Consider the following 48,819-nt stretch of genomic DNA (forward strand, 5'->3'; position numbering starts at 1 on the left):
TCCCGACCCCTCTCTTCCCCACGCAAAAAAAACAAGACGGCGCCCCTCCCCCCCCCCCCCCCCCCCCCCCCCCCCCCCCCCCCCTCGCCGTCGTCTGTTCCGTCGCAGGTCAACCGCGAGTTGACGGGCGCTGAGCGGCGTGGTGGACTGCCGGGGCCAACTACGGCGGCAGCAGAGGAAGTCCGGTGCGAATCCGGCGCGGTCCCGCCACTGTCACCGGTCGGGCGCCCGAGCGCGCCCTCCCGGAAGCCAGGAACTCTCGCCGCCTGTCACGTCGAACCAGGGCGCGGACACCCTGAGTGAGGACACATCGCCATGCGCGGCCGACCGCCGTTCCCTGCCGGGGCTCCCTTCGGGCCGAGCGTTCCCCTGGGCGCTTCGTCCGGCGTCCAGCGCGAGACGGCGGGCTGAACCGATGCGTGCTGCCGATCGCGACTTCGCGTACGGCGCCGCCGCCGGACTCCTCGGTGACCTGCTGCTCGGCGACCCCCGCCGAGGGCACCCGGTCGCCGCGTTCGGGCGGGCGGCGGGAGCCGTCGAACGCGTCCTGTGGCGCGACCACCGGGGCTGGGGCGCGCTGCACACCGCCGTGTGCGCCGGGGGCGCCGTCGCCATGGGCGCCCTCGCCACCGTCGCGGGGCGCCGCTCACGGGCCGCGTCCATCGGTCTGACCGCCGCCGCGACCTGGGCGGTCGTCGGGGGTACCTCGCTCGGCCGGGAGGCGCGGGCCATCGGCGGCGCGCTCGCCGCCGGGGACGTGGACGTCGCCCGGGAGCGCCTCCCCCACCTGTGCGGCCGTGACCCCGAGGCCCTGGACGCGGACGGGATCGCGCGGGCCGTCGTGGAGTCCGTCGCGGAGAACACGTCCGACGCCGTCGTGGGTGCGCTGGTGTGGGGCGCCGTGGGCGGCGTGCCGGGCCTCCTCGGCTTCCGGGCCGTCAACACGCTGGACGCGATGGTCGGCCACCGGTCGCCCACGTACCTGCGGTACGGATGGGCCTCCGCGCGGCTCGACGACGTCGCGGGCTGGCCGGGGGCGCGGCTCACCGGTCTGCTCGCCGTCGCCGCCGGGGGCGCGCCCCGGCGTGCGCTGCGGGCCTGGCGGCGGGACGCGCGCCTGCATCCGAGCCCCAACGCCGGGGTGGTCGAGGCCTCCTTCGCGGGGGCTCTGGGGGTGCGGCTCGGGGGGACGCTGTCGTATGCGGGGCGCGTCGAGGAGCGGCCCGTGCTGAACGGGGAGGGGCGGAGTGTGGTCGTGGACGACATCGAGCGGGCCGTGCGGTTGTCCCGGCGGGTGAGCTGGCTCGCCCTCGGGGTCTCGGTCGGTACGCGCCTGGCCCTCGCGGGGCGGAAGAAGAGGTGGGCCCGGTGAGTGGTGGACTGCTCGTCGCCGGTACGACCTCCGACGCGGGCAAGAGCGTCGTCACCGCGGGGATCTGCCGGTGGCTGTCCCGCAAGGGGGTCTCCGTCGCGCCGTTCAAGGCGCAGAACATGTCGCTCAACTCCTTCGTGACCCGCGAGGGCGCCGAGATCGGGCGGGCGCAGGCCATGCAGGCGCAGGCCGCGCGGGTCGAGCCGTCCGCCCTGATGAACCCGGTGCTGCTCAAGCCGGGCGGCGAGAAGTCGAGCCAGGTCGTCCTCATGGGCAAGCCGGTGGGCGAGATGAGCGCGCGCGGCTACCACGGCGGGCGGCAGCAGGCGCTCCTTGAGACCGTCGTGGGATGCCTGGAGGAGCTGCGGGGCACGTATGACGCCGTGATCTGTGAGGGGGCGGGCAGTCCCGCCGAGATCAATCTGCGACGCACCGACATCGTGAACATGGGGATCGCGCGGGCCGCCCGCTTCCCCGTGGTCGTGGTCGGCGACATCGACCGAGGGGGCGTCTTCGCCTCCTTCTTCGGGACCGTGGCGCTGCTCAGCGCAGCCGATCAGGAGCTGGTGGCGGGGTTCCTCGTCAACAAGTTCCGCGGTGACGTGTCGCTGCTCGAACCGGGCCTCGACATGCTGCGCGGGCTCACCGGCCGTGACACCTTCGGCGTGCTGCCCTTCCGGCACGGGCTCGGGATCGACGAGGAGGACGGCCTGCGGGTGTCGCTGCGCGGCGCCGTCCGCGAGTCCGTCGTCGCGCCGCCGCACGGCGACGACGTGCTGCGGGTCGCCGTGTGCGCCGTGCCGCTGATGTCCAACTTCACGGACGTGGACGCGCTCGCCGCCGAACCGGGCGTCGTGGTGCGGTTCGTGGACCGGGCCGAGGAGCTGGCCGACGCCGACCTCGTCGTCGTACCGGGCACGCGCGGCACCGTGCGCACCCTGGCGTGGCTGCGCGAGCGCGGGCTCGCGGACGCTCTCGCGCGCCGGGCGGCGCAGGGGCGACCGGTGCTCGGCGTCTGCGGCGGCTTCCAGGTGCTCGGCGAGCACATCGAGGACGACGTGGAGTCCCGCGCCGGGGCCGTCGACGGGCTCGGGCTGCTGCCTGTGCGCGTACGGTTCGCACGCGAGAAGACCCTGGCACGGCCCGTCGGGGAGGCCCTCGGCGAGCGCGTCGAGGGGTATGAGATCCACCACGGCGTCGCCGAGGTCCTCGGGGGCGAGCCGTTCCTGGACGGCTGCCGGGTCGGCGAGGTGTGGGGCACGCACTGGCACGGCTCCCTGGAGAGCGACCCGTTCCGGCGGCGCTTCCTCACCGAGGTCGCCCGCGCGGCCGGGCGCCGCTTCGTGCCCGCGCCGGACACGAGTTTCGCGGCGCTGCGCGAGGAGCAGCTGGACCTGCTCGGCGACCTGATCGAGGAGAGCGCGGACACGGACGCGCTGCTGCGGCTCATCGAGAACGGGGCGCCTGCCGGGCTGCCCTTCATCGCGCCGGGGGCGCCCTCGTGACGGTCCGTCCCCGCACCGAACGAACCCCGCATGCGCGGGGAGCACAGCAGCAGTTCCACGAGGTGATCGTGCAGCAGTGGACCATCCCCGCAGCAGTGGGGAGCACTCGCTCATACTGTGCGCCACGCCTCCTTCGCTGCACGACTACCGGCATGAATCGCACGAAGGAGTGATCCGCGTATGAGTACCCCCTACCCGTTCAGCGCTCTCGTCGGTCAGGACGACCTAAGGCTCGCCCTCCTGCTCAACGCCGTATCACCCCAGGTGGGCGGCGTCCTTGTCCGTGGCGAGAAGGGCACGGCGAAGAGCACGGCCGTCAGAGCCCTCTCAGCTCTGCTGCCCGAGGTCGGCATCGTGGCCGACTGCCGCTTCTCCTGCGATCCCTTCGCACCCGACCCCGGATGTCCCGACGGACCTCACGAGCCCGGAGTCGGAGTCTCACGCCCCGCACGGATGGTCGAACTGCCCGTCGGCGCGTCCGAAGACCGGCTTGTCGGGTCCCTCGACATCGAGCGGGCCCTCGCAGAAGGCGTCAAGGCGTTCGAACCCGGGCTGCTGGCCTCGGCGAATCGCGGCATCTTGTACGTGGACGAGGTCAATCTGCTGCATGACCATCTGATCGACCTCTTGCTCGACGCCGCCGCCATGGGCGCCTCGTACGTCGAGCGGGAGGGCGTCTCCGTGCGGCACGCCGCGCGGTTCCTGCTCGTCGGGACGATGAACCCCGAAGAGGGCGAGCTGCGGCCGCAGTTGCTCGACCGGTTCGGGCTCACCGTGGAGGTCGCGGCCTCGCGCGAGGCCGACCAGCGCGTGGAGGTCGTGAAGCGGCGCCTTGCGTACGACGACGACCCCGAGGGTTTCGCGGGGCGCTGGGCCGAGGACGAGGCGGCCGTGCGGGCGCGCATCGTGGCCGCGCGGGCGCTGCTTCCCCGGGTGCGGCTCGGCGACGGCGTGCTGCGGCAGATCGCGGCGACCTGTGCGGCCTTCGAGGTGGATGGCATGCGCGCGGACATCGTGATGGCGCGCACGGCGACCGCGCTCGCGGCGTGGGCGGGGCGCGAGGACGTGCTCGCCGAGGACGTGCGGCAGGCCGCGCTGCTCGCGCTTCCGCACCGGCGGCGGCGCAACCCGTTCGACGCGCCCGGCCTCGACGAGGACAAGCTCGACGAGACCCTGGACGAGTTCGGCGACGACGGTGACGGCGACGGTGACGACCCGGGCCCCGACGGCGGCGGTGGCGGTGGCGTGCCGCCGCAGGACCAGGGGCCCGACGCGCCCGCCGAGGGCGGCGCGCCCGCTCCGGGCGAGGCCTCCGACGGCGGTCAGCCGCAGGGGGCCGGGGCCGGTGAACAGCAGCCGGTGCGGGCGGCCGAGCCGTTCCGCACGAAGGTCCTGAGCGTGCCCGGGCTCGGGGACGGCGCGGCCGGGCGGCGCTCGCGGGCGCGCACCGAGCACGGCAGGACGACGGGCTCCCGGCGGCCCCGGGGGGCCCTGACGAAGCTGCACCTGGCGGCGACCGTGCAGGCCGCGGCGCCGTACCAGCGGGCGCGCGGCCGGGCCGGGCGCGGTCTCGTCGTGCGCAGGGACGACCTGCGGCAGGCCACCCGCGAGGGCCGCGAGGGCAACCTCGTGCTCTTCGTGGTGGACGCCTCCGGGTCGATGGCGGCGCGCAAGCGCATGGGCGCCGTGAAGGGCGCCGTGCTCTCGCTGCTCCTCGACGCCTACCAGCGGCGGGACAAGGTGGGGCTCGTGACGTTCCGCGGGTCGGCCGCCGATGTGGCGCTGCCGCCCACGTCGTCCGTGGACGCCGCGGCCGCGCGTCTGGAGTCCCTGCCCACGGGCGGGCGTACGCCGCTCGCGGCCGGGCTGCTCAAGGCCCACGAGGTGCTGCGGATCGAGCGGCTGCGGGATCCCGCGCGGCGGCCCCTGGTCGTGGTGGTGACGGACGGCCGGGCCACGGGAGGGCCGGAACCTGTGGCGCTCGCCGGGCGGGCCGCCCGGCTCTTCGCGGCCGAGGGGGTCGCCTCGGTGGTCGTGGACTGCGAGGCGGGCCCGGTGCGCCTCGGGCTCGCCGGGCAGCTGGCCGGTGAACTGGGCGGCACGGCCGTGACGTTGGACGAACTGCGGGCGGACAGCATCGCCGGTCTCGTACGGGACGTGCGGGCGGGTACGGGCGGTTCAAACGAGAGGAAGGTCGCGTAATGCCGAAGGGACAGCCGAGCGTGGTGCCGGAGGACGGCCTGACGACACGTCAGCGCCGGAACCGGCCGCTGGTGATGGTGCACACGGGCGTCGGCAAGGGGAAGTCCACGGCCGCGTTCGGGATGGCGCTGCGCGCCTGGAACCAGGGCTGGCCGGTGGGGGTGTTCCAGTTCGTCAAGTCGGCGAAGTGGAAGGTCGGCGAGGAGAACGCGCTGAAGGTCCTCGGGGCCAGCGGCGAGGGCGGCCGCGTCGACTGGCACAAGATGGGCGAGGGCTGGTCGTGGATCCAGCGGGAGCCCGCCGCGGGCGAGCAGAGCCACGAGGAGAAGGCGCGCGAGGGCTGGGAGCAGGTCAAGCGGGACCTGGCGGCCGAGACGTACAAGTTCTACGTCCTCGACGAGTTCGCGTACCTGCTGCACTGGGGGTGGGTGGACGTGGACGAGGTCGTCGCGGTCCTCCGGGACCGGCCCGGCACCCAGCACGTGGTGATCACGGGGCGCAACGCTCCGGAGAAGCTGGTGGAGTACGCCGACCTCGTCACCGACATGTCCAAGGTCAAGCACCCGATGGACGCCGGTCAGAAGGGCCAGCGGGGCATCGAGTGGTAGCACGTCTCGTCATCGCGGCGCCGTCCTCCGGGAGCGGCAAGACGACCGTCGCGACCGGGCTCATGGCGGCCTTCACCCAGGCGGGGCTCGCCGTCTCGCCGCACAAGGTCGGGCCCGACTACATCGACCCCGGGTACCACGCCCTCGCCACCGGGCGCCCCGGGCGCAACCTCGACGCCTATCTGTGCGGGCCCGGCCTGGTGGGGCCGCTGTTCGCGCACGGTGCCGCGGGGTGTGACCTCGCGGTCGTCGAGGGCGTGATGGGGATGTTCGACGGGGCGGCGGGGCAGGGCGAGCTGGCGTCCACCGCGCACGTCTCCAAGCTCCTTCGGGCGCCGGTGGTCCTCGTCGTGGACGCCTCCTCGCAGTCCCGGTCGGTGGCCGCGCTCGTGCACGGCTTCGCGTCCTGGGACCCTCGGGTGCGGCTCGGCGGGGTGATCCTGAACAAGGTGGGCTCCGACCGCCACGAGGAGCTGCTGCGCGAGGCCCTCGACTCCTCCGGGGTGCCGGTGCTCGGCGCCCTGCGGCGGGCTCCTCAGGTGCGGGCGCCGTCCCGGCACCTGGGCCTGGTGCCGGTCGCCGAGCGGCGGGCCGAGGCCGTGGCGTCCGTGGCGGCGCTCGCCGAGCAGGTGCGCGAGGGGTGCGACCTGGAGGGGATCCTGGCGCTCGCGCGGAGCGCGGGGGCCTGGGCCGGGGACGCGTGGGACCCCGGGGCCGGTGCCGGGCGGGGCCGGCCCGCGGGGCGGCCCGTGGTCGCCGTGGCGGGCGGGGCCGCGTTCACGTTCTCCTACGCCGAGCACGCCGAGCTGCTCACGGCCGCCGGGGCCGACGTCGTCGGCTTCGACCCGCTGCACGACGAGCGGCTGCCCGAGGGCACCGCGGGCCTCGTCATCGGGGGCGGGTTCCCCGAGGTGTACGCGCCGGAGCTGTCCGCCAACGAGCCGCTGCGCGAGGCCGTGGCCGCGCTTGCGGAGAGCGGGGCGCCGGTCGCCGCCGAGTGCGCCGGGCTGCTGTACCTCACCCGGGAGCTGGACGGAAAGCCGATGTGCGGGGTGCTCGACGCCCGGGCGTCGATGGCGGAGCGCCTGACCCTCGGCTACCGGGAGGCGGTGGCGGTGTCCGACAGCGTCCTCGCCCCGGCGGGGACGCGACTGCGCGGCCACGAGTTCCACCGCACCGTCGTCGCGCCGGGCGCGGGCCCGGCGCCCGCGTGGGGCCTGCACACTCCCGAACGGCGGGTCGAGGGCTTCGTGCGACGCGGAGTCCACGCGAGCTATCTGCACACGCACTGGGCCGCGGAGCCGGGGATCGCCCGCCGGTTCGTGGAGAGGTGTGCCGCGGGATGAGCCGGGGCGGGCGGGCGCGTCGGCCCCGTGCGGCTCACTCCGCCAGGCCGACCACCAGCCAGATGAACCCGGCGCCCGCCACCGTGCACAGGAGCGTGGAGCGCGCCGGGTGGTCGTGGTGCGCCTCCGGCAGGATCTCGGCGGCGGCGAGGTACAGGAGCGCGCCGCCGAAGAAGCCGAGATATCCGCCGAGCAGTTGCTCCGGAATGGTGAACAGGAGCGTCGAGGCCGCGCCCACGACAGGGGCGACGGCGTCCGCGAAGAGCATCGCCACCGCCCGGCGGCGGGCGTTCCCGTACAGCTTCGTGATCGTGTACGTGTTGAAGCCGTCGGCGAAGTCATGGGCGATGACGGCGAGCGCGACGGCCGCGCCCATGCCGCCGCCCACCTGGAAGGCCGCGCCGATCGCGACGCCGTCCATGACGCTGTGCCCGACCATCGCGGCCGCTGCCGTCAGACCCACCTCCGGCACCCGGCCGCCGTGCTCCGCCCCGCCGTGCGCCGCCTGCCGCAGCGCGAGGAGGCGCTCCACCACATGCGCGAACAGGAAGCCCGCGACCGCCAGGAGCAGCGCCGCGGGCACCCCGAACACCGGCCCGCCGGCCGCCTCCAGGGCCTCCGGCAGCAGATCGAGCCCGACCACGCCGAGCATCAGGCCGCCCGCGAGGCCGAGCACCAGATGCCGCCGGTCGGTGACCCGCCCCGCCGTCCAGCCGCCTACCAGGGTCATCACGAACGCGCCGAGCGCCACGAACACCGCCATGCGCCCTTGCTAGCGGATCGGCCCGGCGACCGCTAACCGGTGCCTCGGCGCACCACCCGTGCGGGCGCACCTGTTCTTGGCCTTTCACCTTCCACTGTCCGTTCTCTGCTTTTCGCTTTTCGTAGGAGAGGAGCCGCCATGAGGGACCGTGCCCCCGAGCCCGGCGACCGGGGCGCCGGGCCGCGGCCGTCCGCCGCCGTCGTCGTCGGGGTCGGCGCTCGCGGGGGCGTCCCGGCCGCGGAGGTGCTGGGCCTCGTACGGGAGTGTCTGCGCGACGCGGGACTCTCGCCGCTGTCCGTACGGGAGTTGGCCACGGTCGACACCAAGCGGGACGAGCCCGGGGTCGCCGGGGCCGCGGCACGGCTCGGGGTGCCGCTGGTGACGTACCCGGCGGACGAGCTGGCCCGCGTCGCGGTACCGAACCCGTCGGGCGCAGCGCTCGCCGCCGCCGGTACGCCGTCCGTGGCGGAGGCCGCGGCCCTCGCGCGGGGTGGTGAACTCCTGGTCCCCAAGCGGAAGTCGGCGGGGGTGACGTGTGCGGTGGCGCGCCCGCCAGGGCCCGTGCCCCTTCGGACTCCCCCTCCCCCTCCCCCTCCCCCTCCCCCTCCCAATCCGACTCCGACTCCGACTCCGACTCCGACGAAAGGCACCGTCATCACGGCCATGGACTTGAGCACGGTCACCACGGCGGCCGGGGCCGCGGGCGGCGACGTCGATCTGCGGCACCACGGCGACGCGGAGGTGCGCGGGCGCGGCGACCTCGTCGACCTGGCCGTCAACGTCCGCTCCGACACGCCTCCTTCCTGGCTGAAGCAGCACATCGCCGCCTCGCTCGACGGCCTCGCCGCCTACCCGGACGGCCGGGCCGCACGGGCCGCCGTGGCGGCCCGGCACGGCGTCGAGCCGGAGCGGGTGCTGCTCACCGCCGGCGCCGCCGAGGCGTTCGTGCTGATCGCGCGGGCGCTGCCGGTGCGGCGGCCGGTGGTGGTGCATCCGCAGTTCACCGAGCCGGAGGCGGCGCTGCGGGACGCCGGGCACACGGTGGGGCGGGTGCTGCTGCGGGCCGCGGACGGCTTCCGGCTCGACCCCGCGGCGGTCCCCGACGACGCGGACCTCGTCGTCGTCGGCAACCCGACCAACCCGACGTCGGTGCTGCACCCCGCCGCCGACCTCGCCCGCCTCGCCCGGCCGGGGCGGGTGCTGGTGGTGGACGAGGCCTTCATGGACGCGGTGCCCGGTGAGCGGGAGGCGCTCGCCGGGCGCGTCGACGTGCCCGGGCTCGTGGTCCTGCGCAGCCTCACCAAGACGTGGGGCCTCGCCGGGCTGCGCATCGGGTACGTCATCGCCGGGCCGGACACCGTCCGGGCCCTGGAACGGGCACAGCCGCTGTGGCCGGTGTCGTCGCCCGCCCTCGCGGCGGCCGAGGCCTGTGTGGCGCCGCGCGCGCTCGCCGAGGCGGGGCATGTGGCGCACCGGGTCTCCGTCGAGCGGCAGCACCTGGTGGCCGGGTTGCGGGCGCTGCCCGGGGTGGAGGTGGCGGGTCCTGCCGAGGGGCCCTTCGTCCTGGTCCGGATGGCCGGGGCGGCGACCGTCGTACGGGAACGGCTGCGGGAGGAGGGCTTCATGGTGCGGCGCGGCGATACGTTTCCTGGCCTGGGGCCTGACTGGATGCGGGTCGCGGTGCGTGACCGGGCCACCACGGAGGCCTTCCTCCGGGCCCTCCCGAAGGCCCGGCCCCGCTGACGCGGGGGCCTCTCCCACCCACCCGCCCGTTCCTGGGCACCACAAGGCCGAGCCCCCACCCCGCCGCTCCGCGGCGGCCCCTCCCCACCCGCCCACCCCTCACTCGGCACCTCCCAGCCCAGCCTCAAACCCCGCCGCTCCGCGGCGACTCCTGCCCACCCGCCCACCCCTCACTCGGCACCTCCCAGCCCAGCCTCAAACCCCGCCGCTCCGCGGCGACTCCTGCCCACCCGCCCACCCGTTCGCTCGGAACTGGACAGCGCGGGTGCCGAGCAACGGGCGGCTCAGCCGGGAAGTGCCCAGGAACGGGCGGGCGGGTGGGAAAAACCGCCGCGAAGCGGCGGAGGCAGGGCCCGGCCGGGAGGCGCCGAGCAACGGGCGGCTCAGCCGGGAAGTGCCCAGGAACGGGCAGGCGGGTGGGAAAAACCGCCGCGAAGCGGCGGGGGCGGGGTCCGGCCGGGAGGTGCCGAGCAGCGGGCGGCTCAGCCGGGAGGTGCGCAGGGACGGGCGGGCGGGTGGGGAAGGCCCCGCCCGGGCAGGGGCAGGCAGGGGGCGCTTCCGACGGGCCCGGGGGCCGGTCCGAGGCGCCCCCGCCAGGGTCAGCGGCGGCGAGTGTAGGCCAGAACCCCGCCTCCGCCCAGGAGGAGGACCACCGCCCCGCCGGCCACGTAGGGCGTCAGGGAGGAGCCCCCGGTCTCCGCTAGGTCGTCACCCTCCTCCCGAGGAGCCTCCCGCTTCACGGCGACCGGCTCGGCCGGCTTCGCGCCCCGCGGCTCGGGCAGCGGCTTGGCCGCGGGCCCGGGAGCCGCACAGGTCGCCCCCGCCAGGGTCACCGTGCCCTTGACCGCGGCGACGCCGAGCTTCAGCGGGTCGACGGACACGTTCAGGCGGAGCGCGGTCGCGGCGGCCGTACGGGAGGTGGTGCGCGTCGAGGACACATCGAGGCGGACCTCGCCGACGCCGGGGACGGACACCTGGGTCGTACCGGCGGACTTGACGGCGACCTTCTTGCCGAGCACGGTCACGCCGCCGAGGAACGTCGACGAGGCGACGGGCCGCTTGCCCGCCGCGCACACGGCCTTGGAGGTGACCTGGTCGAGTTCCACGAGCGGGAGGAGCGGCAGGCCGGGCACGTGCACCTTGGCGCGGGCGACGTTGCTGTAGCCCTCGGCGGTGCCGCCCTTGACGGTGGCGTGCGAGGTGGCGACGTCGGCGCGGAGCACGCTGAACGGCTGCCCGCCCTCGACGCCGTCGAGCTTGGCGGTGAGGGTGGTGCGGCTGGCGCTCGCGGGCGCGCTCACGTCGTTCAGGGCGACGTCGAGCGGTGCCCGTACGGTCTTGTTGAGCAGGGAGACCTCGAGGCCGGTGCGGAGCACGACGGCTCCGGCGCGGCCGCCTCGGTGGTCGTCCGTCGCGTGCGCGGTGCCCGCGGTGCCGAGCGCCGCGGGACCGGCGGCGACCACCGTGGCGGCGGCGAGCGCGCCGATGCGGCGCGTGGGCAGGCGGCGGAAGGCGTTGCTGGTCAAGGTGGTGGAACCCCCACATGAGTCATGAAGGCGCCGCCGCGCACGCCACACGGGGACATCGCGTGCGCGGGGCGCCACTGATGCCGGTGTGCGCCGGGAGGCGCCGCCGACTCCGGCATCTTTACGCACTGAGAGTGAACGGGCAGCAACCTGGCGTGAGTTCACTCCATCGGGAGGTTTCCGCCCCTGCTTTCGAATCGGCTGACACGGGCGTTCCCCGCTGCCCCGGGCATCACGCGGGCCCGCGGTCCGTGGAGCGCGGCGGCACGCGGCGGAAGCGGGGAACAGCGAAGGACAACGACCCGGCCGCCTCGTCCGTCACCGTCCGTCAACACCGCGCCCGGTGCGTCGCCTCGCGCCGTCAGCCCACGATCCGGCCGTCGAGCACCACACGCCGGGGCGAGGTGAGCACCCGTACGTCCGCGCGCGGATCGGCCTCGTACACGACGACGTCACCGGGCGCGCCCTCGACGAGCCCGGGGCGTCCCAGCCAGGCCCGCGCTCCCCAGGTGGTGGCGGAGAGGGCGTCGATCGCGGGGATGCCCACCTTGGTCAGCTCGGCGACCTCGCCGCCGATCAGGCCGTGGGCGAGGGAGCCTCCGGCGTCGGTGCCCGCGAACACCGGCACTCCGGCGTCGTACGCGGCCCGTACGGTGTCGTAGCGGCGCTCGTGGAGGCGGCGCAGATGGTCCGCCCACTTCGGGAACTTCTTCTCGCCGCCGGCGGCGAGCTGGGGGAACGTCGCGATGTTCACGAGGGTCGGCACGATCGCGACCCCTCGCTCGGCGAACAGGGGGATGGTGTCCTCGGTCAGGCCCGTGGCGTGCTCGACGCAGTCGATGCCCGCCTCGACGAGGTCGCGCAGCGAGTCCTCGGCGAAGCAGTGCGCGGTGACGCGGGCGCCGAGCCGGTGCGCCTCGGCGATCGCCTCCTGGACGGCGCCGCGCGGCCAGCACGCCGCGAGGTCGCCCTCCTCGCGGTCGATCCAGTCGCCGACGAGCTTGACCCAGCCGTCGCCGCGGCGGGCCTCCCGCGCGACGTAGGCGGTGAGGTCGCCGGGCTCGATCTCGTGCGCGTAGTTGCGGATGTAGCGGCGGGTGCGGGCGATGTGGCGGCCCGCCCTGATGATCTTCGGCAGGTCCTGGCGGTCGTCGATCCAGCGGGTGTCGGACGGCGAGCCCGCGTCGCGCAGGAGCAGCGCGCCCGCGTCGCGTTCGGTGAGGGCCTGCTTCTCGGCCTCCTCGGCCGGGACGGCCCCGTGCGCGTCGAGGCCCACGTGGCAGTGGGCGTCGACGAGGCCGGGCAGCGCCCAGCCCTCGACCGTCACCGCCTCCCGTGCCGCGGGGCGTTCGAACGTCACGCGCCCGCCGACCACCCACATCTCGTCCCGTACGTCCTCGGGCCCGACGAGCACCCGCCCCTTCACGTGCAGCACCGCGTGATCGCTCATGGACAGCAGCTTAGGAGGCGTCGGACCTGACCGGGGGTGCTCGGTAGGCTCGGACGAGCCATCCGTCCCGACGCAGCGCGAAGTGAGCCGAAGCACCATGACACACCCCCTTCTCGACCTGGCGCCGCTGAGCGCCGCGCACTTCGCCGCCATCGAGGACCGCGTCGCCCGGCTCCTGGACACCCGGCAGGACGTGGTGATCACGCAGGGCGAGGCGCTCCTCCCGCTGGAGGGCTGCATCCGGGGCGCCGCGCGGCCCGGCACCACCGCCCTGAACGTGATCACGGGCCCGTACGGGCAGACCTTCGGGGACTGGCTGCGCGACTGCGGGGCGACGGTGGTCGACCTCGCGGTGCCCTTCCACACGGCGGTCACCGCGGCGCAGGTCGAGGAGGCCTTCGCCGCGCACCCCGGGATCGACTTCGTGTCGCTCGTGCACGCCGAGGCGGCGACCGGCAACACCAACCCGGTCGCGGAGATCGGTGAGGTCGTGCGCGCGCACGGCGCCCTGTTCATGCTGGACGCGGTGGCGTCCGTGGCGGCCGAGCCGCTGCTTCCGGACGCCTGGGGCGTGGACCTGTGCGTGATCGGCGCACAGAAGGCCATGGGCGGGCCCGCGGGCGTGTCCGCGGTGTCGGTGAGCGAGCGGGCCTGGGAGCGGATGGCCGCCAACCCGCAAGCCCCGCGCCGCTCGTACCTGTCGCTCCTCGACTGGAAGCAGCGCTGGATCGACGGCGGCCGCAAGGCCCTCCTGCACGCGCCCGCGCAGCTGGAGATGCTCGCCCTGGAGGCGTGCCTGGAGCGGATCGAGTCGGAGGGTCTGGACGCGCTGACGGCCCGGCACGCGACGGCCGCGGCGGCGACGCGGGCGGGCGCGCTGGCCCTCGGCGGCGGTCTGGAGCCGTATGTGTACGAGGCTCGGGACGCGGCTCCCGTGGCCACGACGCTGCGCGCCCCGCGCGGGGTCGACGCGGGCGACCTGGTGGCCAGGTCCCTCGCGGCCGACCCGGTGCTTCCGCTGGTCGCGGGCGGTGGGGCGCTCGCGAAGGAGATGATCCGGGTCAACCACTACGGCCCGGACGCCACCCGTGGCGTGGTGCACGCCTCCCTCGCCGCGCTCGGCGCCGCGATGGGTGAGCTGGGCCTCGCGGTGGACCTGGAGGGGGCCCGCCGCGCGGTCACTCAGGCCTGGCAGGCCTGACCCGGCCCCGGGGCCCCGCTCCCCGGTCGCGTCCCCACTTCGCCCACCCGCCCCCGGACCGGGGCGGGTGGGCGAAGCGCGGCCACCGGCGCATTGCCCGCGAGCGACCACCATGGCATTTATTCGGGGTTTTGCGGGACGCTTTTCAGGTCCCTTTAACGCGGCCTTCATGAATTCCTTACGAGAATAGCTTCCCGTATTCTTCTGCCCGCTTTCCCCACTCCTAAACACTAGGATTTCGTCAGCACGAATCGTGGCCATGCGAGGCTGTGACGCACTCCACATCGTGCCAGATTTGCCCGAAATAACCTGGGCAAATCACCATAAAGTGTCGGGGTTTCATGCGGGCGTACGCGCCTGCGTGATAACACATATGAGCCCGCCATGTAACCCCTCCCCCCGATGCAATCCCAGAAATTGCTCGGTAAATTCAATCCGCATGACCGCTGCACAAGCCGATCTACCGACCGACCTGCAAGCGAATTACCTCGGAATGCCCGAGGGGCTGCGACTCGACACTCCGGACGTCGTCGACGGCGCCGCGATCTGGCGCCTCGCCCGCGACTCGAAGGTCCTCGACCTCAACTCGTCGTACAGCTATCTGCTGTGGTGCCGCGACTTCGCGGCCACGTCCGTGGTGGCCCGGGACGCCGACGGCGAGCCCGTCGGCTTCATGACCGGCTACGTCCGCCCGGACGCGCCGGACACCCTCGTGGTCTGGCAGACGGCCGTCGACCACGCGCACCGCGGCCGCGGTCTCGCCGGCGCGCTGCTCGACGGGCTGACCGCGAAGGTCGTCGGACCGCGCGGGATCACCACCCTGGAGACGACCATCACGCCGGGCAACACCGCCTCCGAGCGCCTGTTCACCTCGTACGCGCGGCGGCACGGGGCCGGTATCGAGCGCACGGTCCTGTTCGACGCGGCCCACTTCCCCAGCGACGACGACGGGCACGAGCCCGAAGTCCTCTACGCCATCGGGCCGTTGGGCACCTGAGCGGCGGCCCTCCGGCCGCGCGCCCCCGACCACGGCCCGCGGCCTCGGCCCGCTCCACCGCCCGCCCCCCACGCTTCTCCCCCTCACTCCCCCACTCCTCCTCACTCCTCGCACGCCCCTTCATCTCCCAGGAGATTCGCTGTGACCATCACCCAGCCGGACCTGAGCGTCTTCGAGACCCTTGAGTCGGAGGTGCGCAGCTACTGCCGCGGTTGGCCCACCGTCTTCGACCGCGCGCAGGGCAGCCGCATGTACGACGAGGACGGCCATGAGTACCTCGACTTCTTCGCCGGTGCCGGGTCCCTCAACTACGGGCACAACAACCCCGTCCTGAAACGGGCGTTGCTCGACTATCTGGAACGCGACGGCGTCACGCACGGCCTCGACATGTCGACGACCGCCAAGCGCGCCTTCCTCGAGTCGTTCCAGAACCTGATCCTGCGCCCGCGCGACCTGCCGTACAAGGTCATGTTCCCGGGCCCGACGGGCACCAACGCGGTGGAGTCCGCGCTGAAGCTGGCCCGCAAGGTCAAGGGCCGCGAGTCGATCGTGTCGTTCACGAACGCCTTCCACGGCATGTCGCTCGGCTCGCTCGCCGTGACCGGCAACGCGTTCAAGCGGGCGGGCGCCGGCATCCCGCTGGTGCACGGCACGCCGATGCCGTTCGACCAGTACCTCGACGGCAGGACCCCCGATTTCATCTGGTTCGAGCGCCTCCTGGAGGACCAGGGCTCCGGCCTCAACCAGCCCGCCGCCGTGATCGTCGAGACGGTGCAGGGCGAGGGCGGCATCAACGTGGCCCGCGCCGAGTGGCTGCGCAAGCTCGCCGACGTCTGCGAGCGCTGGGACATGCTGCTCATCGTCGACGACATCCAGATGGGCTGCGGCCGCACCGGCGCGTTCTTCTCCTTCGAGGAGGCGGGCATCACGCCGGACATCGTGACGGTCTCCAAGTCCATCAGCGGCTACGGCCTGCCCATGGCGCTCACCCTCTTCAAGCCGGAGCTGGACGTCTGGGAGCCGGGCGAGCACAACGGCACCTTCCGCGGCAACAACCCGGCCTTCGTGACGGCCGCCGCCGCCTTGCAGACCTATTGGTCCGACGGGCCCGCGATGGAGAAGCAGACCCGTGCCCGCGGCGAGCAGGTCGAGCAGACGCTGGTCGCGCTCGTCGACGAGCACCGCGCCGACATCGTCGAGTACCGGGGCCGCGGCCTGGTCTGGGGCATCGAGTTCCGCGACAAGGAGCGCGCGGGCCAGGTGGCCCGGCGCGCCTTCGAGCTGGGCCTGCTCATCGAGACCTCGGGCCCCGAGGGCGAGGTCGTCAAGCTCCTGCCGGCCCTGACCATCACGGCCGACGAACTCGACGAGGGCCTGCGCACCCTGACCCGCGCCGTCCGCGAGACGGCCTGACCCACCCCGCGCGGCCCCCACGGGCCGCGCACCGCCCCACCGAACTCGTACGACCGGCAAGAACCGCGTACGACCAGCAAGAAAGGCAACGACTCACCGTGATCGTCCGCTCGTTCAAGGACATCGAAGGCACCGACCGGCACGTGAAGGCCGCGTCGGGCACCTGGGAGAGCAAGCGCATCGTGCTCGCCAAGGAGCGCGTCGGCTTCTCGCTGCACGAGACCATCCTGTACGCGGGTACGGAGACCGCCATGTGGTACGCGAACCATGTGGAGGCCGTGGTGTGCACCAAGGGCGAGGCGGAGCTCACCGACCACACCAACGGTGAGACGCACCGCATCACCCCCGGCACCATGTACCTCCTCGACGGGCACGAGAAGCACACGCTGCGCGTCAAGGAGGACTTCCACTGCCTGTGCGTCTTCAACCCGCCGGTGACGGGCCGCGAGGACCACGACGAGAACGGCGTCTACCCGCTGCTCACCGAGCCGGACCCCGAGTAGCAGAGAAAGGCCGGGGCAGAAGACCCCGGCATCCCCGTACGGGCCGCACGAGAGGAGAGGCAGGCACCACCATGACCACCGCACCCGAACGCACCGCCGATCTGTACCCGACCCGAGGCGCCCGGGAGGTGCTCGTCGAGCGCAAGGACCCCGTGGTGTGGTCCGCGCCGGGCACCCGCGGGCCGTTCACGGACGAGGATCTCGCGGGGTTCGACCGGGACGGTTTCCTGGCCGTCGAGCAGCTGATCACGCCCGAGGAGGTCGGCACGTACCACGCCGAGCTGGAACGGCTGGTCAACGACCCCGAGATGCGCGCGAACGAGCGCTCCATCGTCGAGCCGCGCTCCCAGGAGATCCGGTCCATCTTCGAGGTGCACAAGATCAGTGAGGTCTTCGCGCGCCTGGCCGCCGACCCGCGCGTGGCGGGGCGGGCCCGCCAGATCCTCGGCTCGGACGTGTACGTCCACCAGTCGCGGATCAACGTGAAGCCGGGCTTCGGGGCCTCCGGGTTCTACTGGCACTCGGACTTCGAGACCTGGCACGCGGAGGACGGCCTGCCGAACATGCGGACCGTCTCGGTGTCGATCGCGCTCACCCGGAACTACGACACCAACGGCGGGCTCATGATCATGCCGGGCTCGCACCGGACGTTCCTGGGCTGCGCGGGCGAGACGCCGAAGGACAACTACAAGAAGTCCCTCCAGATGCAGGACGCGGGCACGCCGTCGGACGAGGCGCTGACCGCGCTCGCGGCCGAGCACGGCATCAAGCTGTTCACCGGCGAGGCGGGCTCGGCGACCTGGTTCGACTGCAACGCCATGCACGGCTCGGGCGACAACATCACCCCGTATCCGCGCTCGAACGTCTTCATCGTGTTCAACAGCGTGGAGAACGAGGCGGTGGAGCCGTTCGCCGCCCCGGTCCGGCGGCCGGAGTTCATCGGCGCGCGGGACTTCACCCCGGTGAAGTGACCCCGCGCTCGTCCTGAGGAGGCCCGGCACCGTGCGGTGCCGGGCCTCCTCGCGCGGGCGCCGGGCGTCAGAGCGCCGGGTAGTCCGTGTAGCCCTTCGCGTCGCCGCCGTAGAACGTGGCACGGTCGGGCTCGTTGAACGGGCCGCCCGCCTTCAGGCGCGCCGGCAGGTCCGGGTTGGCGAGGAACAGCGAGCCGAAGGAGAGGAGGTCGGCCGTGCCGTCCTCGATGAGGCCCAGCTCGCCGGGGCCGGTCGGCCCCTCGGTGGCCGGGTTGAGGATGAACGGCCCGTCGAAGCCCTTGCGCAAGGCGGTGACCAGATCGCGGATCGGGCCGACCTCCATGACGTGCAGATAGGCGAGGCCGAGCGGGGCGAGCTGCCCGACGAGGCCGAGGTAGGTCTCGTCGGGGTCGGGCTCGTGGATGTCGTTGAGCGGGTTGCCGGGCGAGAGGCGGATGCCGGTGCGGGCCGCGCCGATCTCGGCGGCGACCGCCTTGGCGACCTCGACGGCGAAGCGGGCGCGGTTCTCCGGCGAGCCGCCCCATTCGTCGGTGCGCTGGTTGGAGCCCGGCGCGAGGAACTGGTGGATCAGATAGCCGTTGGCCCCGTGCAGCTCGACGCCGTCGAAGCCCGCCTCGATCGCGTTGCGCGCGGCGCTGACGAACTCGCCGATGGTGGCGCGCACCTCGTCGCCGGTCAGCTCGCGCGGCGTGACGTAGTCCTTGGGGCCCTCGTGCGTGTACACCTGGCCCGCGGCGGCTATCGGGGAGGGGCCGACCGGGACGAGGCCGTCGGGCAGGAGCACCGGGTGGCCGATGCGGCCGGTGTGCATGAGCTGGGCGAAGATCGTGCCGCCCGCGGCGTGCACGGCGTCGGTGACCTTGCGCCAGCCCTCGATCTGGGCCGCGCTGTGCAGACCGGGGGTGTCCGGGTAGCCCTGGCCGACCGCGGAGGGCTGGACGCCCTCGGTGATGAGGAGGCCGGCGGTGGCGCGCTGGGCGTAGTACTCGGCGTTGAGGTCCGTCGGCACTCCGCCCGCGGCGGCCCGGCTGCGGGTCATCGGGGCCAGCGCGATGCGGTTGGCGAGCGGGGTGCCGGCGAGGTCGATCGGGTCGAACGCGGTGGTCATGGCGGGCTCCAAGGCATGCGTGACAGGTCCTGACCCACCATTGTTGGTCGGCCAAGTAATTCAACCGAGAGCCACTGTAGCGCATTCATTGGCCGACCAAGGTAATCTCGTGGGAGACGTCGGGTACGCGGGGACGAGACGTCGAGGACATCGGCGAAACGGCCGACACCCCCCACCGACCAGGAGCTACGCCATGAAGACCGAAGCCGGGCGGGCCGAGCCCGCGTGTCCCTCCGCGGCCGCGGGCGGCCCCGTCAGCACCACCATCGCCCGGGTCGCGCGCCTGCACCGCATCGCCGCGGGCAAGCTCCTGAAGGACGCCGGGCTCTATCCCGGCCAGGAGCTGATGATGATGCACCTGTGGGAGTCCGGTGCCGTGCGCCAGTCGGAGCTGATCCGGATGGTCGACCTCGACCCGTCGACGGTCACGAAGATGCTCCAGCGCCTGGAGCAGGCCGGGCACGTCCGGCGCCGCCCCGACCCCGCCGACCGGCGCGCGGTGCTCGTCGAGGCCAGCGACGACAGCAGCGGCCTGATGCGCGCCGTGGAGCGGGCCTGGACCCAGCTGGAGCAGCACACGCTCGCGGGCCTCGACCCGGACGAGCGCGCCCAGCTGGGGCGACTGCTCTCCCGCGTCGAGACCAATCTGTGCGTGGAGACGGCCGACTGCCCGGAGGTCAGACGCCGAGGGCGGTAGGTCCGGCGCCGAGGGCGGTAGGTCCGGCGCCGAGGGCGGTAGGTCCGGCGCCGAGGGCGGCGAGGAGGCGGTCCACGTCCGCCTCCGTGTTGTAGAAGTGGAACGCGGCCCGCAGATGGCCCGCGCGGTCCGACACCTCGATGCCCGCCGCGCTCAACTGCGGCTGCCGCGCGCCGAGTCCCGGCACCGCCACGACGGGCGAGCCCGGCGCGGGCACCGGCTCGTGGCCGAGCGCGGCGAGCCCGGCGCGGAAGCGGTCCGCGAGGGCCAGGTCGTGCGCGCCGATCGCGGCGACGCCCAGCTCCTCGATCAGCTCCAGGGAGTGCCGGGCGCCCGCGTACGCGAGCAGGGCCGGGCTCTCGTCGAACCGGCGCGCGGAGTGGGCGAGTTCCTCGACGGGGCCGTAGCAGCTGTCCCAGGGGCGCTCCCCCGCGACCCAGCCCGCGAGCAGGGGGCGGAGCCCGCCGAAGCCGTCGGCCTCCTCCGGCACGACGAAGAAGGCGACGCCGCGCGGGCAGGTGAGCCACTTGAACCCGACGGAGGCCGTGAAGTCGGCCGTCGCGACGTGGTCGCCGAGGTCCATCCAGCCGGCGGCCTGCGAGGCGTCGAGGTAGAGGCGGGCGCCGTGGGCACGGGCCGCCGCGCGGAGCGCGTCGAGGTCCGCGATCCGGCCGTCGGCCGACTGCGTGACACTGACCGCGACCAGGTCCGTGCCCGGGCGGACCGAATCGGCGAGCCGCTCCAGGGGCACGGCGCGCACCTTCAGGTCCGCGCGCATGTGGAAGGGGTTCACCGTCGAGCTGAAGTCGCCGTCGGCGGTGAGGACTTCGGCGCTCTCCGGCAGCGAGGCGGCGACCAGGCCGCTGTAGACGGCCACCGAAGCGCCCGCCGCGACCCGGCTCACCGGCACGCCGACGAGCCGCGCGAAGACGGCGCGGGCCGCCTCCACGTCCGCGAACATGTCGGCGGGGCGGCCCTCCGCCACGGAGAGGGCCCCCTCGTGCATCGCGGCGACGGCGCGGGCCGGGAGCAGGCCGGTGCTCGCGCTGTTCAGATACGTGGTCCTGGGGGCGAAGGCGGAGTGCACGAGAGTCGGGTCGAGGCTCTGGCCGGTGCGCGGTCCGGTGGTCTCCATGAGATCACTGTGCCCCCTGACCGCGCCCCGGTCCATCACGGATGTCTGAGCGGTACCGGTAAGCGCCGCTAACCCATGAGCGCGGCCCCCGCGGGGTCAGGCCCCCGGCACCGCGCAGCCGTCCGGGCCGCAGGCCTGGGCTTCCTGGCCGCCGGTGGCGCCGCCGTCGCTGTCGCCGCCGAGCACCGTCAGGGGCGACCGGCTCCCCCAGGCCTGCTGAAGGGCCTGCTCGAAGACCTCGGCGGGCTGGGCGCCGGAGACGCCGTACTTGCGGTCGAGGACGAAGAACGGCACGCCGTTCGCGCCAAGCTCCGCGGCCTCGCGCTCGTCGGCGCGCACGTCGTCGGCGTAGGCGGCGGGGTCGGCGAGGACCGCGCGGGCCGCCTCGGGGTCGAGGCCCGCCTCTGCGGCGAGGGCGACGAGGCGCTCGTCGTCGTCGAAGACCGACTCCTCCTCGGCGAAGTTCGCCCGGTACAGGGCGGCGATCAGCGCGTCCTGCCGGTCGGCGCCCGCGGCCTTGGCGAAGTGCAGCAGGCGGTGCATGTCGAAGGTGTTGCCGTGGTCGCGGCCCTTCGTGCGGTATGTGAGGCCCTCCGCGCCCGCCTGCGCGCCGACGCCCTCCTCGGCCGCCTCGGCCTGCGCCCGGGACATGCCGTACTTGCGCTCCAGCATGGTGAGCACCTCGGTGGTGTCGCCCTTGGCGCGCTGCGGGTCGAGTTCGAAGGAGCGGTGCACCACCTCGACGTCCTCGCGGTGCGGGAAGCCCGCGAGCGCCCGCTCGAAGCGGGCCTTGCCCACATAGCACCAGGGGCAGGCGATGTCGCTCCAGATCTCGACGCGCATGTGCTGACTCATCTCCAGGTCGTACGATGCGGAGACAGCCTCCGCTCCTGGGGTTCAACCCCCGGCGGGCCCCGTCCATTCCTCGGACCGGGTGAAATGTGCCGCGTTCGCCCGGATCCAGGTGCGCAGGTGGGCCAGCGGCTCCAGGGCGCCTTGGCCGAGGGCGGTCAGCTCGTACTCGACGCGGGGTGGCACCTCGGCGTGGACCGTGCGCAGCACCAGGCCGTAGTCCTCCAGGCGGCGCAGCGTCCGGGTGAGGACCTTGGGGCTCACGCCCTCCAGCTTGCGGCGCAGCTCGCCGAAGCGGCGCGGCCCGTCGGCGAGCGCGGTGATGGCCAGGCCCGTCCACTTGTTGGCGAGCAGCTCGAAGATCTCCCGGCCGGGGCACAGCAGCCCGTAGATGTCGTGCCGGTACGCGGCGTCCTTCTGGGCTGCGGCTGCGGAAACACCGCTCTGACCTGTCATGGTTTCCAGAATATAGTTGGGGCCCTTGCGGGTGATCAGGGGTCCGTTCGTACGTTGCGGGGCATGAAGATCTCCCCGTACAGCCCCGTCAGGACCGGCATCGTCGGGCTCTCCGCCCGTGGCGGCTGGGCCTCGCAGTCGCACCTGCCCGCCCTGGCCCGCCTCGACGGCTACGAAGTCCTCGCGCTTGCCGCGTCGAGCCCCGAGTCCGCCCGCGCCGCCGGTGCGCGCTACGGCGTTCCGCGCGCGTACGGCAGCGCCCGCGAGCTGGTTCAGGACCCCGATGTCGACCTCGTCGTGGTCAGCGTGCGCGTGCCGCTGCACCGCGAGGTGATCCTGGCGGCGCTCGCGGCGGGCAAGGCCGTCCTGTCGGAGTGGCCGCTCGGCAACGGCCTCGCGGAGGCCGAGGAGCTGGCCGCCGCCGCGGCGGACGCGGGCGTGCGCACGTTCGCCGGGCTCCAGGCGCGCTCGGCGCCCGCCGTGCGGTACGTCCGCGACCTGGTCGCCGAGGGCTTCACCGGTGAGGTCCTGTCCACGAGCCTCGTCGCGTCGGGGCGCCGCTGGGGTCCCACCTTCGAGCCGGGCGCCGACTACCTCCTGGACCGGGACAACGGCGGCACGATGCTCACCATCCCCTTCGGCCACACCGTCGACGCTCTGGCCATGGTGCTCGGGGAGTTCACCGAGGTCTCAGCGACCACCGCGACCCGGCGCCCGGTCGTGCGCGAGGAGGGCTCGGGGCGCACCGCCGCCATGACGGCCGCCGATCAGGTCGCGGTCACCGGACGCCTCGCGTCCGGCGCGGTCGCCTCCGCGCACTTCCGGGGCGGGCTCACGCGCGGCACCAACTTCCACTGGGAGATCAACGGCACGGACGGCGACCTCGTGGTCACCGGCGACCACGGGCACCTCCAGCAGGCCCGCCTCACCGTGCGCGGCGCCCGGGGCGCGGAGAGCGCCCTGCGCGAACTGCCCGTGCCTGAGCGGTACTTCGGCGTACCCGCCCTGGACGCGCTGCGCGGCGAGGTGGCGTACAACGTCGGCGCACAGTACGCCGACGTCCTACGCGACCTGCGCGAGGGTTCCTCGTCGGTGCCGGACTTCACGCACGCGGCCCGGCGGCAGCGGCTGCTCGACGGGATCGAGCGGGCCTCCGCCACGGGTGGGCGCATTGCGCTGTGACCGGAGACCTGCGGGTCGTCTGTGGCTGAGCGCGCAGTTCCCCGCGCCCCTTCGGGGCGCCCTGCAAGGGGCGCGGGGAACTGCGCGGCCAGCCACGGGCGGCCCGCAGAGCACGGATCGCTCAAGAACCGTCCCTCAGGGCCTTCGGCCAGTTGGGGCGGAATTCGATGTGGTCGAAGGTCACCACGCAGCCCTCGCCCTGGGGCGACTGCGCGAGGAAGCCGACCAGCGCGGCGGACGCCGCGGCCGCGTCGCCGAGCTGGAAGATCCGGACGAACGTCCAGTGCGTGCCGTCGATCGACGCGTGGAACGCGAACGCCGCACCGGTGCGGCTGATCCGCAGCCACACGCTGGAGCCGTCCACGGTGAAGGCGTTGGCGTCGTCGGAGCGGCCGCGGGTGACGACGGTGCAGATCGTGGGCAGGTCCGGGGAGCGCTCGAAGCAGAGCTTGGCCCACTCCCGCTCGCCGGTGTGCAGATAGAGCACGCCCGCGTCGAAGGCGGCGGCGAAGCCGACCGTGACGCGGGCGATGAGCTGGAAGTCGCCCTCGGGCGCGCCCAGCAGCCGGGGCGCGTCGGACGCGGGGTCCAGGGCCTCGCCGGTCGGCGGCACGAAGCGGTCCTGGCGGGGGCCCGCCCAGCCGGTGAGGACTCCGTCCTCGTACCTCCAGTCGCCGTCGGGCCCGTACGGTCTGAGCGGGAAGGGCAGTTCGGGCAGGGCGAGGCTGCCGGTGTCCTTGGCGTTCATGCCGTCAGTGTTCCAGGCGGCCGTCGTAACGGCGCGGCAGACCCAGCGGATTGGCGTCGTGCAGCTCCGGCGGGAGGAGCGCCTGGGGGGTGTTCTGGTACACGACAGGGCGCAGCCAGCGCTCGATGGCGGTACCGCCGACGGACGTGGAGGTGCTGGTCGTCGCCGGGTAGGGGCCGCCGTGGTGCTGCGCGGGGGCCACGGCGACGCCGGTGGGCCAGCCGTTGACGAGGACGCGGCCCGCGAGCGGCGTCAGTTCGGCGAGCAGCGCGGTGCCACGGCCCTCGCCCGCGGCCTCGGCGGCCGAGAGCTGCACGGTCGCCGTGAGGTTGCCGGGGAGCCGGGCGAGCACGGCCGTGATCTCCTGCTCGGACGCGTAACGGGCGACGACGGTGACCGGGCCGAAGCACTCCTCCAGGAGCAGGTCGTGCGGGCCCTCGTCGGCCAGGCGCGCCGCGGGGACGGTGAGGAAGCCGGCCGTCACCGTGTGCGCGGTGACCGCGCCGGGCGGCACCGGCGCGGTCACGTCCGGGAGTCCGGCGCGCTCGGCGACCCCGGCGACGAAGGCGTCGCGCATGCGGTGGTCCAGGAGCACGCCGGGGCCGGTGTCGCCGACGGCTTCGGTGAGGGCCTTCACCAGGCGGTCGCCGTCCGCTCCCTCGGGGGCGAGGACGAGGCCCGGCTTCACGCAGAACTGGCCGACGCCGAGCGTCATCGAGCCCGCGAGGCCGGTGCCGATCTGCTCGGCGCGCTCGGCGGCCGCGGCCGCGGTGACGACGACCGGGTTGAGCGAGCCCAGCTCGCCGTGGAAGGGGATCGGCACCGGGCGCGCGGCCGCCGCGTCGAAGAGGGCGCGCCCGCCGCGCACCGAACCGGTGAACCCGGCGGCGGCGACCAGCGGATGCCGGATCAGTTCGAGGCCCGCGTCGAAGCCGTGCACCAGGCCGACGACGGCCTGCGGGATGCCGTGCGCGGCGGCCGCGCGGCGCAGCACGGACGCCACGAGTTCGGAGGTGGCGGGGTGGTCGGGGTGCGCCTTGACGACGACGGGGCAGCCCGCGGCGAGCGCGCTCGCGGTGTCGCCGCCGGGCACGGAGAACGCGAAGGGGAAGTTGGAGGCGGCGTAGACGGCGACGACACCCAGCGGGACCCGGTAGCGGCGCAGGTCGGGGGTGGGCGGCGTGGTGCTGTCGTCAGAGTGGTCGATGATCACGCCCAGGTAGGCGCCCTCGTCGAGGACGTCCGCGAAGGCGCGCAGCTGGAAGCGGGTGCGGGCCAGCTCGCCGCGGAGCCGGCCCTGGCCGAGCGCGGTCTCCGCGTCGGCGGCCTCCACCAGCGGGTCCTCGGCGCCTTCGAGGAGGCCCGCCGCGGTGCGCAGGAAGGCCGCGCGGGCCGCGCGGCCGGCGAGGGCGGCGCGCGCCGCGTGGGCAGCCGTGACGGCCCGGCCGACCTCCTCCGCCGTGGCTTCGACGGCGACCTGCTCGCGCCGCTTCCCGGTTCGGGGGTCGACGCTCCAGACTGGTGCTGCTGCCACCGGGGGTCCTCCAGGTTTCCCAGAAATCCGCGATCGACGTGCCGTGAGCCGCCGCTGTGTGCTGCCGCCCACCAAGGCCGTTCGATATACTGAACGCCGTCTCCCATGGTGAATCCAGCGGGGACAGTGGAGACTATTTCTCGTCGCACGTGAGGGGTCAAGGGCGATGGCGGCTGCTGAGACGGGCGGGGGCGCACAGGTCAAGTCCGCGGTGCGGACGGTGGAGTTGCTCGAGTTCTTCGCGGGCCGCCCCGGGATGCACTCCCTGGCCGACGTCCAAGAGGCGGTCGGCTACCCCAAGTCCAGCCTCTACATGCTCCTGCGCACGCTCGTCGACCTCGGCTGGATCGAGACGGACGCCACCGGCACGCGGTACGGCATCGGCGTACGGGCCCTGCTCGTCGGCACCTCGTACATCGACGGCGACGAGGTGGTCGCGGCGGCCCGGCCCACGCTCGACCGGCTCTCGGACGACACCACCGAGACGATCCACCTCGCGCGGCTCGACGGCACGAACGTGGTGTATCTGGCCACCCGTCAGTCCCAGCACTATCTGCGCCCGTTCACCCGCGTGGGCCGCCGCCTTCCCGCGCACTCCACCTCGCTCGGCAAGGCGCTCCTCGCCACCCACACCGACGAACAGGTGCGCAAGCTCCTGCCGGAGACCCTGCCGTCGCTGACGGAGAACACGATCACCGACAGGGAGCAGCTCATCGAGGAGCTGCGCACCGTCCGGGAACAGGGCTTCGCCGTGGACCGCGAGGAGAACACGCTGGGCCTTCGCTGCTTCGGCGTGGCGATCCCCTACCGCACGCCCGCCCGGGACGCGATCAGCTGCTCCGTGCCGGTGGCCCGGCTCACGCCCGCGCACGAGCAGATGGTCAAGGACGCCCTCTTCGACGCTCGCGACCGGCTCACCCTGGCCACGCGGCGGCTCTGACCTCCGCTTTTCCGGCGGCCTTCCTCCCCCGTACGGCGGAAGCGGTTCGTCGCCCGGCAGGAGGTGGCGCGGGCGGCCGCGCGGGAGCGTGGAGGCATGACCCAGCCCCTCGCCCCCACCCTCGCCCTCCCCGCCGCGGCGCCCAGCAGGGCCCGCCGCGCGCTGCGCACCGTCGCCGTCGTCTCCTGCCTGCCTTACCTCTCCCTGAAGGTGGCCTGGATCGCCGGGAGCCGCCTCGGCATCCCGGAGGGCAGCTCGCTCCTGGACCACCGCGGCGTCATGGTCGTCGCCAACACCCTGACCGTGCTCATGGACGCGGCCGTGATCGTCCTCGCCCTGCTGCTCACCCGGCCCTGGGGGCGCCGCGTCCCGGCGTGGCTGCTCGCCCTGCCGATGTGGGCGGCCACCGGGCTGCTCACGCCGATCATGGCCGGGTTCCCCGCGCAGCTCGCGGTGCGGGCGCTCGGCGGCTCGGTGAACAGCGCCGAGGACACCGGCCGCGAGCCGTTCCTCGACGAGTGGGTCTTCGGGGTGGTGTACGGGGGCTTCATCCTCCAAGGCCTCAGCCTGGGCCTGCTGTTCGCGCTGTACGCGCGCGACCGGTGGGGCCACGTGTGGCGCGGCCGGGTGGCGGGGCTCGCGGCCCCCGGGCGGGCCGCGCGGCTGTACGCGCTCGCCGCGGCCGTCCTCGCGCTGTACCCGGCCGTCCTGCGCCTGCTGTGGGCGGGCGGCTCGACGCTCGGCCTCGACGAGGCCCGGGCCGCGGAGCGCACCGGTGACTTCTACGTCCTCCAGGCCCTGGAGGTCTGCTTCCTCGCGGCGGCCGTCGCGGGCGCCCTGGCCCTCGCCTTCCGGTGGGGCCGCGCGCTGCCGGTGCGGGTGCCGCTGGCCCTGGCCTGGCTGGGGTCGGGGTCGGTGGCGTGCTGGGGCGCCTGGATGTTCCTCGTCTCGCTGGGGCCCGTGGACGACGTGACCGAGCAGCCGACGGCGGCGATGTTCCTGTCCTACGCTGTGCAGATGATCATCGGAACGCTCGTGGCCGTCGTCGGCACGCGCCTGCTCAAGGAGCGCGCGGCCGGCGGTGGGGCCGCGTGAGACGCGTCGCCTCCGCCCTGTTCGGGCGGCGGGCGCGGCGGCGGTGGATCCATCTGGTCCTCGGCGGCGCGGTCGCCATGCCGTACGTCTTCGTGGGCTCGATCCTCTCCGGCCCGCTGCTCGGGGACGACCGGTTCTTCGGCTCGCTCTCGGCCCAACTCCTCGCGTTCGCCTTCGGTTTGCCGCTGGCCGCGATCACCGCGCTGTTCCCGCTGACCCGGCCGATGTCGGTGGCGGCGGTGCGCGCGCTGTGCGGGGTGCCGGACGAGGCACTGGCCGACGGGCCGCCGCGCACGCGCCAGGAGCGCGGGCGCACGGCCTTGTGGTTCACGCTGCACCTCGGGTTCGGCGGGGTCATCAGCGGAATGACGCTCGGGCTCGTGCCGTTCGCGTCGTTCCAGCTCGTGCTGCCGCTCGCCGTGGGCCTTGGGGACTCCTGGCTCGGTCTCCCCGACGGCCTCCGCGGCCCCTGGACGCTGGTCCTCGCGCCGGTCTCGGGCGCCCTGTCCCTCCTGGCGCTCGCCGGGTGCGCGGCGGCGAGCGGCGGACTGCTCGCGCGGTGGGCGCCCCTGCTGCTCGGGCCCACGCCCGCCGACAAGCTCGCCGCCGCCGAGCAGCGCGCCGCCGACCTCGCCGTGCGCAACCGCCTCGCCCGCGAGCTGCACGACTCCGTGGGCCACGCGCTGAGCGCGGTCACGCTCCAGGCGAGCGCCGCCCGCCGCGTCCTCGACCACGACCCGGAGTTCGTCCGCGAGGCGCTCGCCGCCATCGAGGACACCACCCGGCGCACCGTCGGTGAGCTGGACGCGGTCCTCGGCGTCCTGCGCGAGGGTGACCAGCGGGCGTCGACGGCGCCCGCGCCCACGCTCGCCGCGGACCTGGACGGCCTGCTGCGCCGCACCCGCGCGGGCGGCCTGCGGGTGAAGGCCGCCGTCGACCTCGGCCCCGGAGGCGCCGACGCGCTGCCGCCGATGGTGTCCCGGGAGGCGTACCGCATCGTGCAGGAATCCCTCAGCAACGCCCTCAAGCACGGGGGCGCCGGCACCGCCGTGACGCTGCGCATCGCGCGCGACGACACCGGCCTCGACCTGACCGCGGAGAACCCGCTCCCGTCGGCGCCGCCGGCCACCGCGGCCGACCGGGCGGGTGGCGGCCACGGCCTGCGCGGCATCGCCGACCGGGCCCGGCTGCTCGGCGGCACCACCGAGTCCGGCCCCAAGGCCGGGGTGTGGCGGCTGCGCGTACGCCTGCCGCTCCCACCGCCCGCGTGACCGATTCGCCCCACCCTCTGCCCGCGTGACCGACCTGGAGGCCCCGTCCATGACCGACACCCCGCTGCGTATCGTGCTCGCCGACGACGAGCGCATGGTGCGCACCGCGCTGCGCGTCATCCTCACCGCCGAGCCCGATCTGGAGGTCGTGGGCGAGGCGGCGACCGGCGCCGAGGCGGTGGCCGTCGTGCGGGAGCTGCGGCCCGACGTGGTCCTGATGGATGTGCGCATGCCGGAGGTCGACGGCATCCGCGCCACCGAGCAGATCCTGCGGACGATGGCGGAGCCGCCGCGCGTCGTGGTCGTCACCACCTTCGAGAACGACGCGTACGTGTACGAGGCGCTGCGCGCCGGAGCGTCCGGCTTCCTGCTCAAGCGGGCCGACGCGGACGCGCTGGTGCAGGCGGTGCGCCTGGTCGCGCGCAGCGACTCGCTGCTGTTCCCCGCGGCCGTGCGCGCCCTGGCCGCCGAGCACGCGCGGGCCACGACCGCGCAGGCCCCCTGGGTGGCCCGGCTCACCGGGCGGGAGCGCGAGGTCCTGAAGCTGATGGCGGCCGGGCTCACCAACGCCGAGATCGCCGGGCGCATGGAGGTGGGCCCGGCGACGGTGAAGACGCACGTGGCGGCGGTCCTCGCGAAGACGGGCGCGCGGGACCGCACCCAGGCCGTGATCGCGGCGTACGAGGCAGGCTTCATGAAGAACACCTGAGAAACAGGACACATCAGCGCAAGACGGGAACGCCACGGCCCCCGGTGCTCGTCCTTGTCAGGGATGAACAAGACGATCAGGCACACCGCCGTCTTCACGCTGCTCCTGGTGTTCGCGCTGCTTGTGCGGGCCACCTGGGTGCAGTTCCACGACTCGAAGGCGCTCGCGGAGGACAAGCTGAACCGGCGGAACGCGATCAAGACGTACGCGTACCCGCTCGGCGACATCATCGTGGCCGGTGAGTCCGTCACCGGCTCGAAGCGCACGTCGGGCGGCGACCTGGCGTACAAGCGCACGTACAAGAACGGACCGCTGTACGCGTCCGTCACCGGCTACAGCTCGCAGGTGTACGGCGCCACGCAGCTGGAAGGCATCTACAAGGACCTCCTGGACGGCAGCGACAACCGGCTGAAGAACCCGCTCGACACGCTCACCAACAAGCGTGCCGACCCCGGTGACGTCGTGACCACCATCGACCCGGCCGTCCAGAAGGCCGGGTACAAGGCGCTCGGCGGCAAGAAGGGCGCCGCCGTCGCCATCGACCCCAAGAGCGGCAAGATCCTCGGGATGGTCTCCACGCCGTCCTACGACCCGTCGAAGATCAGCAGCTCCGTCGACTCCGAGGAGTGGAAGGCGCTCACCGGCGACGAGGACAAGCCGATGGTGAACCGCGCGCTGCGGCAGCCGCTGCCGCCCGGCTCCACCTTCAAGCTGGTGGTCGCGGCGGCCGCCCTGGAGGACGGTCTGTACGACTCGGTGGACCAGAGGACCGACAGCCCCGACCCGTGGACGCTGCCCGGCACGCGCACGTCCATCCCGAACGAGGTCAAGTCCGCCCCCTGTGAGAACGCCTCGCTGCGCACCGCGCTCCAGTGGTCGTGCAACAACGTCTTCACCAAGCTCGCCGTCGACCTCGGCCAGGACAAGCTGCGGGCGCAGGCGGAGAAGTTCGGCTTCAACGCGGACAAGCTGGACGTGCCGGTGCGCGCGGGCGTCAGCCTGTACCCGAAGGACATGGACAAGGCGAGCACCGGCCTCACCGGCATCGGCCAGTTCGACGTGACCGCGACGCCGCTCCAGATGGCCATGGTGTCGGCCGCGATCGCCAACGGCGGGGAGCTGAGGTCCCCGCACATGGTCTCCAAGACCACGGACTCCGACGGCGACGTCCTGAAGAACTACGACGAGGACGCGGGCTCCGAGCGCGTCGTCAGCGAGTCCACCGCCGAACAGCTCCAATCCGCGATGCAGTCGGTCGTCGAGAAGGGCACGGCGACGAACGCGCGCATCAGCGGGGCGACCGTGGGCGGCAAGACCGGCACGGCCCAGCACGGCGAGAACAACAGCAAGACGCCGTATGCCTGGTTCACGTCCTACGCCAAGGGGTCCGACGGCAAGGAGGTCGCCGTCGCGGTCATCGTGGAGTCCTCGGACGCGGCCCGCTCCGAGGTCAGCGGCAACGGCCTGGCGGCCCCCATCGCCACGGCCATGATGCGCGCCGCGCTGCGCTGAGCGGAGCACGGCGCCGGAGCCGACGCGACGGGGCCGCCCCCGGGGGCACGCTCCGCTACGGGCGCCAGAGCGGGTCCCGGCCGCTGAGCGCGACGACGCGGTCCAGGAGGGAGGCCTCCGGCGGGACGGGCACCGGCGGTCCGAAGAGCGTGCCGCGCGCCGCCGGGTCCTCCGTCTCGGCGGCGGCCAGCAGCTCGTGGGAGACGCCGACGCTCGCCGCGTCCGGCGCGTACGCCTGGCCCGTGGCCCGGGCCAGGTCCCAGCCGTGCACGACCAGCTCGTTGAGGGCGACGACCCCGGCCACCTCGCCGGGCAGGTCCACGCCGCCCGCCCGGGTCCGCCCGGTCCACGCGGCGGAGTCGCGCCACACCTCCGCCAGCTCGGCGAGGCGGCGCGGCAGCTCGTTGCGCCAGTCGGCGTCGAGGTCGGGCAGCGTGCTCGACGGGTCGGTGTCGGCGCGCGCCCCGAGGTCCTTGCGCGCGGCGTCGGTGAACGCGGCGGCGAGCCCGGCGAGGTGGCCGAGCAGATGGCGCACGGCGTAGTCGGGGCAGGGTGTGCGCCCGTCCAGCTGGTCGTCGGTCACGCCCGCGGCGAGGCTCGCCACGAGGCGTGCCTGCGGCCTGAGGTCCGGCAGCTCGTGCGGCCGCGCCGCGGGGTCCACCGTGTCCGGTGTGGGGTTCGTGATCTCCGGCATGGCCGTCTCCTTCAGGTCGTCGCGCGCCCCGGCGGGCCCTCTTCTGACCTGACTGCCCCGGCCGCCGGAATTCATCGCCGCCGGTTCGGGGCAGGCGCCCCGACGCGCCCCCGTGGGGGCGCGGCCGCGCCCGGCCGCGCCCCCACGGGCGTGCTCACTTCACGTTCGCCCAGCGCTTGATCGTCGCGATGACCCGGGACTGCTGCGGCTCGGGCAGCTTCGCGATGGACGCGCCGTGGTTGGCGCCCGGCACCTCGTAGCGGTACGAGTCGCGGTGGCTCGGGGTGAACTTCTCCGCGCTCCACGGGTCGTTCTCGCCGTAGATGAACATCATCCGCTGGCCCCGGGTCTTCACCCAGCGGTCGACGTCGGCGATGGTCGCGTTGTCGTACGAGCCCCGCATGGCGGCGGGCAGGACCGAGTTCGGCTGGTAGATGTCCGGGTGGTGGCGCACGCCCTTGAGGTGCTTGAACTTCAGGTCGGCCCAGCCGAGCTGGGTGGCGGCCTGGCGGTAGTAGGGGCCGGAGCTGTTCACGCCGAGGTCCTCGTCGTAGTAGACGCTCAGGCCGTGCCCCTTGGACCAGGAGTACAGCTCGTCGTCCGTGGCCTTCTTGGCGTCGGGGACGGTGGCGCAGTTGTCGACGCTGCCCGACTGCCAGAAGTTCCAGACCTGGTCGAGGACCGCGAACTCATAGGCCCGGTCGGTGGTGCCGAGCGTCTCCTCGAAGGTCTGGCCGTTCGCCTCGGCGTCCGCCTCGAACTTGGGCAGGAGCGTGTCACGGCGGACGAGCATCTCGCGCTGCACGGCGTTCAGGGCGGCGCGGCACTCCTTGGTGCCGACAGTCCGGAAGAAGCGCTCGTAGCCGGAGTCGTCCCGGTTGTTCTTGTCGTTGGGCGCGACGAACGCGACCACGGCGTCCAGGTCCTCGGGGTAGAAGCGCTCGTGGTACGTGGCCGTCATGCCGCCCTTGCTGGCGCCGGTGCCGATCCACTTGCCCTTCTCGATGCCGCGCAGGGCCTGGGTGACGCGGTGCTCGTCGGCCGCCTCCTGCTGGACGGTCATCTTCGTCCAGTCGTCGCCCGCCGCGCCCTGGGGGCGGGACTGGAGGAAGTAGCGGTGTTCGAGGCTGACCTGGTTGGCGTCCAGGAGCTTGGTGACGGCGGTGGTGCCGGACCCGATGCCGTAGCCGGTGGTGTACAGGACGGTCGGCCGGTCCGTGGACTTGTGCCACAGCGTCAGGCGCTGGGTGAAGGCGGCCTTGTGCGGCCGCTTGTGGTCCACCGGCTGACGGTACGTCAGGGAGTAGAAGGGGTAGCCCTCCCGGTCCGTCACGGAGGTGACCGTCATCCCCGGTATCTTCTCCAGGCGTTCGCGGATGTCCTCCGCGGCGACTCTCGCCGTGGTTCCCGCGGTCCCCGTGGTCCCCGAGGCGGCCCGTGCCTGCGTCTCCCCGTCCCGCGCGGTCGCCGTCCCCGCCGTGGCGAGCACGGCGGCGCCCGCCGTGAGTCCTGCGCAGAGCAGCGCGGATATCCCCTTGTTGCGCACGTTGTCTCCCCTGTTCCCCGCCCACGTGAGCGATGTGTGGTGCGCGGATCGTAACGGCTGTCAGGTGAGCCGCGACAGGGCTTTCCGTACGTGCGCGAGGTCCTCGTCGGAGGCCAGACCCGCGTGGTAGAGGCGCAGTTCGGTGGCGCCGAGCGCCGCCGCGCGCCGGGCGTCGGCGGCGAGCGTGGCGGGGCTGCCGCCCAGGCCCGCGACCACCGTGAGGTTGGCGGCGAGGACGGTGTGCTCGCGCGCGTGGGCGGCGAAGGGCGCGAGCGGCTCGGCGCCGCCGGCGCAGGGCACGACCACGCCGTCGGCGACGGACAGGACGTGCTGCGGATCCACCCCGGCGTTGGCGCCGCAGCGGTACGTCACCGGGTCCGCGTGCAGCAGCACGGGGAAGCCGTCGGGCGCCTCCGCGCGCACGGCCCCGACCGCCGCCTCCTGGAAGGTGCGGGCGCTGTGCTCGCGCCACGCGCGCGTGGCAGCCGCCGCTTCGGCGCCCAACAGCCGCTCCACGCCCGCCCAGCCGGGGTCCGGAGCGGCGCCGCGCCACACCGGCTCCAGGCCGCGGCGCACGGTGGCGGCGAGCCGGTCGGCGTCCTGGCCGTGCTCGCCGTACCCGGCGCGGCAGGTGGGGCAGAAGCACAACGACATCGCGTACTCGCCCGCCTCGCCGAGCCGCACCCCGGCGACCTTGTCGTGGGCGTGCAGGTGCGCGAAGCCGTACCAGCCGCACGACTCCAGTTCGGCCCCGGCCGCGCCCGGGCGGACGGCGGCCTCGGCGGCGAGGTCGACGAGGTAGGCGCGGTTGGCGGGCCGCGCTACGCAGGGCGCCCAGGGGTAGCGGTCGCCGTAGGCGTTGACCACGCTGGTGTCCGGGTGCTCGGCGCCCAGGCGGGAGTTGTGGGCGAGCACCACCCAGGCGTGCACGTCGAGCCCGGCGGCCGTCAGGGCCTCGGCGGCCTCCGCGTAGGCGTCGCCCGGCGCCCAGTCCCCGGCGGAGTACGGCCGCGGCACCCGGCCCCGCCAGCGCTCGCCCGGCGGGTACAGGACGGCGGAGTGTACGGCGGTGACGACGCGGTGGCGCGGGTGGCGCGGGGTGAGGGCCCGGGTGGAGTGGTAGGCGGCGGCGAGGGTCACCTGGCGCACGCCGAGCGCGGCGACGCGGTCGGCGGCTTCGGGGTCGCCGACCACGTCCCAGGGGTAGAGGAAGGCGGCGGCCCTCACGCCCCGGCCTCCGCCACCAGGGCCCGGCCGCGCTCGATGAGTTCGGCGAGGCGTTTGACGTGGTCGTCGGCCGGCTCGTGCAGCGGCGGGCGCACCCCGCCGACGTCGAGGCCGCCGAGCCGCACGCCCGCCTTGACCAGTGAGACCGCGTACCCCCCGCCCTGCGCGCGCAGTTCCGCGAAGGGACGGTAGAAGCCGTCGACCAGGCGGGCCGCCGTCAGGTCGTCACCGCTGTTCAGGGCCCGGTGGAAGGCGAGCGCGAGGTCGGGCAGGAAGCAGAACACGGCCGACGAGTACAGGCTCACGCCGATGCCCCGGTACGCGGGTCCTGTCAGCTCGGCGGTGGGCAGGCCGTTGAAGTACAGGAAGTCCTTCAGGCCTTCGGTGCGTACGGCGCTGACGATCCGCTGCATCAGGTCGAGGTCGCCCAGGCCGTCCTTGAAGCCGATGACGCCGTCGGTGCGGGCGAGCCCGAGGACCGTGCCGGGCGTGAAGACGGCGTTGTCGCGCTGGTAGACGATGACGTCGAGGGAGGTCGCCGCGGCCAGTTCGGCGTAGTGCCGCAGCAGGCCCTCCTGGCCCGCGACGACCAGGTAGGGCGGCAGCGCGAGCAGTCCGTCGGCGCCCGCGTCCTCGGCGAGGCGCGCGTACCGCGCGGCGAGCGCGGTGCCGTAGCCGGTGCCCGCGACGACCGGGACGCGGCCCGCGGTCTCCGCGACGGCGGCGGCGACGCACTCCTGGAACTCCTCGGGCGTCAGGGCGTGGAACTCGCCCGTGCCGCAGCAGACGAAGACCGCCGCGGCGCCCGCCCCGACGCCCTGGCCCACGTGCGCGCGCAACACGTCGACGTCGACGGCTCCACCGGGCCCGAAGGGCGTGACGGGGAAGAACAGTGGCCCGCTGGGAACGCGGAGCCGGGAGGCGAGGGATCCTGACCGACCTGACCTGCCTGACGTCACGGGCGCTCCCTAAGCGTGCACGTTTCTGATTCAAGTCCATGTCCCTGAACGCGCCCACGCTAGGGCGGCTCCGTACGCGGGTCAAGCGCGCGCACGCGCGAGGCAGGAACAGATCGGCCGCCTCCGTGACCGCCCCCGCGCCCCCTTGACTCCATCCGGCGCCGCTCTCTAGCGTGTCCACGGATGTGAATCCTGGACACAAGCGCGTACGTACGCCCTGTTGCCCGGCTCGCCGCCCCATCCCCGTCACGCCCCCGAGGAGACCGCCGCATGCCCGCTCCCCGCACCGTCCTGCTGACCGGAGCCGCCGGCGGTATCGGCACCCTGATGCGCGGCCTGCTGCCCGCGTACGGCTACGAGCTGCGCCTGCTCGACCTGCGCCCCGTCGAGGGCGAACCCGGCGCGCTCACCGTGGACCTCACCGACAGGGCGGCGCTGCGCGAGGCCGTGCGCGGCGTGGACGCGGTGCTCCACCTCGCGGGCATCTCCCTGGAGTCCACCTTCGAGAAGGTTCTCAAGGCCAACGTCGAAGGCACGTACCACCTGTACGAGGCCGTGCGCGAGGAGGGCGTGCCCCGCGTCGTGTTCGCCTCCTCCAACCACGCGGTGGGCTTCACCCCGCGCCCCGTCGGCGCCGATCCGCTGATCCCCGTCGACACGCCGCGCCGCCCCGACACGTACTACGGCCTGTCGAAGTCCTTCGGCGAGGACCTGGCCCAGTTCTACTGGGACAAGCACGGCGTGCAGACGGTGTCCGTGCGCATCGGCGCCTGCTTCGCCGAGCCCGCCGACGTACGGATGCTGTCGGTGTGGATGTCGCCCGACGACGGGGCGCGCCTCTTCCACGCCGCGCTGACCGCGCCGGACGTCGGCCACACCGTGGTGTACGGCTCGTCCGCCAACACCCGGCTGTGGTGGGACCTCGGGCCCGCGCGGGCCCTCGGCTACGAACCCCGGGACGACTCCGAGCGGTTCGCGGAGAAGCTCGTCGCCGAGCAGGGGGAACTGGACCCCGCCGACCCCGACCACGCGCACCTCGGCGGGCGCTTCTGCACGAACCCGCCAGTGTGGCCGTATTGAGCCTCATCCCTGGAGGGGACCTCGCCCTCAGACCGGGGTCGCGCCCGGGTCAGACCGTCGGCTGACGTGCGCGAACAGCCGCCCGCCTAACCTGACTTGACATGACAACCACCCGGAAGCCCGTGCGCGGCCGTGCCGTCACGACCGTGCTCGCCCTGGCCCTCGCCCTGCCGTTCGCGGCGGCGTCGGGAGCGCTCGCGGCGCCGCGGACCGCCGATCGCCCCACCACCGCCGACGCGCCCGTCACCCGGCCCGAACTCCCGCGCCCCACCGGCGAGTACGCCGTGGGCCGCGACACCCTGCACCTCGTCGACAAGAGCCGCAAGGACCTGTGGGTGCCGCGGGAGCCGCGCGAACTGATGGCGTCGATGTATTACCCGGCGAGAGCGGCGGGCGGGCACGCCACCGCGTACACCTCCCTCAAGTCCGCCCGCGCCCTGCTCACGTACTTCAAGCTGGACGTCTCGCCCGCCGCCTACAGCTCGACGCGCACCTACGCCCGCACCGGGGCGCCCGCCGCGCCCGGCAAGTTCCCGCTCGTGCTCCTCTCGCCCGGGTTCACCGCGCCGCGCTCGACCCTGACCCACCTCGCCGAGGACCTGGCCAGCCGCGGCTACGTCGTGGCGGCCATCGACCACGCCCACGAGGCGGCCGGCGCGGAGTTCGAGGGCGGGCGCATGCCGACGTGCCTGGGCTGCGACCCGGACTCCACCGTTCCCGGGCCGCGCATCACCGCGAACCGGGCCGAGGACCTGTCGTTCGTCCTGGACCGCCTCGTCGGCGGCACGTCCGGCAAGCCGGCCACCGGCGCCACGCCCGGCAAGGCGGCCTGGCGGCACGCGAAGATGATCGACGCCAAGAGGATCGGCTCGGGCGGCCACTCCATCGGCGGCGCCGCCACCCTCGCCCTGATGAACACCGACCGCCGGGTGCGGGCGGGCATGAACATGGACGGCGGCATCCAGATCAAGCCCGAAGGCCTGCGCGGCCGCCCCTTCCTGATGCTCGGCACCCAGCGGACCACCCAGCCGGACGACCCCTACGGCTGGGGCGGCGCCTGGCCCCTCATGGACGGCTGGAAGCGCTGGCTCGCGGTCGCCGGGTCCGGGCACTTCACGTTCACCGACGCCCCGGTCGTGTTCCAGCAGCTCGGCGTGGACGACCCCGAGGCGCCGATCTCCGGCAAGCGCTCCGCGGAGATCACCCGCGCCTACATCGGCGCCTTCTACGACCAGCACCTGCGCGGCATCGAGCGGCCCCTCCTGGACGGCCCGACCCCCGGCAACCCGGAGGTGACGTTCCACCAGCCCTGATCCGAGCGTCCGGTGCGGGCGGCAAACGGGCGCCGTCCGCACCGCGAACGGACCCGCACGCGGCCCGCACCCCAGGCCAGGGCCACGCCGCGCGGGCACATCCGGGCATCATCAAGTCCGCTTTCCGCCTGTTCAGGCCCCTGATCGCCCCTGTAGAAACAACCCCATGGGCCCCAACGGGTGGCCGGATCGAGCCAGGGCGAACCGAAGGGGCAACCACCATGACGGCGGAGGAGCGACAGCGGCAGATCGTCCGCGCGGCCCGCCGCTCGGGGTCCGTCGACGTCAGCGCGCTCGCCGTCGAGCTGGGCGTCGCGAAGGAGACCGTACGCCGCGACCTGCGCGCCCTGGAGGACCACGGCCTCGTCCGGCGCACCCACGGCGGCGCCTACCCGGTGGAAAGCTCGGGCTTCGAGACCACCCTCGCCTTCCGTACGACCATGCACGTACCGGAGAAGCGGCGGGTGGCGGCCGCCGCGGCCGCGCTGCTCGGCGACGCCGAGACCGTGTTCGTCGACGAGGGCTTCACCCCGCAGCTCATCGCCGAGGCCCTGCCGAAGAACCGCGAGCTGACCGTGATCACCGCGTCCCTCGCCACGGCGGGCGCCCTCGCCGCCGCCGACCACGTCACCGTGCTGCTCCTCGGCGGCCGGGTCCGCTCCGGGACCCTCGCGACCGTCGACCACTGGACCACCCGCATGCTGGCGGGCTTCGTCATCGACCTCGCCTTCATCGGCGCCAACGGCATCTCCCGCGAGCACGGGCTCACCACCCCCGACCCCGCGGTCAGCGAGGTGAAGGCGCAGGCGATGCGGGCGTCACGGCGCGTCGTGTTCACCGGTGTCCACACCAAGTTCGGGGCGGCGAGCTTCTGCCGGTTCGCGTCCGTCGGCGACCTGGAGGCCATCGTCACGAGCACCCGCCTGCCCGCGTCCGAGGCCCACCGCTACGCGCTCCTCGGCCCGCAGGTCATCCGCGCCTGAGCACCCCCCACTCCCCTCCGGGGTCCCGCACGCCCCGCTGCGCCCCCTATGCCCCTCTTTATCCCAGGAGCGATTCATGCGAACCCAGAGCCGACGGAGGCCGCGGTCCCTGCTCGCCGCTGCCGCCGCAGGGACGCTGCTCGCCCCGCCGCTGTCCGGCTGCTGGGCCGGCGCGGGCGGGTCCGGATCCGGCGGCGACGCCGTCAACGTCCTGATGGTGAACAACCCGCAGATGGTCGAGTTGCAGAAGCTCACGGCCGCGCACTTCACCGCGGAGACGGGCGTCAAGGTGAACTTCACCGTGCTGCCCGAGAACGACGTCCGCGACAAGATCAGTCAGGATTTCGCCAACCAGGCGGGCCAGTACGACGTGGCGACGCTCAGCAATTACGAGATACCCATCTACGCCAGGAACGGCTGGCTCCGCGAGCTGGGCTCCTACGCCCGCAAGGACCGCGCCTTCGACCAGGACGACATCCTGCCGCCGATGCGCCAGTCCCTCACCGGCGAGGACGGCAAGCTCTACGGAGAGCCCTTCTACGGCGAGTCGTCGTTCCTGATGTACCGCAAGGACGTCTTCGAGAAGGCCGGACTCACCATGCCCGCGCACCCCACCTGGCGGCAGGTCGCCCGCCTCGCCGCGCGGGCCGACGGCGTCCAGGACGGCATGAAGGGCATCTGCCTGCGCGGCCTGCCCGGCTGGGGCGAGGTCATGGCACCGCTGACGACCGTCGTGAACACCTTCGGCGGCACCTGGTTCGACAAGAGCTGGAAGGCGCGCCTCGACTCCCCCGCCTTCGAGCGGGCCACGCGCTTCTACGTCGACCTCGTACGCGAGCACGGACAGTCCGGCGCGGCGCAGTCCGGCTACGCGGAGTGCCTCAACAACCTCACCCAGGGCAAGACCGCCATGTGGTACGACGCCACGGCCGCCGCCGGCTCCCTGGAGTCCGCCACCTCGCCGGTCAAGGGGAAGATCGGCTACGTGGCCGCCCCCGTGGAGCGGACGCGCAGCTCCGGCTGGCTCTACACCTGGGCCTGGGGCGTGCAGAAGGCGTCCCGCAACCAGGACAAGGCCTGGAAGTTCATCTCCTGGGCATCCGGCAAGAAGTACGAGGAACTCGTCGGCGAGAAGATCGGCTGGTCCAACGTGCCCGCGGGCAAGCGCTCCTCGACGTACGACAACCCGCGGTACCGCAAGGAGGCGGCCGCCTTCCAGGGCGTGACGCGCGCCGCCATCGCGGGCGCGCGCCCGCGCGACCCGGGCGTGCAGCCGCGGCCCGCGCCCGGCATCCAGTTCGTCGGCATCCCCGAGTTCACCGACCTCGGCACGAAGGTGTCGCAGGAGATCAGCGCGGCCATCGCGGGACGCACCTCCGTGGAGTCCGCCCTCGGCCGGGCCCAGGACCTCGCCGAGAAGATCTCCGAGGAGTACGAGGGACGATGACCGCCACGACGCCGGCCACCCGCCCCCACGCGCGCGTGCCCGCTCCCGCGCCGCGCCCCTCGCCCCGCCTGCGCGCCTGGGTCACCCGGGCCCCGCTGCTCCCCGCCCTCGTCTTCATGATCGCCGTGACCCAGCTGCCGTTCGTGGCCACCCTGGTGATCTCGTTCTTCGACTGGAACGCGCTCTACCCGGAGGCGCGCGGCTTCACCGGCCTCGCCAACTACCAAGAGGTCCTCACGGACGCCGACCTGCGCGAGTCCGTGCTCACGACGATCGTCCTGACGGCGACGGTCGTCCTCGCGAGCCTCGTCATCGGGCTCGGCCTCGCGCTGCTCCTGGACCGCCGCTTCCCCGGCCGGGGCGTGGTCCGCACGCTGCTCATCGCGCCGTTCCTGCTCGTGCCGGTGGCGGCGGCCCTGCTGTGGAAGCACGTCCTCTACAACCCCGAGTACGGCCTGTTCAACGGGCTCCTGCACGCGGTGGGCGGCGACGGCGCGGCCCAGCCCGACTGGATCTCCAACACCCCGCTCATCGCCGTCGAACTGGCCCTGATCTGGCAGTGGACGCCCTTCATGATGCTGATCCTGCTCGCCGGGCTCCAGAGCCGCGACCCCGAACTCGTCGAGGCGGCCCGCATGGACGGCGCGGGCCCCTGGCAGGTGTTCCGCCATCTGACCTTCCCCCACCTGCGCCGCTACCTCGAACTCGGCGGGCTGCTCGGCTCGATCTACATCGTGCAGAACTTCGACGCCGTCTTCACCCTCACCTCCGGCGGCCTCGGCACCGCGAACCTGCCCTACACCGTCTACCAGAGCTTCTACCAGGCCCACGAGAACGGCCTGGCGTCCGCCGCCGGTGTGCTCGTCGTCATCGGCTCGATCGTCATCGCGACCTTCGCGCTGCGCGTGGTGTCGTCGCTGTTCCGCGAGGAGGTGTCCCGCGCATGACGCGTGCCCCGCGCACGGCCGGTGTCCCGCGTATGAAGGGTGGGCCGCGTACGGCCGGTGTCCCGCGTATGAAGGGTGGGCCGCGCATGACCGTCCGGCGCGTCCCCCGCGCGGTCCGGGCCCGGCGGCTCGGCCTCGGTCTCGCCGCCTGGCTGGCCGGAATCGTGTTCTTCCTGCCGATCGCCTGGATGACCCTGACGTCCTTCCACTCCGAGGAGGACGCGGCGACCAACCCGCCCTCGCTCGCCGCGTCGCTCACCCTGGACGGCTACCGCGCGTTCTTCGGCGCGGACGGCGGCGCCAGCCCCTGGCCCTCGCTGATCAACTCCCTGGTGGCGTCGGTGGCGTCCACCCTGCTCGTCCTGGTCCTCGCGCTGCCCGCGGCGTACGCGCTGTCCGTCCGCCGGGTCCGCAAGTGGACCGACGTCCTGTTCTTCTTCCTCTCCACGAAGATGCTGCCGGTGGTGGCGGGCCTCCTCCCGATCTACCTCTTCGCGAAGAACACCGGCCTCCTCGACAACATCTGGCTCCTGGTCCTCCTCTACACCTCGATGAACCTGCCGATCGCCGTGTGGATGATGCAGTCGTTCCTGTCCGAGGTGCCGGTCGCCGTCATCGAAGCCGCGCACGTGGACGGCGCGCGCCTGCCCACCGTCCTCACCCGGATCGTCGCGCCCATCGCCCTGCCCGGCATCGCCGCGACCGCCCTCATCTGCTTCATCTTCAGCTGGAACGAACTGCTCTTCGCCCGGGTGCTCACCGGCGTCGTCGCCCAGACCGCACCCGTGTTCCTGACCGGCTTCATCACCAGCCAGGGCCTGTTCCTGGCGAAGGTGTGCGCCGCGTCGCTCGTCATCTCCCTGCCGGTGCTCGCCGCGGGGTTCGCCGCCCAGGACAAGCTGGTCCAGGGCCTGTCGTTGGGAGCCGTCAAGTGAAGGCCGCCATCATCGAGTCCGTCGGCACCGCGGTGGTCGGCGAGGTGCCCGACCCCACGCCGGGGCCGCGGGACGTCGTCGTCGAAGTCGCCGCGTGCGGCCTGTGCGGGACCGATCTGCACATCCTCCAGGGCGAGTTCGCGCCGACGCTGCCCGTCGTGCCGGGGCACGAGTTCGCCGGTTCGGTGGTGGAGGTCGGCTCCGGCGTCACCGAGCTGCGGATCGGCGACCGCGTCGCGGTCGACCCCTCCCTGTACTGCTACGAGTGCCGCTACTGCCGCACCGGGCACAACAACCTGTGCGAGCGGTGGGCCGCGATCGGCGTCACCCGGGCCGGGGGCGCCGCCCAGTACGCGGTGGCTCCGGTCGCCAACTGCGTACGGCTGCCCGAGCACGTGCGCACCCAGGACGCGGCGCTCATCGAGCCCCTCTCCTGCGCGGTGCGCGGCTACGACGTGCTGCGCACGCGGCTCGGGGCGCACGTGCTGATCTACGGGTCCGGGACCATGGGCCTGATGATGCTGGAGCTGGCCAAGCGGACGGGCGCGGCGAGCGTGGACGTCGTCGACCTCAACCCCGACCGGCTCGCCACGGCCGAGCGGCTCGGCGTCACCGGGGCGGCCGCGTGCGCCGACGAGCTGGACCGGCCGCGCGGATGGGACGTCGTCGTCGACGCGACGGGGAACGCGGCGGCGATCCAGGACGGCCTGGGCAGGGTCTCCAAGGCGGGCACGTTCCTCCAGTTCGGCGTGGCGGACTACGACACCCGCGTGACCATCGACCCCTACCGCGTCTACAACCAGGAGATCACCATCACCGGCTCGATGGCCGTCCTGCACAGCTACGAGCGCGCCGCGGAGCTGTTCGCGAACGGCGTCCTCGACCCGGACGTCTTCATCAGCGACCGCCTTCCGCTGACGGACTATCCGCAGGCCCTGGCGAAGTTCGCCGCGGGCGAGGGCCGGAAGATCGTGGTGCTTCCCTGAGCGGTTCCACCGGCGCTCCGCGCCTCGTCCTCGAACGCGCCGGCGCGATGAAGGGCGGACCCGGGGGCGGGCGGAAAAGGCGGCGAGGTAAGGGAACGGCAAAGTCCCCTCGCTCGTTACCCCAGGCATGACCGCTATGACCCCCGGCTCGAACATCCCGCTCGCCGCGACCCGCGTCGCCGTGGACGTCTCCGCCCCCGTGCGGCTCGACGTATCGGGCCTGCTGCTCACCGCCGACGGCAAGGTGCGCTCCGACGACGACTTCATCTTCTACAACCAGCCCTCGGGCCCCGGCGTGACGTACCGCTCCGGCGGCGGCAGCGCGCCGGACGCGATCACGGTGGACACCGGCGCCGTCCCGCCCGGCATCGAGAAGATCGTCGTCACGGCCAGCCCGGACGCCGCAGGGCAGACCTTCCAGGGCACCGAGCCCACGGCCACGATCCGCAACGCGGACGACGGCTCGGTCCTCGCCACCTTCACCCCGCCCCAGCTGGGCTCGGAGACGGCCCTCGTCGTCGTCGAGATCTATCTGCGCAACGGCGCCTGGAAGGCCCGCGCGGTCGGCCAGGGCTATGCGAACGGCCTCGCGGGCATCGCCACGGACTTCGGCGTCTCGGTCGAGGAGCCGGCCCCGGCCGCGCCCCCGCAGCCCGCCGCGCCCGCGCCCGCGCCCGCGCCCGCGCCCGCCATGGCGCCCCCGTCCGGCCCGCCGGTCCAGGGCCCGCCGCCGCCCGTCGCGGCCCCGCAGGCCCCCGCCGCCCCGCAGGCCCCCGCGGCCCCGGCCGCGCCCGCCCCCGGCGCCGGGAAGATCAATCTGGACAAGGGCCGCGTCAGCCTCCAGAAGAACCAGACGGTGTCCCTGGTCAAGGGCGGCCGCCCGCTGCTCTCGCAGGTCAAGATGGGCCTCGGCTGGGAGCCCGCGTTCCGCGGCAAGGACATCGACCTGGACGCCTCGGTCATCGCGTACGGCCCGCAGCGCAACCACATCGACAGCTGCTATTTCGGCAAGCTGTCGATCCTCAAGGGCTCCGTCAAGCACTCCGGTGACAATCTCACGGGCGAGGGCGGCGGTGACGACGAAGTGATCGTCGTGGACCTCGGCCGTCTCCCCCAGGAGGTCAGCGGCCTGGTCTTCACGGTGAACTCGTTCTCGGGCCAGAAGTTCACGGAGGTCGCCAAGGCGTACTGCCGTCTCATCGACGCGGCCACCGGCGAGGAGCTGGTCCGCTTCGACCTGACGAACGCGGAGGCGCAGACGGGCGTCATGATGGCCAAGTTGATCAAGCAGTTCTCCGGTGAGTGGGAGATGACCGCCATGGGCGACTTCGTCAAGTCCCGCACGGTCCGCGGCATGGTGAAGCCCGCCGCGCAGGCCCTGTAGTCGGCACCACGCGGCGGGGGCCGGGACGTCCGGGCCCCCGCCGCGCCGCGTCCGCCGACCGGCCCGGGTCAGGGGCGCCGGCGCCGCCACGGCCCGGTGATCGCGAACATGATGCCGGGGGTCTGGATGTTCGCGTACAGGGTCCTGCCGTCCGGCGAGAAGGTGACGCCCGTGAACTCGCTGTAGGCGGGCTTCTCGGGCGTGCCCTCGTTGAGTTCGTTGCGGGCGACGGGGTACGTGCGGCCGCGGTCCGTCGCGCCGAACAGATGCTGGACGCCGTCGCCGTCCTCGGCGAGTATCAGTCCGCCGTACGGCGAGACGGTGATGTTGTCCGGACCGTCGAAGGCGCCGTCCTTGCCGGGGTCCGCGTTCACACCGAGCAGCACCTTCAGGGTCAGCGTGCGGCGGCCCGGGTGGTAGAACCACACCTGCCCGTCGTGCTGGGCGCCGGGGCTCTCCGACCGGGCGTACGAGGAGACGATGTACGCGCCCCCGTCGCCCCACCACATGCCTTCGAGCTTGCGGGCGCGCGTGACGGCCCCGTCGGTGAACTGCTTGCGGACCGGGACCGCGCGGGCGTCGCGGTCGGGGACCTCCACCCAGTCGACGCCGTAGACGGTGCCGATCCGCGTGGCCCGGGACAGGTCGTCGACGAACCGGCCGCCGGAGTCGAAGCACTTGGGCGCCTTCAGGACGCCCGCGTCGTCGGCGAGGGCCCGCAGCTTGCCGCGGCCGTGCTTGAAGCCGTGCGGCGGGGTCCAGCGGTAGAAGAGGCCGTTGGGCCCCGAGGCGTCCTCCGTGAGGTACAGATGGCCGCGCTTGGGGTCGACGACGACGGCCTCGTGGGCATAGCGGCCGAGGGCCTTGACGGGCTTGGGGTTCCGGTTGGCGCGCCGGTCGTAGGGGTCGACCTCGAAGACGTATCCGTGGTCCTTGGTCATGCCGTTCTGGCCGGCCTTGTCCTCGGTCTCCTCGCAGGTCAGCCAAGTGCCCCAAGGGGTGGAGCCCCCCGCGCAGTTGGTACTGGTGCCCGCGACGCCGACCCACTCGGCGACCTGGCCCCCGCGCCGGTGCTCGACGACCGTGCAGCCGCCGGCCGCCGCGGGGTCGTAGACGAGCCCGTCGGTGAGCGGGACCGGGTGCTTCCACTTGGTGCGGGCGCCGCTCAGCTCGTGGTTGTTGACGAGCAGCGTCACCCCGCGCGGCCCGTCGAAGGTGGCGGTGCCGTCGTGGTTGGAGGGCGTGAACTCGCCGGTCTCCAGCTTGGTCCTGCCGCTGTACGTGAGGACGCGGTACGAGAACCCGGCGGGCAGGGCCAGCAGGCCCGCGGGGTCGGGCACGAGCGGGCCGTAGCCGGGCCCGCCGTGGCCGCCGCGGCCCTCCGCGTCGGCCGCGTCGGTCATGTCAGCCACCTCGGTGTCCTGCGCGGCCAGCGCGCCGGGCGCGGTGGCGAGCGCGCCCACGCTGCCGGCGAGCGCGACGCCCGCCCCGGTGAGCGCGGATCGTCTGGTGAAGTCCCTGCGGGTGAGCGACGACATGGTTTCTCCTCGGGCCTGAGGGAGCGAATGCGGGCGTCCGGGCCTGTCCCGGGGGGCGTGCGTACCACCGGGCCGCTGTCGGCGTCAGATTTCCGCTCACGTATAAACGGCGGTTGAACACGGTCCGACTTCGGCGGTCGACTTCCGGAGCGGGGCGTTCCAACCGGCACATCAGGGACCAGGAGATCCGTATGACTCTGGAGAGCACCGGCCGCCGCGTTCTGGTCAGCGGCGCCTCACGAGGCCTCGGCCGGGCCCTCGCCCGGGCGTTCGCGGACAACGGCGACCGCGTCGCGGTGCACTTCGGCGCGCGCGAGGAGGAGGCGCGCGAGACGCTCGACTCGCTCGCGGGCACCGGGCACGCGCTGGTCGGCGGCGATCTGTCGGACCCGGCGGGGGCCAAGGACGTCGCGGACCGCGCGGCCGGGGCGCTCGGCGGCATCGACGTACTCGTCAACAACGCCGCCGTGAACCTGCCGCACCCGCCCGCCACCACCGCGTACGAGGACTGGGCGGCCCTGTGGCAGCGGCACACCGCCGTCAACCTGCTGGCCACGGCGAACCTCAGCCACCTCGCCGCGCACCGGATGATCACCCAGGGCACGGGCGGACGCATCGTCAACATCGGCTCCCGCGGCGCCTTCCGCGGCGAGCCCGACCACCCGGCCTACGGCGCGACCAAGGCCGCCGTGCACGCCCTCGGCCAGTCCCTCGCGGTGGCCCTCGCGCCGCACGGCATCGCGGTGGCCTCGGTCGCGCCCGGGTTCTTCGCCACCGAGCGCGTCGCGCACCGGCTGAGCGGCGCGGAGGGCGAGGCCATCCGCGCGCAGAGCCCGTTCGGCCGCGCGGGCACGGCGGAGGAGATCGCGGCCGCGGTCCTCTGGCTGTCCTCACCGGCCGCGGAGTGGGCGTCGGGCACGGTCATGGACCTCAACGGCGCGTCGTACCTGCGGACGTGAGCACTCCGCGCCGGGGCCCGCCGGAGGGCGTCAGGGCTGTTGCGACCTGGCCTTGAAGGCCGCCTTGCGGGCCTCCTTCGCCACCTTCTTGTCGGAGTGCAGCCGCCCCATCGCCTCCAGGACCTCCGCCGTCGCGGGGTGGTCCACCCGCCACGCCGCGGCGAAGAACCCGCTGTGCTGCGCGGCGAGCCCCTCGACGAGCGCGCGCAGCTCCTCGGAGTTGCCCTCGGCCGCCAGTTGCGCGGCCACCGTGTCGATGGTCAGCCAGAAGACCATGCCCTCGGAAGGGGCGGGCACGTCCGCGGCGCCGTGCTCGGCGAGCCACACCCGGGCGAGACCGCCCAGTTCGGCGTCGTCGAGGACCTCGCGCAGGGCCGGCTCGGCCGCGCCCCCGACGAGGGAGAGCGCCTGCTGGCAGTGGAGGCGCCGCAGCGGCGCGCCCTCGTCCGCCCCGCGCGCGGCGGCAAGCAGCTCGCGCGCCGCGGCCAGCGGCTCACGTCCGCCGAGCCACCGCTCGATCTCGGCCTGCGCGGCGGCCCGCGGGAACGCGGCGGTGGCATCCAGCAGCGAGTCGGCGCCCTTGTCCGCGAGGTCGCCGACGGCGGGCGCGTCGACCCCGGCGTCCAGCATCCGCGCCCGCACGCCGTAGAGACCGAGCGGCGTCAGCCGGACCATGCCGTACCGCGTGACGTCCTCGTCGTCGACGGGCGGCAGCGGCTCCCCGGCCGCGTCGGCGTCCTCGGCGTCCTCATCGAGGTCCGCCATGAGCGCCTCGTCCACCGGCTGGTACTCGACGAGCCCGACGGGTTCGAGCATCCGGAACTGGTCGTCGAGCCGCATCATCGCGTCGGAGACCTGCTCCAGGATGTCGTCGGTGGGCTCGCCCATGTCGTCCGGCACGATCATGGACGCGGCGAGCGCGGGCAGCGGCACCGCGCCGTCCTCCGGGGCGCCCTCGCTGACGGTCAGCAGATACAGATTGCCGAGGACGCCCTCCAGGAACTCGGCCTCGGCCTGCGGGTCCCAGCCCAGTTCGGCGAAGTCGATCTCGCCGCCGCCCTGGATGACGTCGACGAGGTCCTCCAGGTCGGGCACCGTCGCGTCGGCGAAGACGGTGTCCAGGGCGCCGAGCCAGATGCCGAGGATGTCCTGCGGCCCGCCCGAGGTGATCAGGGCGAGTTCCTCGCCGGTGCTCACGGTGCCCTCGGCGTCCTCGGCGTCGGCGTCCTCGATCTCGACGAGGCCGGTGTCGACGGCGACCCGCCAGGCCTCGCTCGCGTACGCCGCCGCGTCTCCGGCCTCAAGGCCTTCGGCCCCGTCGACGAGCCCCAGCTCGGCCGCCGCCGCGGGCAGCTGCTCGTCGACCAGCTCGCCGCCCGCGCCGACCCGCGTGTCGGGCCCGGCCCAGCGGGCGAGCCGTACGGCTCGGCCGAGCAGGGGGGTCGCGAGCGCCTCCCGCGCGAGCTCCGCTTCTGAGTGCAGCAGCACCGGCGGCAGGGTGGCGGGGCTTTGGGACATCGGCTGGTCTCCTGACGGGCCTGACGGGGGTACGGGTCTGCTGCGAGCAGCGTAGACGGGTTTGCCCCGTTGCCGCCCACCGCGCCCCCGGGCCCGGCCCCCCGGTGCGCCCCGGGCCCCGCCCCACCCGCGCCTCCGCGCCTCTACGGGGGCACCCCGCCCGGGTCGGTGCCCGCGTCCCCCCGGGTCCCGCCCGGGCCTCCGCCCGTCCGTCGCCTGCGGGTTCGCCGTGGCTGCTCGCGCAGTTCCCCGCGCCCCCAAGGGGCACTCCGCCCGTCCTCACCTGCGGGTTCATCGTGGCCGCTCGCGCAGTTCCCCGCGCCCCCAAGGGGCACTCCACCCGTCCTTCACCTGCGGGTTCATCGTGGCCGCTCGCGCAGTTCCCCGCGCCCCTACGGGGCACTCCACCCGTCCTTCACCTGCGGGTTCGCCGTGGCCGCTCG

42 protein-coding genes and 1 riboswitch are annotated in these 48,819 nt (G+C 73.7%); of the genes, 27 read left to right on the plus strand and 15 right to left on the minus strand.

Annotation, left to right across the window (positions count from 1 at the left end; all coding sequences use genetic code 11):
• Window positions 1-174 precede the first annotated feature (174 nt).
• A riboswitch (cobalamin riboswitch) is annotated at window positions 175-259 on the plus strand.
• A 156-nt stretch (window positions 260-415) separates the two neighbouring features.
• From AC07GB_RS24800 to AC07GB_RS24820, 5 genes are all read left to right on the plus strand, one after another.
• On the plus strand, window positions 416-1,372 hold the full coding sequence (locus AC07GB_RS24800; RefSeq protein WP_478848947.1) for a cobalamin biosynthesis protein: 957 nt from the start codon (window positions 416-418) through the stop codon (window positions 1,370-1,372).
• Window positions 1,369-2,877, plus strand: coding sequence for a cobyric acid synthase (locus AC07GB_RS24805; protein WP_478848949.1), 1,509 nt, complete (start codon window positions 1,369-1,371; stop codon window positions 2,875-2,877). The genes AC07GB_RS24800 and AC07GB_RS24805 overlap by 4 nt, the downstream gene beginning before the upstream one ends.
• Before the next feature lie 180 nt (window positions 2,878-3,057).
• Window positions 3,058-5,079: a putative cobaltochelatase gene (locus AC07GB_RS24810; protein ID WP_478848951.1), complete on the plus strand. Its 2,022-nt coding sequence runs from the start codon at window positions 3,058-3,060 to the stop codon at window positions 5,077-5,079.
• On the plus strand, window positions 5,079-5,687 hold the full coding sequence (cobO, locus tag AC07GB_RS24815) for a cob(I)yrinic acid a,c-diamide adenosyltransferase (RefSeq protein WP_478848953.1): 609 nt from the start codon (window positions 5,079-5,081) through the stop codon (window positions 5,685-5,687). Before AC07GB_RS24810 ends, cobO begins: the two co-directional genes overlap by 1 nt.
• Window positions 5,681-7,033 (plus strand): cobyrinate a,c-diamide synthase, encoded by a 1,353-nt coding sequence (locus tag AC07GB_RS24820; protein ID WP_478848955.1) that lies wholly within the window; start codon window positions 5,681-5,683, stop codon window positions 7,031-7,033. Before cobO ends, AC07GB_RS24820 begins: the two co-directional genes overlap by 7 nt.
• Window positions 7,034-7,067: 34 nt before the next feature.
• On the opposite strand, the gene AC07GB_RS24825 is transcribed toward AC07GB_RS24820, so the two are convergent.
• Window positions 7,068-7,796: a ZIP family metal transporter gene (locus AC07GB_RS24825; protein WP_478848957.1), complete on the minus strand. Its 729-nt coding sequence runs from the start codon at window positions 7,794-7,796 to the stop codon at window positions 7,068-7,070.
• Window positions 7,797-7,934: 138 nt separating this feature from the next.
• Here AC07GB_RS24825 and cobC point away from each other — a divergent pair, with 138 nt between their 5' ends.
• Window positions 7,935-9,539: an Rv2231c family pyridoxal phosphate-dependent protein CobC gene (cobC, locus tag AC07GB_RS24830; RefSeq protein ID WP_478848959.1), complete on the plus strand. Its 1,605-nt coding sequence runs from the start codon at window positions 7,935-7,937 to the stop codon at window positions 9,537-9,539.
• A 599-nt stretch (window positions 9,540-10,138) separates the two neighbouring features.
• Here the strand turns inward: cobC and AC07GB_RS24835 are convergent.
• Together AC07GB_RS24835 and AC07GB_RS24840 are read right to left on the minus strand one after the other, a co-directional pair.
• The gene (locus AC07GB_RS24835; protein WP_478848961.1) at window positions 10,139-11,065 is read right to left on the minus strand and encodes an SCO1860 family LAETG-anchored protein; all 927 of its coding nucleotides are present in this window, start codon (window positions 11,063-11,065) and stop codon (window positions 10,139-10,141) included.
• Window positions 11,066-11,426: 361 nt separating this feature from the next.
• Complete coding sequence (locus AC07GB_RS24840; RefSeq protein WP_478848962.1) at window positions 11,427-12,515, minus strand: amidohydrolase family protein; 1,089 nt, start codon at window positions 12,513-12,515, stop codon at window positions 11,427-11,429.
• Between the two features lie 97 nt (window positions 12,516-12,612).
• On the opposite strand from AC07GB_RS24840, the gene AC07GB_RS24845 reads away from it, so the two are divergent.
• From AC07GB_RS24845 to thpD, 5 genes are all read left to right on the plus strand, one after another.
• On the plus strand, window positions 12,613-13,716 hold the full coding sequence (locus AC07GB_RS24845) for a pyridoxal-phosphate-dependent aminotransferase family protein (RefSeq protein WP_478848964.1): 1,104 nt from the start codon (window positions 12,613-12,615) through the stop codon (window positions 13,714-13,716).
• 439 nt (window positions 13,717-14,155) lie between these two features.
• Entirely contained in the window at window positions 14,156-14,713 is a 558-nt protein-coding gene (gene ectA, locus AC07GB_RS24850) for a diaminobutyrate acetyltransferase (RefSeq protein WP_478848966.1), read from the plus strand.
• A 141-nt stretch (window positions 14,714-14,854) separates the two neighbouring features.
• Window positions 14,855-16,126 carry a diaminobutyrate--2-oxoglutarate transaminase gene (ectB, locus tag AC07GB_RS24855; RefSeq protein WP_478848968.1) on the plus strand — a complete coding sequence of 424 codons (1,272 nt, stop codon included), beginning with the start codon at window positions 14,855-14,857 and terminating at the stop codon, window positions 16,124-16,126.
• Between the two features lie 98 nt (window positions 16,127-16,224).
• Complete coding sequence (locus AC07GB_RS24860) at window positions 16,225-16,629, plus strand: ectoine synthase (RefSeq protein ID WP_478848970.1); 405 nt, start codon at window positions 16,225-16,227, stop codon at window positions 16,627-16,629.
• A 71-nt stretch (window positions 16,630-16,700) separates the two neighbouring features.
• On the plus strand, window positions 16,701-17,600 hold the full coding sequence (gene thpD / locus AC07GB_RS24865) for an ectoine hydroxylase (RefSeq protein WP_478848972.1): 900 nt from the start codon (window positions 16,701-16,703) through the stop codon (window positions 17,598-17,600).
• Between the two features lie 67 nt (window positions 17,601-17,667).
• On the opposite strand, the gene AC07GB_RS24870 is transcribed toward thpD, so the two are convergent.
• Window positions 17,668-18,729 carry an alkene reductase gene (locus AC07GB_RS24870; RefSeq protein WP_478848974.1) on the minus strand — a complete coding sequence of 354 codons (1,062 nt, stop codon included), beginning with the start codon at window positions 18,727-18,729 and terminating at the stop codon, window positions 17,668-17,670.
• A 193-nt stretch (window positions 18,730-18,922) separates the two neighbouring features.
• On the opposite strand from AC07GB_RS24870, the gene AC07GB_RS24875 reads away from it, so the two are divergent.
• Window positions 18,923-19,426 (plus strand): MarR family winged helix-turn-helix transcriptional regulator, encoded by a 504-nt coding sequence (locus AC07GB_RS24875; RefSeq protein WP_478848976.1) that lies wholly within the window; start codon window positions 18,923-18,925, stop codon window positions 19,424-19,426.
• Here the strand turns inward: AC07GB_RS24875 and AC07GB_RS24880 are convergent.
• The 3 genes from AC07GB_RS24880 to AC07GB_RS24890 all read right to left on the minus strand — a co-directional run bounded on the left by AC07GB_RS24880 (window position 19,407) and on the right by AC07GB_RS24890 (window position 21,869).
• Entirely contained in the window at window positions 19,407-20,561 is a 1,155-nt protein-coding gene (locus AC07GB_RS24880) for an aminotransferase class V-fold PLP-dependent enzyme (RefSeq protein ID WP_478848977.1), read from the minus strand. The two genes, AC07GB_RS24875 and AC07GB_RS24880, sit on opposite strands and share 20 nt — an antisense overlap.
• A gap of 96 nt (window positions 20,562-20,657) precedes the next feature.
• Window positions 20,658-21,404: a DsbA family oxidoreductase gene (locus tag AC07GB_RS24885; protein WP_478849098.1), complete on the minus strand. Its 747-nt coding sequence runs from the start codon at window positions 21,402-21,404 to the stop codon at window positions 20,658-20,660.
• Between the two features lie 54 nt (window positions 21,405-21,458).
• Window positions 21,459-21,869: a winged helix-turn-helix transcriptional regulator gene (locus AC07GB_RS24890; RefSeq protein ID WP_478848979.1), complete on the minus strand. Its 411-nt coding sequence runs from the start codon at window positions 21,867-21,869 to the stop codon at window positions 21,459-21,461.
• A 63-nt stretch (window positions 21,870-21,932) separates the two neighbouring features.
• Here AC07GB_RS24890 and AC07GB_RS24895 point away from each other — a divergent pair, with 63 nt between their 5' ends.
• Window positions 21,933-23,051: a Gfo/Idh/MocA family protein gene (locus AC07GB_RS24895; RefSeq protein ID WP_478848981.1), complete on the plus strand. Its 1,119-nt coding sequence runs from the start codon at window positions 21,933-21,935 to the stop codon at window positions 23,049-23,051.
• 121 nt (window positions 23,052-23,172) lie between these two features.
• Here the strand turns inward: AC07GB_RS24895 and AC07GB_RS24900 are convergent, their stop codons facing one another.
• Both AC07GB_RS24900 and AC07GB_RS24905 read right to left on the minus strand, forming a co-directional pair.
• Window positions 23,173-23,799, minus strand: coding sequence for a DUF1349 domain-containing protein (locus AC07GB_RS24900; protein WP_478848983.1), 627 nt, complete (start codon window positions 23,797-23,799; stop codon window positions 23,173-23,175).
• Between the two features lie 4 nt (window positions 23,800-23,803).
• Window positions 23,804-25,333, minus strand: coding sequence for an aldehyde dehydrogenase (NADP(+)) (locus tag AC07GB_RS24905; protein WP_478848985.1), 1,530 nt, complete (start codon window positions 25,331-25,333; stop codon window positions 23,804-23,806).
• Between the two features lie 166 nt (window positions 25,334-25,499).
• Here AC07GB_RS24905 and AC07GB_RS24910 point away from each other — a divergent pair, with 166 nt between their 5' ends.
• From AC07GB_RS24910 to AC07GB_RS24930, 5 genes are all read left to right on the plus strand, one after another.
• Window positions 25,500-26,273, plus strand: a complete 774-nt coding sequence (locus AC07GB_RS24910) for an IclR family transcriptional regulator (RefSeq protein ID WP_478848987.1) — start codon at window positions 25,500-25,502, stop codon at window positions 26,271-26,273.
• A gap of 96 nt (window positions 26,274-26,369) precedes the next feature.
• Complete coding sequence (locus tag AC07GB_RS24915) at window positions 26,370-27,368, plus strand: hypothetical protein (RefSeq protein WP_478848989.1); 999 nt, start codon at window positions 26,370-26,372, stop codon at window positions 27,366-27,368.
• Window positions 27,365-28,639, plus strand: coding sequence for a sensor histidine kinase (locus AC07GB_RS24920; RefSeq protein WP_478848991.1), 1,275 nt, complete (start codon window positions 27,365-27,367; stop codon window positions 28,637-28,639). Before AC07GB_RS24915 ends, AC07GB_RS24920 begins: the two co-directional genes overlap by 4 nt.
• Before the next feature lie 49 nt (window positions 28,640-28,688).
• The gene (locus AC07GB_RS24925) at window positions 28,689-29,348 is read left to right on the plus strand and encodes a response regulator transcription factor (protein WP_478849100.1); all 660 of its coding nucleotides are present in this window, start codon (window positions 28,689-28,691) and stop codon (window positions 29,346-29,348) included.
• A gap of 63 nt (window positions 29,349-29,411) precedes the next feature.
• Window positions 29,412-30,860 carry a peptidoglycan D,D-transpeptidase FtsI family protein gene (locus tag AC07GB_RS24930; RefSeq protein WP_478848993.1) on the plus strand — a complete coding sequence of 483 codons (1,449 nt, stop codon included), beginning with the start codon at window positions 29,412-29,414 and terminating at the stop codon, window positions 30,858-30,860.
• A 55-nt stretch (window positions 30,861-30,915) separates the two neighbouring features.
• Here the strand turns inward: AC07GB_RS24930 and AC07GB_RS24935 are convergent, their stop codons facing one another.
• From AC07GB_RS24935 to AC07GB_RS24950, 4 genes are all read right to left on the minus strand, one after another.
• Window positions 30,916-31,554 carry a TIGR03086 family metal-binding protein gene (locus AC07GB_RS24935; RefSeq protein WP_478848995.1) on the minus strand — a complete coding sequence of 213 codons (639 nt, stop codon included), beginning with the start codon at window positions 31,552-31,554 and terminating at the stop codon, window positions 30,916-30,918.
• A gap of 154 nt (window positions 31,555-31,708) precedes the next feature.
• A complete protein-coding gene (locus tag AC07GB_RS24940) occupies window positions 31,709-33,100 on the minus strand; it encodes a S28 family serine protease (RefSeq protein WP_478848997.1) in 1,392 nt (463 codons plus the stop codon).
• Window positions 33,101-33,160: 60 nt separating this feature from the next.
• A complete protein-coding gene (locus AC07GB_RS24945) occupies window positions 33,161-34,327 on the minus strand; it encodes a hypothetical protein (RefSeq protein ID WP_478848999.1) in 1,167 nt (388 codons plus the stop codon).
• Window positions 34,324-35,286 (minus strand): 5-dehydro-4-deoxyglucarate dehydratase, encoded by a 963-nt coding sequence (locus AC07GB_RS24950; protein ID WP_478849001.1) that lies wholly within the window; start codon window positions 35,284-35,286, stop codon window positions 34,324-34,326. Before AC07GB_RS24950 ends, AC07GB_RS24945 begins: the two co-directional genes overlap by 4 nt.
• A gap of 270 nt (window positions 35,287-35,556) precedes the next feature.
• Between AC07GB_RS24950 and AC07GB_RS24955 the strand changes: the two genes are divergently transcribed.
• From AC07GB_RS24955 to AC07GB_RS24990, 8 genes are all read left to right on the plus strand, one after another.
• Entirely contained in the window at window positions 35,557-36,366 is an 810-nt protein-coding gene (locus tag AC07GB_RS24955; protein ID WP_478849003.1) for an NAD-dependent epimerase/dehydratase family protein, read from the plus strand.
• Between the two features lie 101 nt (window positions 36,367-36,467).
• Window positions 36,468-37,679, plus strand: coding sequence for an alpha/beta hydrolase family protein (locus tag AC07GB_RS24960; protein WP_478849005.1), 1,212 nt, complete (start codon window positions 36,468-36,470; stop codon window positions 37,677-37,679).
• A gap of 221 nt (window positions 37,680-37,900) precedes the next feature.
• Window positions 37,901-38,662, plus strand: a complete 762-nt coding sequence (locus AC07GB_RS24965) for a DeoR/GlpR family DNA-binding transcription regulator (RefSeq protein WP_478849007.1) — start codon at window positions 37,901-37,903, stop codon at window positions 38,660-38,662.
• A 76-nt stretch (window positions 38,663-38,738) separates the two neighbouring features.
• Window positions 38,739-40,109: an ABC transporter substrate-binding protein gene (locus AC07GB_RS24970; RefSeq protein WP_478849009.1), complete on the plus strand. Its 1,371-nt coding sequence runs from the start codon at window positions 38,739-38,741 to the stop codon at window positions 40,107-40,109.
• Window positions 40,106-41,056: a carbohydrate ABC transporter permease gene (locus AC07GB_RS24975; RefSeq protein WP_478849011.1), complete on the plus strand. Its 951-nt coding sequence runs from the start codon at window positions 40,106-40,108 to the stop codon at window positions 41,054-41,056. Before AC07GB_RS24970 ends, AC07GB_RS24975 begins: the two co-directional genes overlap by 4 nt.
• Window positions 41,057-41,142: 86 nt before the next feature.
• Window positions 41,143-41,991, plus strand: a complete 849-nt coding sequence (locus AC07GB_RS24980; protein WP_478849013.1) for a carbohydrate ABC transporter permease — start codon at window positions 41,143-41,145, stop codon at window positions 41,989-41,991.
• On the plus strand, window positions 41,988-42,977 hold the full coding sequence (locus tag AC07GB_RS24985) for a zinc-dependent alcohol dehydrogenase family protein (RefSeq protein ID WP_478849015.1): 990 nt from the start codon (window positions 41,988-41,990) through the stop codon (window positions 42,975-42,977). Before AC07GB_RS24980 ends, AC07GB_RS24985 begins: the two co-directional genes overlap by 4 nt.
• Window positions 42,978-43,113: 136 nt before the next feature.
• The gene (locus AC07GB_RS24990) at window positions 43,114-44,361 is read left to right on the plus strand and encodes a TerD family protein (RefSeq protein ID WP_478849102.1); all 1,248 of its coding nucleotides are present in this window, start codon (window positions 43,114-43,116) and stop codon (window positions 44,359-44,361) included.
• A 68-nt stretch (window positions 44,362-44,429) separates the two neighbouring features.
• Here AC07GB_RS24990 and AC07GB_RS24995 read toward each other — a convergent pair whose 3' ends face one another.
• Window positions 44,430-45,899, minus strand: a complete 1,470-nt coding sequence (locus tag AC07GB_RS24995) for an alkaline phosphatase PhoX (protein ID WP_478849017.1) — start codon at window positions 45,897-45,899, stop codon at window positions 44,430-44,432.
• Window positions 45,900-46,090: 191 nt separating this feature from the next.
• Between AC07GB_RS24995 and AC07GB_RS25000 the strand changes: the two genes are divergently transcribed.
• Entirely contained in the window at window positions 46,091-46,858 is a 768-nt protein-coding gene (locus AC07GB_RS25000) for an SDR family NAD(P)-dependent oxidoreductase (RefSeq protein ID WP_478849019.1), read from the plus strand.
• A gap of 30 nt (window positions 46,859-46,888) precedes the next feature.
• Here AC07GB_RS25000 and AC07GB_RS25005 read toward each other — a convergent pair whose 3' ends face one another.
• Window positions 46,889-48,376 carry a hypothetical protein gene (locus AC07GB_RS25005; protein WP_478849021.1) on the minus strand — a complete coding sequence of 496 codons (1,488 nt, stop codon included), beginning with the start codon at window positions 48,374-48,376 and terminating at the stop codon, window positions 46,889-46,891.
• Window positions 48,377-48,819 lie beyond the last annotated feature (443 nt).

The organism is Streptomyces sp. NPDC045778, assembly GCF_056431945.1.

Coding starts and splice junctions, on each gene's coding strand:
- AC07GB_RS24870 (WP_478848974.1), bottom strand. CDS start 18,729: ATGACCACCGCGTTCGACCCGATCGACCTCGCCGGCACCCCGCTCGCC.
- AC07GB_RS24990 (WP_478849102.1), top strand. CDS start 43,114: ATGACCCCCGGCTCGAACATCCCGCTCGCCGCGACCCGCGTCGCCGTG.
- AC07GB_RS24975 (WP_478849011.1), top strand. CDS start 40,106: ATGACCGCCACGACGCCGGCCACCCGCCCCCACGCGCGCGTGCCCGCT.
- AC07GB_RS24925 (WP_478849100.1), top strand. CDS start 28,689: ATGACCGACACCCCGCTGCGTATCGTGCTCGCCGACGACGAGCGCATG.
- cobC (WP_478848959.1), top strand. CDS start 7,935: ATGAGGGACCGTGCCCCCGAGCCCGGCGACCGGGGCGCCGGGCCGCGG.
- AC07GB_RS24900 (WP_478848983.1), bottom strand. CDS start 23,799: ATGAACGCCAAGGACACCGGCAGCCTCGCCCTGCCCGAACTGCCCTTC.
- AC07GB_RS24965 (WP_478849007.1), top strand. CDS start 37,901: ATGACGGCGGAGGAGCGACAGCGGCAGATCGTCCGCGCGGCCCGCCGC.
- ectA (WP_478848966.1), top strand. CDS start 14,156: ATGACCGCTGCACAAGCCGATCTACCGACCGACCTGCAAGCGAATTAC.
- AC07GB_RS24970 (WP_478849009.1), top strand. CDS start 38,739: ATGCGAACCCAGAGCCGACGGAGGCCGCGGTCCCTGCTCGCCGCTGCC.
- AC07GB_RS24930 (WP_478848993.1), top strand. CDS start 29,412: ATGAACAAGACGATCAGGCACACCGCCGTCTTCACGCTGCTCCTGGTG.
- AC07GB_RS24825 (WP_478848957.1), bottom strand. CDS start 7,796: ATGGCGGTGTTCGTGGCGCTCGGCGCGTTCGTGATGACCCTGGTAGGC.
- AC07GB_RS24935 (WP_478848995.1), bottom strand. CDS start 31,554: ATGCCGGAGATCACGAACCCCACACCGGACACGGTGGACCCCGCGGCG.
- AC07GB_RS24980 (WP_478849013.1), top strand. CDS start 41,143: ATGACCGTCCGGCGCGTCCCCCGCGCGGTCCGGGCCCGGCGGCTCGGC.
- cobO (WP_478848953.1), top strand. CDS start 5,079: ATGCCGAAGGGACAGCCGAGCGTGGTGCCGGAGGACGGCCTGACGACA.
- AC07GB_RS24845 (WP_478848964.1), top strand. CDS start 12,613: ATGACACACCCCCTTCTCGACCTGGCGCCGCTGAGCGCCGCGCACTTC.
- AC07GB_RS24910 (WP_478848987.1), top strand. CDS start 25,500: ATGGCGGCTGCTGAGACGGGCGGGGGCGCACAGGTCAAGTCCGCGGTG.
- AC07GB_RS24875 (WP_478848976.1), top strand. CDS start 18,923: ATGAAGACCGAAGCCGGGCGGGCCGAGCCCGCGTGTCCCTCCGCGGCC.
- AC07GB_RS24800 (WP_478848947.1), top strand. CDS start 416: ATGCGTGCTGCCGATCGCGACTTCGCGTACGGCGCCGCCGCCGGACTC.
- AC07GB_RS25005 (WP_478849021.1), bottom strand. CDS start 48,376: ATGTCCCAAAGCCCCGCCACCCTGCCGCCGGTGCTGCTGCACTCAGAA.
- AC07GB_RS24915 (WP_478848989.1), top strand. CDS start 26,370: ATGACCCAGCCCCTCGCCCCCACCCTCGCCCTCCCCGCCGCGGCGCCC.
- AC07GB_RS24955 (WP_478849003.1), top strand. CDS start 35,557: ATGCCCGCTCCCCGCACCGTCCTGCTGACCGGAGCCGCCGGCGGTATC.
- AC07GB_RS24840 (WP_478848962.1), bottom strand. CDS start 12,515: ATGAGCGATCACGCGGTGCTGCACGTGAAGGGGCGGGTGCTCGTCGGG.
- AC07GB_RS24895 (WP_478848981.1), top strand. CDS start 21,933: ATGAAGATCTCCCCGTACAGCCCCGTCAGGACCGGCATCGTCGGGCTC.
- thpD (WP_478848972.1), top strand. CDS start 16,701: ATGACCACCGCACCCGAACGCACCGCCGATCTGTACCCGACCCGAGGC.
- AC07GB_RS24810 (WP_478848951.1), top strand. CDS start 3,058: ATGAGTACCCCCTACCCGTTCAGCGCTCTCGTCGGTCAGGACGACCTA.
- AC07GB_RS25000 (WP_478849019.1), top strand. CDS start 46,091: ATGACTCTGGAGAGCACCGGCCGCCGCGTTCTGGTCAGCGGCGCCTCA.
- AC07GB_RS24880 (WP_478848977.1), bottom strand. CDS start 20,561: ATGGAGACCACCGGACCGCGCACCGGCCAGAGCCTCGACCCGACTCTC.
- AC07GB_RS24885 (WP_478849098.1), bottom strand. CDS start 21,404: ATGCGCGTCGAGATCTGGAGCGACATCGCCTGCCCCTGGTGCTATGTG.
- AC07GB_RS24995 (WP_478849017.1), bottom strand. CDS start 45,899: ATGTCGTCGCTCACCCGCAGGGACTTCACCAGACGATCCGCGCTCACC.
- AC07GB_RS24890 (WP_478848979.1), bottom strand. CDS start 21,869: ATGACAGGTCAGAGCGGTGTTTCCGCAGCCGCAGCCCAGAAGGACGCC.
- AC07GB_RS24960 (WP_478849005.1), top strand. CDS start 36,468: ATGACAACCACCCGGAAGCCCGTGCGCGGCCGTGCCGTCACGACCGTG.